The organism is Rhizobium sp. PP-CC-3G-465, from assembly GCF_004343445.1.
GTDB classification, from domain to species: Bacteria; Pseudomonadota; Alphaproteobacteria; order Rhizobiales; family Rhizobiaceae; genus Ferranicluibacter; species Ferranicluibacter rubi.
Genome location: NZ_SLYH01000001.1, coordinates 2,536,899 through 2,592,149 on the forward strand (window position 1 = coordinate 2,536,899; position 55,251 = coordinate 2,592,149).

Annotated in this window: 57 protein-coding genes and 1 tRNA gene (2 of these 58 running past the window's edge); 27 read left to right on the forward strand and 31 right to left on the reverse strand. The window is 64.1% G+C overall.

The features are described from left to right. The 6 genes from C8J33_RS12040 to C8J33_RS12065 form a co-directional block, all read right to left on the reverse strand. On the reverse strand, positions 1–663 hold the 5' portion of the coding sequence (locus C8J33_RS12040) for an AAA family ATPase (protein ID WP_132664350.1). It extends 627 nt beyond the left edge of the window; 663 of the gene's 1,290 nt are visible here — the first part of the coding sequence; its start codon is at positions 661–663; its stop codon lies beyond the left edge, outside the window. 27 nt (positions 664–690) lie between these two features. Further along, the gene (locus tag C8J33_RS12045) at positions 691–1,392 is read right to left on the reverse strand and encodes a CpaD family pilus assembly protein (protein ID WP_422038117.1); all 702 of its coding nucleotides are present in this window, start codon (positions 1,390–1,392) and stop codon (positions 691–693) included. Positions 1,393–1,449: 57 nt separating this feature from the next. After that, positions 1,450–3,003 carry a type II and III secretion system protein family protein gene (locus C8J33_RS12050; RefSeq protein ID WP_132445387.1) on the reverse strand — a complete coding sequence of 518 codons (1,554 nt, stop codon included), beginning with the start codon at positions 3,001–3,003 and terminating at the stop codon, positions 1,450–1,452. A gap of 23 nt (positions 3,004–3,026) precedes the next feature. Beyond that, a complete protein-coding gene (gene cpaB, locus C8J33_RS12055; protein WP_132445384.1) occupies positions 3,027–3,839 on the reverse strand; it encodes a Flp pilus assembly protein CpaB in 813 nt (270 codons plus the stop codon). 134 nt (positions 3,840–3,973) lie between these two features. Further along, the gene (locus tag C8J33_RS12060; RefSeq protein ID WP_132664352.1) at positions 3,974–4,486 is read right to left on the reverse strand and encodes an A24 family peptidase; all 513 of its coding nucleotides are present in this window, start codon (positions 4,484–4,486) and stop codon (positions 3,974–3,976) included. A gap of 142 nt (positions 4,487–4,628) precedes the next feature. Beyond that, positions 4,629–4,811 carry a Flp family type IVb pilin gene (locus tag C8J33_RS12065; protein ID WP_132664353.1) on the reverse strand — a complete coding sequence of 61 codons (183 nt, stop codon included), beginning with the start codon at positions 4,809–4,811 and terminating at the stop codon, positions 4,629–4,631. Between the two features lie 304 nt (positions 4,812–5,115). Between C8J33_RS12065 and C8J33_RS12070 the strand changes: the two genes are divergently transcribed. The 7 genes from C8J33_RS12070 (at position 5,116) to C8J33_RS12100 (ending at position 10,490) form a co-directional block, all read left to right on the forward strand. Next, positions 5,116–5,487, forward strand: coding sequence for a pilus assembly protein N-terminal domain-containing protein (locus C8J33_RS12070; protein WP_132664546.1), 372 nt, complete (start codon positions 5,116–5,118; stop codon positions 5,485–5,487). A gap of 86 nt (positions 5,488–5,573) precedes the next feature. Beyond that, on the forward strand, positions 5,574–6,176 hold the full coding sequence (locus C8J33_RS12075) for a TadE/TadG family type IV pilus assembly protein (RefSeq protein WP_132664354.1): 603 nt from the start codon (positions 5,574–5,576) through the stop codon (positions 6,174–6,176). Between the two features lies 1 nt (position 6,177). Continuing rightward, on the forward strand, positions 6,178–6,774 hold the full coding sequence (locus tag C8J33_RS12080; protein ID WP_132664355.1) for a TadE/TadG family type IV pilus assembly protein: 597 nt from the start codon (positions 6,178–6,180) through the stop codon (positions 6,772–6,774). Between the two features lie 111 nt (positions 6,775–6,885). Beyond that, positions 6,886–8,103 (forward strand): phosphopentomutase, encoded by a 1,218-nt coding sequence (locus tag C8J33_RS12085; protein WP_245507116.1) that lies wholly within the window; start codon positions 6,886–6,888, stop codon positions 8,101–8,103. Further along, on the forward strand, positions 8,100–9,068 hold the full coding sequence (locus tag C8J33_RS12090; RefSeq protein WP_132664357.1) for an adenosine deaminase: 969 nt from the start codon (positions 8,100–8,102) through the stop codon (positions 9,066–9,068). Before C8J33_RS12085 ends, C8J33_RS12090 begins: the two co-directional genes overlap by 4 nt. Positions 9,069–9,183: 115 nt before the next feature. Next, on the forward strand, positions 9,184–9,813 hold the full coding sequence (upp, locus tag C8J33_RS12095) for a uracil phosphoribosyltransferase (protein ID WP_110727850.1): 630 nt from the start codon (positions 9,184–9,186) through the stop codon (positions 9,811–9,813). Between the two features lie 146 nt (positions 9,814–9,959). After that, the gene (locus C8J33_RS12100; protein ID WP_132664358.1) at positions 9,960–10,490 is read left to right on the forward strand and encodes a TIGR02281 family clan AA aspartic protease; all 531 of its coding nucleotides are present in this window, start codon (positions 9,960–9,962) and stop codon (positions 10,488–10,490) included. A 2-nt stretch (positions 10,491–10,492) separates the two neighbouring features. Here the strand turns inward: C8J33_RS12100 and deoA are convergent, their stop codons facing one another. The 6 genes from deoA to C8J33_RS12130 all read right to left on the reverse strand — a co-directional run bounded on the left by deoA (position 10,493) and on the right by C8J33_RS12130 (position 16,743). Continuing rightward, on the reverse strand, positions 10,493–11,806 hold the full coding sequence (gene deoA / locus C8J33_RS12105) for a thymidine phosphorylase (protein ID WP_132664359.1): 1,314 nt from the start codon (positions 11,804–11,806) through the stop codon (positions 10,493–10,495). A gap of 4 nt (positions 11,807–11,810) precedes the next feature. Beyond that, positions 11,811–12,587 carry a deoxyribose-phosphate aldolase gene (gene deoC, locus C8J33_RS12110; RefSeq protein WP_132664360.1) on the reverse strand — a complete coding sequence of 259 codons (777 nt, stop codon included), beginning with the start codon at positions 12,585–12,587 and terminating at the stop codon, positions 11,811–11,813. Positions 12,588–12,693: 106 nt separating this feature from the next. Next, the gene (locus tag C8J33_RS12115) at positions 12,694–13,086 is read right to left on the reverse strand and encodes a cytidine deaminase (protein ID WP_165906648.1); all 393 of its coding nucleotides are present in this window, start codon (positions 13,084–13,086) and stop codon (positions 12,694–12,696) included. A gap of 4 nt (positions 13,087–13,090) precedes the next feature. Beyond that, positions 13,091–14,062 carry an ABC transporter permease gene (locus C8J33_RS12120; protein WP_110727674.1) on the reverse strand — a complete coding sequence of 324 codons (972 nt, stop codon included), beginning with the start codon at positions 14,060–14,062 and terminating at the stop codon, positions 13,091–13,093. Between the two features lie 3 nt (positions 14,063–14,065). After that, complete coding sequence (locus C8J33_RS12125) at positions 14,066–15,199, reverse strand: ABC transporter permease (protein ID WP_110733241.1); 1,134 nt, start codon at positions 15,197–15,199, stop codon at positions 14,066–14,068. After that, positions 15,196–16,743 (reverse strand): ABC transporter ATP-binding protein, encoded by a 1,548-nt coding sequence (locus C8J33_RS12130; RefSeq protein WP_132664361.1) that lies wholly within the window; start codon positions 16,741–16,743, stop codon positions 15,196–15,198. Before C8J33_RS12130 ends, C8J33_RS12125 begins: the two co-directional genes overlap by 4 nt. A gap of 233 nt (positions 16,744–16,976) precedes the next feature. Between C8J33_RS12130 and C8J33_RS12135 the strand changes: the two genes are divergently transcribed. Beyond that, entirely contained in the window at positions 16,977–17,186 is a 210-nt protein-coding gene (locus tag C8J33_RS12135) for a SlyX family protein (RefSeq protein ID WP_110727851.1), read from the forward strand. A gap of 68 nt (positions 17,187–17,254) precedes the next feature. Here the strand turns inward: C8J33_RS12135 and C8J33_RS12140 are convergent, their stop codons facing one another. The 5 genes from C8J33_RS12140 to C8J33_RS12160 form a co-directional block, all read right to left on the reverse strand. Further along, on the reverse strand, positions 17,255–18,247 hold the full coding sequence (locus tag C8J33_RS12140; protein ID WP_110800517.1) for a BMP family lipoprotein: 993 nt from the start codon (positions 18,245–18,247) through the stop codon (positions 17,255–17,257). A gap of 269 nt (positions 18,248–18,516) precedes the next feature. Beyond that, a complete protein-coding gene (locus C8J33_RS12145; RefSeq protein ID WP_132664362.1) occupies positions 18,517–20,730 on the reverse strand; it encodes a TonB-dependent siderophore receptor in 2,214 nt (737 codons plus the stop codon). A gap of 231 nt (positions 20,731–20,961) precedes the next feature. Continuing rightward, positions 20,962–21,861, reverse strand: a complete 900-nt coding sequence (locus C8J33_RS12150; RefSeq protein ID WP_132664363.1) for a helix-turn-helix domain-containing protein — start codon at positions 21,859–21,861, stop codon at positions 20,962–20,964. Positions 21,862–22,013: 152 nt separating this feature from the next. After that, complete coding sequence (gene msrA / locus C8J33_RS12155) at positions 22,014–22,670, reverse strand: peptide-methionine (S)-S-oxide reductase MsrA (RefSeq protein WP_110800642.1); 657 nt, start codon at positions 22,668–22,670, stop codon at positions 22,014–22,016. A 117-nt stretch (positions 22,671–22,787) separates the two neighbouring features. Then, entirely contained in the window at positions 22,788–23,099 is a 312-nt protein-coding gene (locus tag C8J33_RS12160; protein WP_132664547.1) for a hypothetical protein, read from the reverse strand. Between the two features lie 391 nt (positions 23,100–23,490). Here C8J33_RS12160 and C8J33_RS12165 point away from each other — a divergent pair. Then, positions 23,491–23,580, forward strand: a tRNA-Ser gene (locus tag C8J33_RS12165). A 113-nt stretch (positions 23,581–23,693) separates the two neighbouring features. Here C8J33_RS12165 and C8J33_RS12170 read toward each other — a convergent pair. Beyond that, complete coding sequence (locus C8J33_RS12170; protein WP_132664364.1) at positions 23,694–24,620, reverse strand: manganese catalase family protein; 927 nt, start codon at positions 24,618–24,620, stop codon at positions 23,694–23,696. Between the two features lie 195 nt (positions 24,621–24,815). On the opposite strand from C8J33_RS12170, the gene C8J33_RS12175 reads away from it, so the two are divergent. Then, on the forward strand, positions 24,816–25,046 hold the full coding sequence (locus C8J33_RS12175; RefSeq protein ID WP_092931249.1) for a hypothetical protein: 231 nt from the start codon (positions 24,816–24,818) through the stop codon (positions 25,044–25,046). A 56-nt stretch (positions 25,047–25,102) separates the two neighbouring features. Here the strand turns inward: C8J33_RS12175 and C8J33_RS12180 are convergent, their stop codons facing one another. From C8J33_RS12180 to C8J33_RS12190, 3 genes are read right to left on the reverse strand one after another with little or no spacing between them, the layout of a single operon-like run. After that, a complete protein-coding gene (locus tag C8J33_RS12180; RefSeq protein ID WP_132445339.1) occupies positions 25,103–25,855 on the reverse strand; it encodes an ABC transporter ATP-binding protein in 753 nt (250 codons plus the stop codon). Then, positions 25,849–26,955 carry a FecCD family ABC transporter permease gene (locus C8J33_RS12185; RefSeq protein ID WP_245507117.1) on the reverse strand — a complete coding sequence of 369 codons (1,107 nt, stop codon included), beginning with the start codon at positions 26,953–26,955 and terminating at the stop codon, positions 25,849–25,851. The genes C8J33_RS12180 and C8J33_RS12185 overlap by 7 nt, the downstream gene beginning before the upstream one ends. Positions 26,956–26,958: 3 nt before the next feature. Continuing rightward, positions 26,959–28,083, reverse strand: coding sequence for an ABC transporter substrate-binding protein (locus C8J33_RS12190; RefSeq protein ID WP_132664365.1), 1,125 nt, complete (start codon positions 28,081–28,083; stop codon positions 26,959–26,961). 104 nt (positions 28,084–28,187) lie between these two features. Here C8J33_RS12190 and C8J33_RS12195 point away from each other — a divergent pair, with 104 nt between their 5' ends. Beyond that, positions 28,188–29,018, forward strand: coding sequence for a class I SAM-dependent methyltransferase (locus C8J33_RS12195; protein WP_132664366.1), 831 nt, complete (start codon positions 28,188–28,190; stop codon positions 29,016–29,018). A 55-nt stretch (positions 29,019–29,073) separates the two neighbouring features. Here C8J33_RS12195 and C8J33_RS12200 read toward each other — a convergent pair whose 3' ends face one another. Further along, positions 29,074–30,000 carry a sensor domain-containing diguanylate cyclase gene (locus tag C8J33_RS12200; RefSeq protein ID WP_132664548.1) on the reverse strand — a complete coding sequence of 309 codons (927 nt, stop codon included), beginning with the start codon at positions 29,998–30,000 and terminating at the stop codon, positions 29,074–29,076. Positions 30,001–30,296: 296 nt separating this feature from the next. On the opposite strand from C8J33_RS12200, the gene C8J33_RS12205 reads away from it, so the two are divergent. Further along, positions 30,297–30,539 carry a DUF6894 family protein gene (locus C8J33_RS12205; protein ID WP_132664367.1) on the forward strand — a complete coding sequence of 81 codons (243 nt, stop codon included), beginning with the start codon at positions 30,297–30,299 and terminating at the stop codon, positions 30,537–30,539. Between the two features lie 97 nt (positions 30,540–30,636). Here the strand turns inward: C8J33_RS12205 and C8J33_RS12210 are convergent, their stop codons facing one another. Further along, entirely contained in the window at positions 30,637–31,398 is a 762-nt protein-coding gene (locus C8J33_RS12210) for an EAL domain-containing protein (protein WP_132664368.1), read from the reverse strand. A gap of 197 nt (positions 31,399–31,595) precedes the next feature. Between C8J33_RS12210 and C8J33_RS27045 the strand changes: the two genes are divergently transcribed. Further along, on the forward strand, positions 31,596–31,772 hold the full coding sequence (locus C8J33_RS27045; RefSeq protein ID WP_165929778.1) for a hypothetical protein: 177 nt from the start codon (positions 31,596–31,598) through the stop codon (positions 31,770–31,772). A gap of 18 nt (positions 31,773–31,790) precedes the next feature. Here C8J33_RS27045 and rhaI read toward each other — a convergent pair whose 3' ends face one another. Together rhaI and C8J33_RS12220 are read right to left on the reverse strand one after the other, a co-directional pair. Then, entirely contained in the window at positions 31,791–33,083 is a 1,293-nt protein-coding gene (rhaI, locus tag C8J33_RS12215; RefSeq protein ID WP_132664369.1) for an L-rhamnose catabolism isomerase, read from the reverse strand. A 25-nt stretch (positions 33,084–33,108) separates the two neighbouring features. After that, positions 33,109–35,208 carry a bifunctional rhamnulose-1-phosphate aldolase/short-chain dehydrogenase gene (locus C8J33_RS12220; protein ID WP_132664370.1) on the reverse strand — a complete coding sequence of 700 codons (2,100 nt, stop codon included), beginning with the start codon at positions 35,206–35,208 and terminating at the stop codon, positions 33,109–33,111. A gap of 200 nt (positions 35,209–35,408) precedes the next feature. On the opposite strand from C8J33_RS12220, the gene C8J33_RS12225 reads away from it, so the two are divergent. From C8J33_RS12225 to C8J33_RS12255, 7 genes are all read left to right on the forward strand, one after another. Next, on the forward strand, positions 35,409–36,221 hold the full coding sequence (locus C8J33_RS12225) for a DeoR/GlpR family DNA-binding transcription regulator (protein ID WP_110733254.1): 813 nt from the start codon (positions 35,409–35,411) through the stop codon (positions 36,219–36,221). A gap of 38 nt (positions 36,222–36,259) precedes the next feature. Beyond that, positions 36,260–37,255, forward strand: a complete 996-nt coding sequence (gene rhaS / locus C8J33_RS12230) for a rhamnose ABC transporter substrate-binding protein (protein ID WP_132664371.1) — start codon at positions 36,260–36,262, stop codon at positions 37,253–37,255. 65 nt (positions 37,256–37,320) lie between these two features. Further along, complete coding sequence (locus C8J33_RS12235; protein WP_245507118.1) at positions 37,321–38,850, forward strand: sugar ABC transporter ATP-binding protein; 1,530 nt, start codon at positions 37,321–37,323, stop codon at positions 38,848–38,850. A gap of 10 nt (positions 38,851–38,860) precedes the next feature. Continuing rightward, entirely contained in the window at positions 38,861–39,883 is a 1,023-nt protein-coding gene (locus tag C8J33_RS12240) for an ABC transporter permease (protein ID WP_110800572.1), read from the forward strand. After that, positions 39,880–40,908: an ABC transporter permease gene (locus tag C8J33_RS12245; RefSeq protein ID WP_110800573.1), complete on the forward strand. Its 1,029-nt coding sequence runs from the start codon at positions 39,880–39,882 to the stop codon at positions 40,906–40,908. Before C8J33_RS12240 ends, C8J33_RS12245 begins: the two co-directional genes overlap by 4 nt. Beyond that, on the forward strand, positions 40,908–41,249 hold the full coding sequence (gene rhaM / locus C8J33_RS12250) for an L-rhamnose mutarotase (RefSeq protein WP_110800574.1): 342 nt from the start codon (positions 40,908–40,910) through the stop codon (positions 41,247–41,249). Before C8J33_RS12245 ends, rhaM begins: the two co-directional genes overlap by 1 nt. Beyond that, on the forward strand, positions 41,246–42,649 hold the full coding sequence (locus tag C8J33_RS12255) for an FGGY-family carbohydrate kinase (protein ID WP_132664373.1): 1,404 nt from the start codon (positions 41,246–41,248) through the stop codon (positions 42,647–42,649). Before rhaM ends, C8J33_RS12255 begins: the two co-directional genes overlap by 4 nt. On the opposite strand, the gene cysK is transcribed toward C8J33_RS12255, so the two are convergent. The 3 genes from cysK to C8J33_RS12270 form a co-directional block, all read right to left on the reverse strand. Next, entirely contained in the window at positions 42,646–43,611 is a 966-nt protein-coding gene (cysK, locus tag C8J33_RS12260; RefSeq protein ID WP_132664374.1) for a cysteine synthase A, read from the reverse strand. The genes C8J33_RS12255 and cysK overlap by 4 nt on opposite strands. A 152-nt stretch (positions 43,612–43,763) precedes the next feature. Continuing rightward, positions 43,764–44,384 carry a LysE family translocator gene (locus C8J33_RS12265; RefSeq protein WP_132445304.1) on the reverse strand — a complete coding sequence of 207 codons (621 nt, stop codon included), beginning with the start codon at positions 44,382–44,384 and terminating at the stop codon, positions 43,764–43,766. A 65-nt stretch (positions 44,385–44,449) separates the two neighbouring features. Further along, a complete protein-coding gene (locus C8J33_RS12270) occupies positions 44,450–45,337 on the reverse strand; it encodes an N-acetylmuramic acid 6-phosphate etherase (RefSeq protein WP_132664549.1) in 888 nt (295 codons plus the stop codon). Between the two features lie 210 nt (positions 45,338–45,547). Between C8J33_RS12270 and C8J33_RS12275 the strand changes: the two genes are divergently transcribed. Genes C8J33_RS12275 through nagA form a run of 4 tightly spaced genes read left to right on the forward strand, consistent with a single transcriptional unit; the run spans position 45,548 to position 49,457 of the window. Then, positions 45,548–46,447, forward strand: a complete 900-nt coding sequence (locus tag C8J33_RS12275) for a BadF/BadG/BcrA/BcrD ATPase family protein (RefSeq protein WP_132664375.1) — start codon at positions 45,548–45,550, stop codon at positions 46,445–46,447. Continuing rightward, on the forward strand, positions 46,444–47,208 hold the full coding sequence (locus C8J33_RS12280) for a GntR family transcriptional regulator (RefSeq protein ID WP_110733262.1): 765 nt from the start codon (positions 46,444–46,446) through the stop codon (positions 47,206–47,208). The genes C8J33_RS12275 and C8J33_RS12280 overlap by 4 nt, the downstream gene beginning before the upstream one ends. A gap of 45 nt (positions 47,209–47,253) precedes the next feature. Next, positions 47,254–48,285 carry an SIS domain-containing protein gene (locus tag C8J33_RS12285; RefSeq protein WP_132664376.1) on the forward strand — a complete coding sequence of 344 codons (1,032 nt, stop codon included), beginning with the start codon at positions 47,254–47,256 and terminating at the stop codon, positions 48,283–48,285. Next, complete coding sequence (gene nagA / locus C8J33_RS12290; RefSeq protein WP_132664377.1) at positions 48,282–49,457, forward strand: N-acetylglucosamine-6-phosphate deacetylase; 1,176 nt, start codon at positions 48,282–48,284, stop codon at positions 49,455–49,457. Before C8J33_RS12285 ends, nagA begins: the two co-directional genes overlap by 4 nt. A gap of 25 nt (positions 49,458–49,482) precedes the next feature. Here nagA and C8J33_RS12295 read toward each other — a convergent pair whose 3' ends face one another. The 3 genes from C8J33_RS12295 to C8J33_RS12305 are packed head-to-tail and all read right to left on the reverse strand — an operon-like array spanning position 49,483 to position 52,465. After that, the gene (locus tag C8J33_RS12295) at positions 49,483–50,196 is read right to left on the reverse strand and encodes a copper homeostasis protein CutC (RefSeq protein WP_132664378.1); all 714 of its coding nucleotides are present in this window, start codon (positions 50,194–50,196) and stop codon (positions 49,483–49,485) included. Next, positions 50,193–51,104, reverse strand: coding sequence for an ROK family protein (locus C8J33_RS12300; protein ID WP_132664379.1), 912 nt, complete (start codon positions 51,102–51,104; stop codon positions 50,193–50,195). Before C8J33_RS12300 ends, C8J33_RS12295 begins: the two co-directional genes overlap by 4 nt. Further along, on the reverse strand, positions 51,101–52,465 hold the full coding sequence (locus C8J33_RS12305; protein WP_132664380.1) for an amidase: 1,365 nt from the start codon (positions 52,463–52,465) through the stop codon (positions 51,101–51,103). The genes C8J33_RS12300 and C8J33_RS12305 overlap by 4 nt, the downstream gene beginning before the upstream one ends. 187 nt (positions 52,466–52,652) lie before the next feature. Here C8J33_RS12305 and C8J33_RS12310 point away from each other — a divergent pair, with 187 nt between their 5' ends. The 3 genes from C8J33_RS12310 to C8J33_RS12320 all read left to right on the forward strand — a co-directional run. After that, the gene (locus C8J33_RS12310) at positions 52,653–53,414 is read left to right on the forward strand and encodes a sulfate transporter family protein (RefSeq protein ID WP_132664550.1); all 762 of its coding nucleotides are present in this window, start codon (positions 52,653–52,655) and stop codon (positions 53,412–53,414) included. 406 nt (positions 53,415–53,820) lie between these two features. Continuing rightward, positions 53,821–54,786 (forward strand): HD-GYP domain-containing protein, encoded by a 966-nt coding sequence (locus C8J33_RS12315; protein ID WP_165929779.1) that lies wholly within the window; start codon positions 53,821–53,823, stop codon positions 54,784–54,786. A 96-nt stretch (positions 54,787–54,882) separates the two neighbouring features. Then, positions 54,883–55,251, forward strand: the start of a protein-coding gene (locus tag C8J33_RS12320) for a bifunctional allantoicase/(S)-ureidoglycine aminohydrolase (RefSeq protein WP_110800585.1). Its footprint extends 453 nt past the window's final position; 369 of the gene's 822 nt are visible here — the first part of the coding sequence; its start codon is at positions 54,883–54,885; its stop codon lies off the right edge, out of view.

A 55,251-nucleotide genomic window follows, 5' to 3' on the forward strand; every position in this document is an offset into this window, starting at 1 on the left:
CTGGGGCGGGTCCTGGTCGAAATTGATGTTGGCGGTGCCATAGGGCAGATCGAGATCGGCAAGCACCGTCTCGGTCGCAAAGAAATGGGAAATACCCCAGGCGTAATTGTGCGCCAGCGTGGAGGAGCCGACGCCGCCCTTGGCACCGATGAAGGCGATGTTGCGACCGAGCGGCTCGGCCTCGGGATCGACGAAGATCGAGGAGATCGCGCCCATCAGGTCGGACATGGCGACGGGCGCCACCATATATTCGGAGATGCCGTTGCGGATCAGCTCGCGATAGAGGCCGATATCGTTGTAGCGGCCGATGAGGATGACCTTGGTGGTGGGATCGCAGACCTGCGCGAGCGGGGCGAGTTCCTGCATGAGGACGCCGGGCTCGGAGGATGTTTCCAGAATGATGAGGTTCGGTGTCGGCATGGTGGCGAACATGTTGGCGGCTGTCGCCACATTGCCGCTGTTGATGCGGAAGCCGACCTTCGCCATGCGCCGGTCCTGCCCGCAGCGCTCCAGACTGCGCTGCACGGCCTCGGTCTCGCAGAAGGCGTGGATGGAGATGCGGGGCAGCGGGCGCAGGTGCTCGATGTCCTGCGGCAGGACGACGTCGGCCTGTACCGGCGCCTCGCCGCTCAGGCTCTCGATCTTGTAATCAATGGCGCTCATGTGATGCCCCGCGACGCGTCTGCTGCGTCAGTTGGTCGTGATGGAGATCGTGGTGTCCGGGGCTGAATTGAGACCCCTGTAGTCGTCGATGACCTGGCCGCGTCGCGCCGCATCGATCGGCGATTGCGCCTGGGGCCCCAGCAGATCCGTGGGATTGGCGATCTGGGCTGCAAGGTTCGACTGGCTGGCGCAGCCGAAATTGCTCCAGTTGCGGTTCTCCGTCGTGTTGCTGACGAGATCCTCCGGCCAGGATCCGCAAGGGCCGGTCGAGGCGGTGATCGCGGTGAAGCTCAGGCGCACGGGCGCGGCATCGCCGCTGCCGGCCGCATCATAACGGCTTTCGAGAAGCCGGTTTGCCGGAACGCCGGTCTGGACCAGGATCGCGCGAATATCCCGGCGCACAGCCTCGACCGCGGCGCCATTGCGGGAGCCGCTCGGCAGCATGATCTGGACCACGCCGTTGGCCGAGCCACGATAGGTCTGGGCGAAGCCCTTGATGACCTCGCGCGTGCCGACGGGAAGCCGGCGATCGCTGGAGGCGATGGGGATGTCGATCGCGCGCTCGCTTTCGCCGACGATGATCGGATGCCGGGTGCGATAATCGTCGGGAATGCCCCCCGTCGACAGGTCGTCGCGCTTGGCGCAGGCCGCAAGGCTCGCCGCAATGCCGAGGCTGAGGAGAGCGATGCGGGCAATGCGGGATGGGCCGATGCGGGACGGAAACGGCATGGCCGAACGCCTTTCGAACTGGGGGAGAGCACTCAGTGATGTCATGTCCGTCCCCGCCTATTTGTAAATGAAGCCGACATTGCCGTGATACTGCCCGACCGGCTGGGCGCCACGGTTGCCGTAGATGCGATTGACTTCGCCGAGGAAGAAGCCGGGGAGATCGGCGGACGGGTTGAAGTTGTCGTCCGGCCGGGAGATCTGGTTGCGGGCGACGGGACGCACGAGGTAGGGCGTCGCGATGATGACCAGTTCGGTTTCGTTGCGCAGGAAATCGCGCGAGCGGAACAGCGTGCCGAAAATCGGAACCTTGGCAAGGCCCGGCACGCCCGAGATGGCTTGGCGAACGTTGTCCTGCACGAGCCCGCCAATGACGATCGAGCCGCCGGAGGGCAGTTCGACACTGGTCGAGGCCTCGCGCTTGCGAATCGACATATAGGTCTGGCCGGGAATGCCCCTGAAGCTGCCGCTGACGACGCTGCCCTCGAAAGTCGGTTCGGAAACGTTTGTCTCGATATCCAGCGCAATCCGGCCCGGCCCGAGGACGACAGGCTTGAAGTTCAGCTCGACGCCATATTCGACGCTCTTGACCTCACGCGTGAGGACCGGCTTCATTTGGCCGGTGACCTCGTCTTTCTCTTCCGTCACTGCCTGACCGGAAGGGAGGCGATATTCGCCGCCGACGAAGAACTTCGCGCTCTTTCCCGAAATGGCGGTCAGGCTCGGCTCGGCCAGAGTCCGCATGACTCCGGCCTGCTCCATGGCATTGATGGAACTGACAAAGGACATGGTGCCGCTGCCGATCTGGCCGGTTGCCAGCGACGAAGCTGTGTTGATGGCGTTGCCAAGGTTGGCCGGGTTGTTGAAGGTGATGCCGTTGCCGCTGGACTCGCTGCCGACGGAACCCGAGAAGCCAAGCTGCTTGAGGATCTGGCGCGAAACCTCGGCAACCGTGACCTTCAACATCACCTGGTCTTCGCCGTCGATGGTCAGGAGATTGACGATCTTCGACTTCTGACGGTCTTCGGCGTAGATGTCGGCATCGCCGTTCGTGCCCTGCGCGGTGATGTTGCGGGTCGTCGCCTCGCCGCCCTGGAGGAAGGCCTGCGCCAGTTCCACGACGCGCGTGGAGTCGAGCGGCGTGCGGACCGAGCCGGTGAGCACGATGTTGTCCGAGACGATCTCGACGTTGATATCGGAGTCCGGCAGGTAGCGGCGAAGATTGGACTGGAGCGTCGAGACATCGCGCTCGATTTCGAGATCGAGGCTGACGATTTCCTCACCACCGGCGCCGAAGATGAAGATGTTGGTCTGACCGACGGACTTGCCGAAGAGATAGATGCGGCGGGATGTGCGCGTGACGGCATCGGCGAGCGAGGGATCGGCGACGAGGATGTCATGGGCATCGGTTGGCAGGTCGATGACGACGGCCTTGTTGAGGCCGAGCTTGATGGTCTTCTTGACGCCGGGACCGCTGTCGACGATGCGCACGAGCGCGCTGTCGGCGGCCTGTGCGACACCCGTAAAGCCCGGCAGGACCGGTACGGCCGTGACAGCCAGCGCCACGGCAAGAGCGCCGGCCAGCGGCGCGCGCAGCGTTTTGCCCAACGTCATGGGGATCTTTCCTCGGCGCGCGATCATTGCATCGCTCCCGTCTTGGTCTCGCCGTCGGAGGAGACGATGGAGCCGGACTTGATCAGCTGGACGGCCGGACGGCTGCCGCCGGAGAGGAGGTAGTCGGCAGCGATCGTGTCGGGTTCCTGCGCGTCGGCAATCGAGCGCAGAGCGAGCGACAGGCGATCGGCCATCTGCTGGGCGACGGCGAGGACCTTGGCCTGGTCGGGCGTCAGCTCCAACGTCGCGGTGGTCGCGAGAACGGTCTTGGAGCCATCGTCCTTTTCCTCGATCTGCTGATCGACCGCGAGGATACGGACGTTGCTGAGCACGGTTTCCGTGTTGAACGTCTTGCCCTCGCCCTTGCGGACCATGATCACATCGACGCGGTCGTTGGGCAGGATGAAGCCGCCGGCACCGGTGGCAACGGTGATCTCGGTCGACACGGCGCGTTTGCCGGCCGGCAGGATAGAGGAGAGGATCTGGCCGGAGGCATCGGCGATCTTTTCGGCACGAACCGGTTCGCCATTGAGAAGCGGCAGGCGAACCACGGACCCCTGCAGCTGCGTGGCCGCATCCGGGCGGGCCTCGTCCGTGATGAAGCCATCGACGATCCCGGCCTTCGGCCAGGCCATCCACCGGATGGCATCGGCACTGAGGCGCGCGCCGACTGGCAGGCTCTTGGCCATGACGAGGACGTTGACGGTCGGCTCACGCTCGATGACCGGCTCTGCCGTCTCGACGACGGTCGGCCCGGTGATGCTCATCGCCAGCAGGCCGGCAAGGCCGGCCGAGACGACCGCAACCGCCAAAATAAAAACGCGCGCCGGCTTCATCTGATGGACCGAACCCTTCCTTGATCACGCTGGGATCACTTGGGAAAAGGCTACGGCGTAAAGGTATAATTAAGGTTAACGAAAACGAACCGACTATGCTTAACAGGAGGTTAAGTCAGGGCATCGATTGCGCTTCAGCGCATATGCGCCAGAGCGAGCTGCATCAGGGGGGATTCCTGAAAGGTCAGGAAGGCACCGCAGCCGATGGCGACGCCGTAGGGCACCTTGGAGCCCTGAAAGAGTTGTGCTGGGACCGGAATGCGGTAGGCGAGGATGAAGTTCTCCTGGGTTCGCAACACGAGAATTGCGAGAACAAGCACGCCTCCGAGGAAGGAAACGGCCACGAGGAAGGTGAGAAGGCTCACGTTCCAGCCGAACCAGACGGCGCTGGCGGTCAGCAGCTTGGCATCACCGCCGCCCATGACGTTGAGGGCAAAGAGCCCAAAGCAGACGGCGAAGACGGTAAGGCCGGCGGTGAGATGGAGACCGATCTGGGTCATGTCGAGGCCGGCTAACGGCGCGATCACGACGAAGGCGCCGAGCAGGATGGCGGAAACCCGGTTGGGAATCGTCATCGAGAGAAAGTCGGAACAGGCAGCAAAAGCAAGACACAAGGGGAAAATGACGAAAATTGCAGCCTGAACCATATCTCGCTCCAGGAGCTATTTGACATTCAACCCCGCGAAGCAAGGGATACCAGCAATTACTCTTGTCTTCGCAAGGAAAATAAGAAATGGCCGCCTCCGTAGACTGCCACTTCTGAAGACACCGATGAAAAGTGAGATCGTCTTATTTGATTGTCGACTCAGTGCCAAGCTTCTTAGCAATGTTGCCGAATGCCGTGTTGATCTGACCGCCGAGGGTCGTTGCACCGGCAACGATCGCCAGAGCGATCAGCGATGCGATCAGGCCGTATTCGATGGCGGTAGCGCCGGACTCGTCCTTGAGAAAACGCGCGAAAACTGCGGTCATGTCATTTCTCCTGCTTCAATGTTTCGTGTTCAGCACTGCCGCCGACATGTCTCTGCCGGCCGGTTGCAATGAACTTACCCAGCACGCATTTCGATCGACTTAAGGAAGAGCGTTACCAAAAAATGAACGAATTTGGACAAATGAAGGGGATGCCGCCCATCCAGGGACCTTCCGTCCCTGGCCTTAATTCTTCATTCACCAAAACCACGGATGGTGCCTCATCGGCATCACCGGATCCTGCAACGTCATGGCCTTTCCCTCGCTTTCCCGCGTCTCTTCATTTGCACATACGCACATCAGAACGATGCTCGGCGCGACCCTGTGCCTTGCTGCGGGTGCCATGACGCCGGGTTTTGCGATCGCGCAGGATGCCGCGCTGATGAACGTCTATCTCAACCATGCCCGGGTTCTCAAACTCGACCGCAGCGTCAGCCGGGTGATCATCGGCAGCGCCGAGATCGCCGATGCCACCGTTGCCGACGCGCAGACCATCGTTCTCACCGGCAAGGCCGTGGGCACGACCAACATCGTCATTCTCGATGAGAACGACAATCCGATCGTCGATCAGCGCATCCTCGTCTCGACGGACGAAGGCAATACCCTACGGGTCTATCGCTCGACGGCCCGCGCGGTCCTCACCTGCACGCCAAGCTGCGAAGAGCATACGAAGAAGTAGACGCCTGTCGCTCTTCGCCATCGCGACGTTACGAAGTCGAAACGCTTTCTCGATAAGCTGCCATTCCCGGGAACATGGCAGGCACGATGGCGCTCACGAGACGAGACGACGGACAGGATGGCGTGAAGGCATCGGCACGCCAGACGCTTGCCAGCCGCTTTGCGCGCGATCGCAAGGGCGCGGCCGCGATCGAATTCGCCATTCTCGTCATTCCCTTCCTTATGGTCATCTTCGCTTCGATCGAAACCTTCGTCGCGTTTACCGGCGAACAGATCCTCGCCAATGCCACCCAGACCATGGCCCGCAAGATCCGCACCGGCCTGCTGCCGGCGACGATGAACCAGAGCGAGTTCCGGACAGCCTTCTGCAACGAGCTCACGGCCATGCTGAGCTGCTCTGCCAGCGAAGTGGGAACGCCTGCCAAGCTGCTGATCGACGTTCGCAGCTATACGAGCTTCAGCGATATTCCGATCGCCATTCCACGCAAGGGCACCGATCTCGACGTCACCGGCTTCAAATATGCGCCCGGAGGGCCCGGATCGATCAACCTGATCCGTGCCTATTACCGCTGGACCGTCGTGACCGATCTCGTGCGCCCCTACATCACCAATCTGCGCCCGGCCGGCAGTTCTATGCCGAACGATTATCTCATGGCGACGACGGCAGCCTTCATGAACGAGAAATTCTGAGATGACCGGTGCAAATCGCAACACCAGCCCGCGTTCACCTCTCGTTTTGCTGTTTCGCCACTTGGCGCGCGATCGGCGGGGAACGAGCGGCATCGAATTCGCTCTCATCGCACCGATACTCCTGATGATCTATCTCGGCGCGTTCGAGCTGTCCGTCGGCTTCAACATGTCGCAGAAAGTCTCGCAGGCAACCGGCACCGTGGCCGACATCCTCAGTCAGAAGACGGAGGTCACGCCCACGGAACTCGACGGCATGAAGAACGTGGCGCTGAGCATCATGGCGCCGTTCTCCATCAGCAAATACACGCTGAAGGTCTCCGGCATTCGCGTCACCGCGCCGGGAGTCGGGGTCGTCGCATGGTCGCGCGACGAAAAGGGCGGCACGCCCTATGCCGTCAACGCGACCGTTTCCGTTCCCTCGGACCTCACCGTCCTCAATACCTTCGTCGTCCGCTCGGAATTCACCGTTCCCTATGAACTCATGCTGTTCACGCCGCCGGGTATGAAGGACAATTCGCTGTCTATCATGAACCTTTCGGAAAACTACTATTATCGCCAGCGCGTCGGCCTCGGGATCAGCTGCTCGCTCTGCAGGTAAGCGCCACCCCGTATGCTGCGCACCCGGTTTGCAAAAACGGGAGGCGAAGCGTATCTCTTGCCGCAAACGATCGGACCCGGTTTGGGGATATCTTTCAGGAGATTGCGGAACGTGCGGGCTTTTCTCTTCGTTCTGGACTCCCTCGGCATCGGCGGTGCGCCGGATGCCGCCGCCTTCGGCGACGAGGGTGCCGACACGCTCGGCCACATCGCCGAGTTCTGCGCAGCCGGTGCGGCCGACCGGCAGGGTCTTCGCGCCGGGCCGCTGGCGCTTCCCAACATGGCGGCGCGCGGGCTCTTCCACGCTGCCCGGCTTTCGAGCGGCAGCCTGACCGCCGGCGTCACCCTTCCCGAGACCATCGACGGCGTCTATGGCGCGGCCGAAGAGGTGTCGCGCGGCAAGGACACGCCGTCGGGTCACTGGGAGATCGCGGGAACGCCGGTGCGGTTCGACTGGGGGTACTTTCCAGATACCGGCGACGCCTTTCCGGAGGCGCTGGTCGCCCGGATCTGCGAAGAGGGTGGTGTTCCCGGTATCCTCGGCAATTGCCACGCCTCCGGCACCGACATCATCGCGCGGCTCGGCGAGGCGCACTTGGCGACGGGAAAGCCGATCTGTTACACCTCCTCGGATTCCGTCTTCCAGATCGCCGCGCATGAAGAGCGTTTTGGCCTCGAGCGCCTGCTGGACCTCTGCCAGACCGTTCGCCGCCTGCTCGACGATCATAATATCGGGCGGGTGATCGCCCGTCCCTTCATCGGGCGGACGGCGCAGGACTTCGTGCGGACCGGAAACCGGCGCGACTATTCGGTGCTGCCGCCGGAGCCGACGCTGCTCGACCGGTTGACCGAGGCGGGCCGCACCGTGCACGCCATCGGCAAGATCGCCGATATCTTCGCCCATCAGGGCATCGGCCGCACCATCAAGGCGAATGGTAACGAAGCGCTTTTCGATGCCAGCCTGAAGGCGATCCAGGAGGCCGGGGATGGCGACCTCGTCTTCACCAATTTCGTCGATTTCGACATGCTCTACGGCCATCGCCGGGATGTCGCGGGCTATGCGGCGGCGCTGGAAGCCTTCGACCGCAGGCTGCCCGAACTCGACGCCGTGTTGCGGCCGGGCGATATCGTCATCCTGACCGGTGACCATGGTTGCGACCCGACCTGGCGGGGCACTGACCATACGCGCGAGCGGGTGCCCGTGCTGCTCTTCGGCCCCGGCGTCGCCAGCCGGCCGATCGGGATCATCCCCGGGTTTGCCGGGATCGGCGAGACGGTGGCACAGCATCTCGGTATCGAGCCCGGCCCCCATGGAAGGAGTTTTCTGTGACGCTGCACCTCAAGAAAGCGGAACTGCACTGCCATATCGAAGGTGCTGCGGCGCCCGCGCTTGCCCTTGCGCAGGCGGAAAAGTATGGCGTCGACGTCTCCGGCCTCATCGAGGACGGGTCCTATGTCTGGACCGACTTCAGCGAATTCATCGTCTGCTACGACCGCGTCGCATCCCTGTTTCGCACGGAAGAAGACTATGCGACGCTTGCCGAGACCTATCTGACGGAGCTGAGCGCCGCCGGCACGATCTATAGCGAGATCATCGTATCGCCGGACCACGGCAACACGATCGGCATCGGCGCCGATGCCTATCTCCGCGGGCTTGCTGCCGGTATCGAGGCGGCACGTGCGAAAACCGGCATCGAGGGCCGGATGATCATCACCATCATCCGCCATCTTGGCCGTGAGGCCGCAGAGCGCACCGCGCTCTACGCCGCCCGTCGGGATCATCCACTCGTGACCGGCTTTAACCTTGCAGGCGAGGAGCGCATGTACCGGGTCGCGGATTTCGCGCGTGCCTACGACATCGCCCGGGATGCGGAGCTCGGCCTCACCATCCATGCCGGCGAGATGGCGGGTGCCGACAGCGTGCGGGATGCGCTCGACATCGTCAGGCCGTCGCGCATCAGCCATGGCGTGCGCGCTATCGAGGATGCCGATCTCGTCCGTCGGATCGCGGCGGAAGGCGTCGTGCTGGAGACCTGCCCCGGATCCAACATCGCGCTCGGCGTCTTCACCGGCTTTCATGCCCATCCCCTCAGGGTGCTGCGCGATGCCGGATGCCGCGTCACGCTGAATGCGGACGATCCGCCGTTCTTCCACACATCGCTTGCGCAGGAATACGATATCGCCTCCGAGGTGATGGGGTTCGCTGACGCGGAGATCAATGCCATGACCCGCACCGCCATCGAGGCCGCCTTCGTGGACGAGGACACGCGCGCGACGCTGCTCTCGCGCCTCTGACCTGCTGCGCGACATCGTGTGATGGGTTGGGGACGGCGCGGCGGCGGACTTGCGGCGGCGGGTCTTTCCGTGGAAAAGGGATGGGTTCCATCCGTCGCGGCAAGAGGCTTACAGCATGACCAGCGTTACCGTCATCGACCACCCGCTCGTCCAGCACAAGCTGACGATCATGCGCAAGAAGGAAACCTCGACCGCGGGCTTCCGGCGGCTTCTGCGCGAGATTTCAACGCTGCTCTGCTACGAGGTGACGCGCGATCTGGAGCTGACGATGGAAACCATCGAGACGCCGATGCAGCAGATCCAGGCGCCCGTGCTCGAAGGCAAGAAACTGGTGTTCGCCTCGATCCTGCGGGCCGGCAACGGGCTTCTCGAAGGCATGTTGGAACTGGTGCCCTCCGCGCGCGTCTCGCATGTCGGCGTCTACCGCGACCATGAAACGCTGGAAGCGGTCGAGTATTATTTCAAGGCGCCCGAGAACATGGCGGAGCGGCTGGTGATCGTCGTCGATCCGATGCTCGCGACCGGCAATTCCTCGATCGCCGCCATCGACAAGCTGAAGGAGCGCGGCGCTGTGAACCTGCGGTTCCTCTGCCTTCTCGCAGCCCCCGAGGGCATCGCCAATTTCCACGCCGTGCACCCGGACGTGCCGATCTTCACCGCCTCGATCGACAGCCACCTCAACGAGAAGGGCTATATCATGCCCGGCCTTGGCGACGCCGGCGACCGGATGTACGGGACGAAGTAAGGTTCGTTAACCCTCAGGCGCAAGGGACGGAGCAGGCCGCGCCGTCTTTGCGTCTTCTTAAAGACCCTGCACGATAGTTAGAACACCGCGCGTCATTCATGACACGCGGTGTTCTAACACTTTTAAGTTGCTGCGGAGTTGCGGGCATGATGAGCCGCGTGCTGATGATTGCAGGCCTTGCCGGGCTCTGCGCCTATACCCTTCCGAACCTGACCGACCGGTATCTCGACCGGACGTCAACGCCCGAGGCAACCTTGCCTGCCAAGCCCTCCGCCACCGCCCCGGCGGTGCCGGCAGCCGCCGGCGCGCGCGAGGTGGTGCTGCCGGCCGGACCGGGTGGGCATTTCAGCACCAACCTCGAAGTGAACGGCCGCAGCGTTCTCGGCTTGATCGATACGGGCGCGACCGTGGTCGCGCTCAACGAGAGCACCGCACGACGGATCGGCCTTTCGCTCTCAACGCTCGACTATTCCATCTCCGTTTCCACCGCGAACGGCCTGGCGAAGGCGGCATCGGTGACCTTGAAGCGGATCAAGGTCGGCAGCATCGCCGTCGACAATGTGCAGGCCATGGTGCTGCCGGATGCAGCCCTGTCCGACACGCTGGTCGGCATGAGCTTCCTCAACCGTCTCTCGTCCTTTGCCGTCGAGGACGGGGCCTTGAGGCTGAAGCGCTAACTTCAGGCCGTCAGGCGGGACAGGATGATCGGACGGGACGCGGGAGCGCCGTCCTCGATCGTATAGGCTGCCATGAACGCCGACGCGGCGTCTTCGGCGGCCGCATCATCGGCGGCGTGGACGCGGGCAAGTGCCTGTCCGGCCTCCACACGGGTGCCGAGCGGCAGGATGTCGGAGAAGCCGACGCTGTGATCGATCGACTGGTCGGCGCGGGTGCGTCCACCACCGAGCGCGATGACCGCCAGCCCGATGGCACGGGCATCGCAGGTGCTGAGAACGCCCGCGCGGTCGGCGGTGATCGGCCGGATGACCGGCGCCGCTGTCAGATAGGCTTCCGGGCGCTCCACGAAATCCACAGGCCCGCCCAGCGCCGAGACCATGCGGCCGAAGATGTCGAGGGCCGCTCCGCTTTCCAGCGCCCGCCGCGCCGCATCCTGGCTTTCGACCGGGCCCGAGGTAACGCCGGCAACCAGCAGCATTTCGGACGCAAGCGCCATGACGACCTGCTCCAGACGCGTGCCCTGCTTCTCGCCGCGCAGGAAGGCGAGGCAATTGAGGATTTCCAGCGCGTTGCCCACGGCATCGGCCAGCGGTTCGCTCATGTCGGTGATGAGAGCCGTGGTGCGCAGCCCTGCCCCGTTGGCGACGTCCACCAGCGAGCGGGCGAGGATCTCGGCTTCCGACAGGGAGGCCATGAAGGCGCCGCTGCCGACCTTGACGTCGAGCACGAGGGAGCCGAGGCCGGCCGCGAGCTTCTTCGACAGGATGGAGGCCGTGATCAGCGGCACGGAATCCACGGTCGCGGTGATGTCGCGGATCGCGTAGAGCCGACGGTCGGCCGGTGCCAGATCCGCCGTCTGCCCGATGATGGCGCAACCGACGCTTTCCACGACACGACCCAGGGTCTCCGCGGATGGCGCGATATGATAGCCGGGAATGGATTCGAGCTTGTCGAGGGTGCCGCCGGTATGCCCAAGGCCGCGGCCGGAAATCATGGGGACGACGAGGCCGCAGGCGGCCAGGATCGGCGCGAGCATGAGCGAGACATTGTCCCCCACACCGCCGGTCGAGTGCTTGTCGGCCACCGGCCGCCCGAGCGCGTGATAGTCGAGCACCGTGCCGCTGTCGCGCATGGCGACGGTCAGCGCCACCGTCTCGGCGCTGGTCATGCCGGAAAACCATGTTGCCATGGCGAAGGCCGCCACCTGCGCATCGCCAATGGAGCCGTCGGCCATGCCGGCGACGAAGTCGGCGATCTCGCTCGCCTCGAGGGCGACGCGATCACGCTTGCGGCGGATGAATTCCTGCGGGATCATCGCCTCAATACGCCGCTGGTGCGGCAAGGGACTCGCGCCCGTCGATGATCGAGAGGATATCGCCGAGCAGGCCCGACGCACCGAAGCGGAAGGTCGAGGGCATCAGCCAGTCGGGACCGTGAATGGTGGCGGCGAGCGTCAGGTAGAGCCGCGCGTCGGCCACGGTCTTGACGCCGCCGGCCGGCTTGAAGCCCACACGGCGACCGCTTTCGCGGATGGCGGTCAGCATGATGTCGGCCGCTTCCAGCGTCGCGTTGACGGCGACCTTGCCGGTGGAAGTCTTGATGAAGTCGGCGCCTTCCTGGATGGCGAGGTGGGAGGCGTTGCGGATCAGCCCGCGCTCCTTCAGCTCTCCCGTCTCAAGGATGGTCTTGAGAACAATGGTTTCGCCGCAGGCCGTGCGCACGGCGCGGATCATCTCGCGCACCGCCTGCTCGTCGCCGGCCATCAAAGCGCGATAAGGAATGACGAGGTCGATCTCGTCGGCACCATCGGCAATCGCGGTGGTAGTTTCGGCGACGACGTCATCCACTGTCAGGTCGCCCGAGGGGAAATTGACGACGGTTGCGATGCGCACCGGGCTCGACGCCCCGAGAATGCCGCGGGCTTGGCGTACGAAGCGCGGCCAGATGCAGATGGCGGCAACGGGCCCATGCGGCGTGCGCGCCCGTGCGCAAAGCGCCTCGATGGCCTCAGGCGTGCAGTCGTCGCTCAGATCGGTCAGGTCGAGCAGGGACAGCGCGAGAGAGGCGAGCTGCCGGTTGCTGGCTTCCAGTGTCATAGGTGCCTCCCTTGGGCGGGTTCGGTCCTGATGCGGTAGAGGTTTTGGCGCCGTTTGGCAAAGCCAATCGCGGCCCTTTGCGGCCTTGAGAGCCTTGGGGGCGAGATCAGCCGATCGTGTCTGTGGCGAACGAATGCGGCAGGAGGTCCGAGAGGGTCACCGTCTTCTTCACCCCGGTCTCGTCGCAGAGATAGATCGGCGTGCCGGCTTCGGCAAACTCCGACAGGCGCTGGCGGCAGCCGCCGCAGGGCGGGCAGAGCGGCAGCTTTTCGGCAATGACGGCGACTTCCAGGATCTTCCGGGCGCCGCCCATGATCATGTGGCTGATCGCCGTGGTTTCGGCACACCAGCCCTCGGGAAAGGAGAGGTTCTCGATATTGGCGCCGGCATAGATCGTGCCGTCCTCAGCGCGGATGGCCGCGCCGACGGGAAACTTGGAATAGGGCGCATGCGCGAGCGCCATGGCCTTGCGTGCGGCTTCGAAGAGATCGGTCGCCATGGGATCAGCGCTCCTTGACATAGGGCACCCCGCCGGCCTTGGGCGGCACGGCCTTGCCGATGAAGCCGGCGAGAAGGATGACGGTGAGAATATAGGGGAGTGCCTGCATGAGCTGCACCGGAATCTGCCCGATCAGCGGCAGCGGATTGCCCTGCAGGCGAATGGCCAGCGCATCGAGGAAGCCGAAGAGCAGGCAGGCGAGCATGACGTTGAGCGGCTTCCATTTGGCGAAGATCAGCGCTGCGAGCGCGATATAGCCCTTGCCGGCCGTCATGCCCTTGACGAAGCCGGCGGTCATGGCGAGCGACAGGTAGGCGCCGCCGAGACCGGCAAGAATACCGCAGCAGATGACGGCGCGATAGCGCATCCAGACGACAGAAATGCCGGCGGTATCCACCGCGCCCGGATTCTCGCCGACGGCCCGCAGGCGCAGGCCGAAGCGGGTGCGGTAGAGGATCCACCAGGTGATCGGCACCATGGCGAAGGCGAGGTAGGTGAGGAAGAAGTGGCCGGAGATGAGATCCGCATAGATCGGCCCGATGACGGGAACCGGGCGGATCTCCTCGGCGAAGGGGAAGGTGATGGTCGAGAACCGGGCGTCTCCAGCAAGCGCCGGCGTGCGGCCGCCCTGGCGGAACCAGGCTTCGCCCAGAATGACGGTGGAGCCGAAGACGATGAAGTTGATCGCCACGCCCGAGACGATCTGGCTGCCGCGCTGGGTGATGGAGGCATAGCCGTGGACCAGCGACAGGAGGACAGAGATGAGGATGGCGGCGAGGAGACCGGCCCAGACATTCCCGGTCACCGCCGCGACCGCACCGGCGGCAAAGGCGGCACCCAGCATCTTGCCCTCGAGCCCGATGTCGAAGACGCCGGCGCGTTCGGTGAAGAGACCGCCGAGGGCTGCGAAGATGAGGGGCACGGAGACGCGGATGGTCGATTCCAGCACTGTCACCAGCATGTGAAAGACATCCATGGATCAGGCTCCCTTGGCGGCTGACGATGCCGATCTGCTGCTTGCGACAGAGGCGAAGATGCGCCCGATCGCCGGACGGAACATGTTTTCGAGGGCGCCGGCAAAGAGGATGACGAGGCCCTGGATGATGACGATCATGTCGCGCGAGATGGTGGGCATCTCGAAAGCGATCTCGGCACCGCCCTGATAGAGCATGCCGAAAAGGATGGCGGCGGGAATGATGCCGGCCGGGTGCGAGCGGCCCATGAGGGCGACCGCGATACCGACGAAGCCGGCGCCCTGGACGAAATCGAGCTGCATGCGGAACTGCTCGCCCATGATCGGGTTCAGCGCCATCATGCCGCAGAGCCCGCCCGAGATCATCATGGCGATGACGGTGATGCGCGCATCCTTGATGCCGGCATAGCGGGCTGCCGACGGGCTGTGGCCCATGACGCGCATTTCATAGCCGAGCCGCGTGCGCCAGATCAGAAGCCAGCAGCCGAAGGCGGCCAGCAGCGCCAGCAGGAAGGAGATGTTGAACGGCGCATTGCCGATGTCGAGCCCGAAGATGCCGAGCAGCCAGTCGAGCTTCGGCAGCTGCCCGCCCGCCTCGAATGTGCGCGTCTGCGGCGCCATGGAGCCGAGCGGCTTGAGGACACGCGTCAGCAGGTAGACCATCAGGCTCGAAGCGATGAAGTTGAACATGATGGTGGTGATGACGATGTGGCTGCCCCGCTTGGCCTGCAGCCAGCCGGGCAGGAACGCCCACAGCGCCCCGAAGGCCGCCGAGCCGAGGATCGCCAAGGGGAAGACGACGTACCAGGGCATGATGCGATCGAGCCAGAGGCAGACGAGGGCGACGCCGATACCGCCGACATAGGCCTGCCCCTCGCCGCCGATGTTGAAGAGACCGGCATGCGAGGCGACCGCGACCGCAAGGCCGGTGAAGATGAAGGTCGTGGCGTAATAGAGCGTGAAGCCGATATATTCGCCGCGGCCGAAGGCGCCGTTGATCAGGTGGTAGGCGGCCTCCAGCGGGCTCTCGCCGACGAGCAGCACTACGAGGCCGGCCACGAGGAAGGCGACGACGAGATTGACGAGCGGGATGAGACCGTATTCGGCCCAGCCGGGCAGTTTGGCGTAAGGATTGCTCACCGGGCGGCCTCCATGCGGTTTTCGACGCGGTTTTCGACACCGGCCATCAACAGACCGAGGTCGCCCTCGTCGGCGTCGGAGGTCCGCTCGCCGACGACGCGCCCGGCGAACATCACGAGGATCCGGTCCGACAGAGCGCGGATCTCGTCGAGCTCGACCGAGACCAGAAGGACGGCCTTGCCCTGATCGCGCATCTCGATGATCCGCTTGTGAATGAATTCGATGGCACCGACATCGACGCCGCGGGTGGGCTGGCCGATGATCAGCACATCGGGATTGCGCTCCATCTCGCGCGCCAGCACGATCTTCTGCTGGTTGCCGCCGGAAAAATTCGCCGTCTTCAGGCGCGGGTTCGGCGGGCGAATATCGTATCTGGCGATATTCGCCTCCGCATCCGCCCGCATGGCGGCGATATCGAGCAGGGCACCCTTCTTATAGGCGGGATCGCGGTGATAGCCGAGAATGGCGTTTTCGCTCTCCTCGAACTTCAGCACGAGACCGACATGATGGCGGTCTTCCGGAACATGGGCGAGGCCGCGCGTGCGCAGCTCGGCCGGGTCGGCAAGGCCGGTGACATCGACCGTGGAGCCGTTGAGTTCCACCGTACCGCCGGTGGCACGGCGGATGCCGGCGATGGCTTCGAGAAGCTCGGACTGGCCATTGCCCGCGACACCGGCGATGCCGACGATCTCGCCCGCCCGGATGTCGAAGGAGACGTCATCGACCATGGTGACACCGCGGCCGTCGCGAACCGTGAGGTTGCGCACCGAAAGCTTGATGGCGCCGGGGCGGGCCTCGCCCTTTTCCACCCGCAGCAGAACGCGCCGTCCGACCATGAGCTCGGCCAGTTCCTCGACCGAGGTCTTGTCCGTCTCGCGCGTGGCGACCATCTCGCCGCGGCGCATGACGGAGACCTCGTCGGTGACGGCCATGATCTCGCGCAGCTTGTGGGTGATCAGGATGATCGTCTTGCCCTCGTTCTTCAGCTGCTCGAGAATGCGGAACAGGTGATCGGCTTCCGGCGGCGTCAGAACGCCCGTGGGCTCGTCGAGAATGAGGATATCGGCTTTGCGGTAGAGGGCTTTGAGGATTTCCACGCGCTGCTGCAGGCCGACCGGCAGTTCCTCGATGATGGCATCGGGATTGACCTCCAGCGCATATTCCTTCTCCAGCCGCTTCAGCTCGATACGGGCCTTGGAGATCGAGGCATTCAGCACCGGGCTGTCCTCGGCACCGAGCATGACGTTTTCGAGCACGGTGAAGTTTTCGACCAGCATGAAATGCTGGTGCACCATGCCGATGCCGCTTGCGATCGCCGCATTCGGGTCCTTGATCGTCAGCACCTTGCCATCGACGAGGATATCGCCGCGATCGGCCTGGTAGAAGCCATAGAGGATCGACATCAGGGTCGATTTCCCGGCACCGTTTTCGCCGATGATCCCGTGGATCGTTCCCTTTTTGACGACGAGGTTGATATTTTTGTTGGCGTGGACAGGGCCGAAGCTCTTGTCGATGCCCCGAAGCTCAATCGCGATATCGCTCATGGCAGCCGCATCCCGTTCCCGGCACCCGTTGTCGGCAGGCCGTGCCGCCGGGTGCTTGCTTGATTGTCCGACCGCCCGCTTTAAGGAAAGCGGGAAGCCTAAGGCTAACATCGATCACGGCGATCGGAAGCGCTAAATCAGCGGATCGGCTGTTTCGCGTTTGACCTGCCGCCGGGCGAACCCTCTATAACGAGAGAAGACGATCCGCCAGCGACAAAGAGAGAATGACGATCATGACGAGCGACGAGACACGGATGACGGCCATCGAGGAAACGATCGCGCATCAGGCCCGCGTGATCGAGGACCTGTCGCAGCAGCTTGCCGAACAGTGGAAGATCGTGGACCAGGTTCGCACGAAACTGGACCGGCTGACCGAACGGTTCCTGACGCTGGAAGAGACCTCGCTGGAGGCCCCCGCCAATACGCGGCCGCCGCATTACTGACACGCCGTCGAGGGGCATGCATCGTCGGCCACATGGGCCGACGATGCTTTCCCGTATCGCGGATCGCCTCAGTAGGCGCAGGTTTCGTCCGTCATATAATCATGGACCTGAAGCGTGCCGGCAATGATGTCGGCCTTCGCCTTGTCGACGGCGGCCTGCATCTCGGGCGTGATCAGCGCCTTGTTGTTGTCGTCGACGGCATAGCCGACGCCGTCTTCCTTCAGGCCGAGATTGGAGATGCCGGCCTTGAACGTGTCGTTCTTGACGCTCATGAAGCTGTCATACACGGCGACATCGACGCGCTTGATCATGGAGGTCAGGATCTTGCCGGGCTGCATGGCGTTCTGGTTCGAGTCGACGCCGATGCCGAGCTTGCCGGCATCCGCTGCCGCCTGGAGAACGCCGACACCGGTACCGCCAGCGGCGTGGTAGACGACGTCCGAGCCCTGGTCGAACTGCGACTTTGCGATTTCGCCGCCCTTGACCGGATCGTTCCAGGCTTCCGGCGTCGTGCCGGTATAGGCTTCGAGAACCTTCACGTCAGCGCCGGTGGACTTGGCACCGCCGATATAGCCGCAGGCGAACTTGTGGATCAGCGGAATGTCCATGCCGCCGACGAAGGAGACGGTCTTCGACTTGGAAGCGAGGCCGGCGAGAATGCCGACGAGATAGGACCCTTCCTGCTCCTTGAAGACCACGGACTTCACGTTCGGCTTGTCCACGACCATGTCGATGACGGAGAACTTGGTGTCGGGATATTCGGCGGCGACCTTTTCGAGCGCGGCGGCCCAGGAGAAGCCGGCCATGACGATGGGGCTGTTGCCGTCGCCGGCAAAGCGGCGAAGCGCCTGCTCGCGCTGAGCGTCATTGGCGATTTCGAACTCGCGATAGGCGATGCCGGTTTCGGCCTTGAACTTCTCGGCGCCGTTGAAGGCGGATTCGTTGAAGGATTTGTCGAACTTACCGCCGAGGTCGTAAATGACCGCGGGCTTGATGTCGGCGGCCAGCGCCGTGGCCGACATCATCGAGAAGGCAAGGAGACCGAGGAGGGTTTTCTTCATTGTGCAGCCCTGTTTGTTACCATGTGTTTTCTGGGTCCTCCCGCACGCTTCTCTTATGTCGGAAGCATGTCTGCGGAACCGGCCGCGCTTTGTGGCGGGCCTGATTGAGGTGTATCCTTGCACGGGCCTTAGGAAAATACACCCGAAATTTTTCAACTGGTAAAACTTTCATCCTCCTATCCGCAAACGACAAGAACCGCGGCGATCCCTGTCTGGATCCGCCGCGGTTCGCCTTGTTCACGGGTGATGCGAGCCTTCGCAGGCGAGGATCAGAACGACTTGCTGAGCTTCAGCGTGATCGTGCGCCCGGCGCCATAGCCGCAGGTGGAAACGCCCTGGCAGCTCTTCACGTAGTCCTTGTCGAAGAGGTTGGCGACGTTGAGGGCAGCACCCCAGCCTTTCTTCTCATAGCGAATGGCCACGTCCGCCAGAAGCGCATCCGGCACTTCGCGGGTGTTCTCGTTGTCCGCAAACGACGTGCCCTGATAGCGCAGGCCTCCGCCGATGCTCATGCCTTCCAGCGCGCCTTCGGTCAGCGCATAATCGACCCAGACGGCCGCCTGGCTCTTCGGCACGAGGTATGGACGGTTGCCGACGAGGGCCGGATTGAGATCCTCGGTGATCTCGAGATCCGTATAGGAATAGGAGCCGAGCAGCGACCAGTGCGCGTCGAGATTGACCTTGGCCTCCAGCTCGATGCCGGTGGAGGTCACTTCGCCCAGCTGTTCCTGCAGGAAGTCCGGCCGGGTCAGCGCCACGTTTTCCTTGACGATCTGGAATACCGACACCGTGAAGAGGCCGTCGATGGCGGTGGGCACGTATTTCAGCCCGGCTTCGAACTGGTGACCTTCCTCCGGCTTGAGAGCGCCGCCGAGATAGGAGGTGCCGATCAGCGGGTTGAAGAAGGTGGCGGCGCTGGCATAGGGCGTCATGCCGTTGTCGAATTCGTAGGCAAGGCCGGCACGACCGCTGAGCGCGCTGTCATTGTTGCGGTAGCTCGTGCCGATCCGCGCGTCGGACTGCGTATCCACATAGTCGTAACGGCCGTTGAGCGTGACGAGGAAGCCGTCGCCGAAGCGCATCTGGTCCTGCGCATAGAGGCCGACCTGCTGCAGGGTCAGAACCTGATCGAGATAGACGCCGCTCAGGCCCGGCTGTGGCAGGCCGTAGATCGGATCGACGGGATCGATCGGCGTGGCGGCCGCCGGCCATGCCGGGACGGCCTGGACCTGATCGAGACGGTAGTGCTTGTAATCGATGCCAGCGAGCAGGTTGTGCTCGACCGGGCCGGTGTCGAGCTTGATCTCGGCGCGGTTGTCGACGGCAAAGCTGTCCACCTTGCTCGTGTGCTCGAAGCCGACGCGGTAGAGATCGTAATAGTTCGGCGCCGCCGGGTCCGTCGTGTTGACGTAGCCGAACGGGTAGAACAGCACTTCGTGCTTGTCGAGGTGGCTGTAGCGCAGGTTCTGCGAGAGCTTCAGCCCGTTGTCGAACGTGTGCTCGGCCTCGTAGCCGATCATCTGCTGGTCGTAGCGGCCGGTGTCGAGATCGGGCTCCGAGAAGAAGGCGTCGCGGTCGATCTTGCCGAAGGGCGCGTTCACCACCGTGCCTTCGTAGGGCAGGAAGCCGTTGCCGGTATGGCGCTGGTTAAGGCCCGAGAGTGTCGCATAGACGGTCAGGCTGGTCGCATCGTCCGGCTGGTAGCGGATCTGCGGCATGAGGAAGCCGCGCAGATCGTTGGCGTAGTCGCTCTCCTGCTCGCCGCCGGCCACCTTGCCGGTGACGCGGTAGGTCACGGCATCGCTGACCTTCTGGTTGACGTCGAAGCCGAGGAAGGCATTGCCGAAATTGTTGATGCCGACCTCGACCTCGCGAACGGCTTCGTCCTGCGGGCGCTTGCGGATGAGATCGACGATGCCGCCGGGGGTCGCGCCGCCATAGAGCACCGATGCCGGGCCCTTCAGCACATCGACACGCTCCAGCATGTAAGCATCCGTCTGGAAGCCGCCGAAGCCGAAGGAATAGAGATTGAGACCATCGAGAAAGACGCCGGTCTGCGTCGCGTCGAAGCCGCGGATGTAGAACCAGTCCGTATCCGGATCGGAGCCGAAGGGCTCGGTGGTGACGCCGGCGGTGTAGCGCAGCGCTTCGTCGATCTTGGTGACGACGCCGCGGTCATCCAGCTCCTTGCGGCCGATGACGGAGACCGACTGCGGAACGGCTGTCACCGGCAGCGCCGATTTCGACCCCGCCGTCGTGTCGCGGGCGACGTAACCCTCGACCGGGCCGGTTGCCGATCCCTCTGCCGCCTGCCCGCCGCGCACGACGATGGCTTCCAGTTGCGTCGGCTGCTGGCCCTGCACCTGCGGGGTTTGAGCCTGCGGCTCCTGAGCCAGTGCAGCGGATGTACCGGCCACACATGCGATGGCTGCGGCTCCCGCGAGCCAGACCGCCTTGCGGCTTTTGTTGATTGTCCCCGTCATGTCGTCACCCCATCTCGGCCACCCGGCAGAACGGCCCCGACACCTGTTCCTTATCCGGCATTGTCGCCCCATGAAGATGAGGCGATTTCTCATGTTTCGCATAGCTCAAGTAAGCGGGATCGGATTGATCCGTCCTGCGGATTTTGAACGATTCCGAGGCGATGTTCTCAGGCGCAGCATCTACAGTGAGACTGCGGCAAATTCGCCACGCGTGCTCGGCTATCCAGCCCTTCAGCGGCTGCGCAGCCACCGGCCGGGCGTGGTGCCCGACATCTTGCGGAACGCCCGGGTGAAATGTGCCTGATCGGCAAAGCCGGTGACTGCTGCGACCTCGCTGAGGCTCGCCTTGCCGGCTGCCAGCAGGGATTTCGCATGCTCGATGCGCGTCTTCATCTGCCACTGGTGCGGCGGCATGCCGGTCGAGGCCTTGAAGGCGTGGCTGAAATGCGACTGGGAAAGGCCGGTGAGCAGGGCCAGCTCCTCCAGCCGGATACCGCGCAGGCAATGAGCCTCGATGAACTCGGTGGCCCGTCGCAGCTGCCAGGGCGCCAGCGCGCCGCGCAAACGCCGACTGGGTGGGGGAACGCGCATCAGGGCGATGAAGAGACCGAGCGCAAGGCCATCACCATAGAGATCGTGCAGCGGATCGGGATCTGCGCATTCTGCCGCCAGAAGATCGGCCACGGCGATGAGGCGCGGATCGGCAAACATCAGCCGCGGCTGTTCGAGAACAAGGGGATCGAGCTCGCCGCCCACGCGCTGGCCGAGCGCGGCCGCGTCGAAATGCAGATCGAGATGGCGGATCGCGCTGATGCCCTGAAGCTCGGCGCGAAGCTCCATGCCAGCGGGAATGTAGGACAGGCGCCGGCAGGGCGAACCGGGCAGGCCGTGTTCCCGTGCGGAAGACGTGCCCGTCGATATCGACGCCATGGAGAGACGCCGCGCGGGATCTCCAAGGGTTTCGAGCACCACGAAAAGCCGGGGCGCGTCGGCCACATAGACGCCGCCGGCCAACCGGGCGCATTGCACGTCCCAGAGGTCGGCGACCACACCGGTATAGACACGCCGGTTCCAGGTTCCAATCACGTCGAAACCGGAAATCCTGTTGTTCATCCTGGGCTGGAAGGTCATCGGCGCTGTCGCGGCGTCCCGGCGGTTAAAACATGAAAGAGAGTGTCATGTATTAATCCGAAACGGTCCCGGAAGCAATGCCGGGGGATGGCAGGCATGCGCTGCCATCCCTTTGCAGCAGGGTCTTGAGACGCGAGCCTCGGAATGCCGGATCAGAGGGCAGGCACGGGGCAGCTCACGCCCGTTCCCCGCAGGCCGCAATAGCCATTGGGGTTCTTGGCCAGATACTGCTGATGCTCTGCTTCTGCGAAGTAGAATGTGCCGGCCATCGCGATCTCGGTGGTGATCGGCTCACGGTGGCCCGCCTTCTTCAGCTGGGCCTGATAGGCATCGCGCGCGGTCTTCGCTTCGGCAAGCTGCGCCTCGTCTCCGACATAGATGGCGGATCTGTAGGTCGTGCCGACATCATTGCCCTGGCGCATGCCCTGCGTCGGATCATGCTCCTCGAAGAAGACCTTCAGGATCTCGCCGAACCCGACGACCTTCGGGTCATAGACCACGAGAACGACCTCGGTATGGCCGGTCAGTCCCGTCGTCGTTTCCTGGTAGGTCGGGTTTTTCGTGTAGCCGCCGGCATAGCCGACCGCCGTGACATAGACGCCGGGCAGCTGCCACATCAGGCGCTCGGCGCCCCAGAAGCAGCCCATGCCGAGCAGCACGGTCTTCATGCCATCGGGATACGGCCCCTTCAGCGGCTGCCGGTTGACGGCGTGATGTGCCGATGTAGGCAGGGGTGCGTCGCGCCCGGGAAGCGCATTTTGCGGCTCGGGCATGGTGGTTTTCTTGCTGAAAAGCTCGGTCAGAAACATAAGATCCGTCTCCATTTCAGAATGGGTTGTTCGTATCGTCGAAATTGATGTCGTTGGAGCAAAAGCGGCGAATCTCCATGCGGGTCTTGCTCTGCTCTGCCGGCCTTCATAACGGCATCAGGCCAGCTGACGCCTGCGCGCTGGGCGATACCCGGCCATCCAGAACAACAGCGCCACGATCAGAAAGACCGCGAAGGCCGGTTGCTGCAGAAACCAGCGTACGACCGGCTGCATCGCGGCAAAGCTGCCGCCCGGCCGCTCCAGGGCCTCGATCATCTCAAGCCCGGACGTGCTGATCGACGCCACCGCAATGCCGAGCGGCGTCATGACCACAGCCGTTTCGGACACAGAGCGCACAGCATCCACCGTTCCCGCAAGAAGCGCGGCGAGAAGGGCAAGAACGCTCGCGAGCCTGAAGAGAATTGCCATCATTCGTCTCCCCTGCCTGCGGCTACCCATATTGCTCTGCGAATGCCAAGAGCGCTGCAAGCCGGCAACCGTTGCTGCCGGCAGTCCGACCTGGCCGGCCGGGACCGGTTTCCTCATCACACTTTGCCTCGTGCTTCCATCATAAGATAGGTTCTCGCCGCCCAACCGCAATGGTACCTTGGCCCAAGCACCATCTGCCTGCGGGAAAATGCCTGTCGCCCGTTCAAAAATCTGTCAGATTTCGGTTGATCGCTTTGAGATCATCGGTATATATCGCGCCGTTCGCAGGATTTTCCGATCATAGGATTTTTGGCGAACCGTTGCACCCGGTCGCGATCCTTCGCCATCCGCGCAACAATCTCGCCGCCCAAACCAGCGGTGACGATATCAAGGACAGGTGGCCGAGTGGTTTAAGGCGCACGCCTGGAAAGTGTGTGTGCGTGAGAGCGTACCGCGGGTTCGAATCCCGCCCTGTCCGCCATCCCTTCATTATCTCGCCCGACCGCGCGCAAACACATGCCGTAGCAAACTCAAACAGGCCGCGACCCCCAAGAGGACCGCAGCCTGCAGCTTCAAACGTAAGGCAATAAGGGCCTAGCGCGACTTCTTGTAGAGTTTCTGGGCGATTTCGAACATTTCTTCCGGGGCGTAGTCCGGGGTGAAGGCCGAGGGTACGCCGACGAGCTGGTGGATCTTGCCGCCTTCCGGCATGCCGTCGACGACTTCGAGTTCGCCTGGCGGATCGGTCGGAAGGGCCATTTCGCCGTTGCCCCAGATGCCCGCCATTTCCTTGTAGTCCTTCGGACTGAACGTGTAGAGGCGGCGGTGGGAGCCTTCGTCCAGGTATTTCTGGCATTCCGGGATCTTGCTCAGCGGAATGTTCGGTGTCGGCAGGAAGTCCTTGATCTTTACGCCGGTGATCTTTTCCAGCGCCAAGGCATAGGCGTGCGCGTGGACGGAGCCGCGCACGAGGAGATAGCCGCAGACCTCGCGGCCGGTCGGATCGGTCAGGGTTTCATAAACACGCAGCTTGTGGAGACGTGCGCCGCATTCCAGATGGAAATTGTGGAGGAGATCGACCACGACATTGCCGGTCGTTGTGATGAAGTCGTTGTTCCACGAGGCGCCATTGCTGTTGACCGGCATGGCACCGCCGCCGCCCGACAGGAAGGCGGCAGCGAGCCGGATGTCCTTCATGTCCTCCCACGGCGCGCCGGAAATATCGCCGCCATCGCCCGTGTCACCATCCTTCTTGTCCGGACCGTTGGCGAGCATGGCGACGCCGTTGCTGACGAGCTCTACATGGCCGAGTTCCTCGGCCGTGATGCTGGCGACGAGGCTGTAGAAGGGGCGCAGTTTTTCCTTGGAACGGAAGTTGAAGCTCTGGAACATGTAGTTCCCGAGCGTCGACATCTCGCCGTATTTCCCACCCAGCAACTCCTGCAGGGCGGCCGCGGCATTCGGATCCGCCCGCTTGGGCGCAGGCAGTTCTGCCTGTAGTTGATCGACGCGCATGAACATCTCGGTCACCTTTCATTGGGAATGACACCTCCGCAACTGAGCGCGTGCTTCTCCGTTCCGTCCTGCGGGGGATCTTCTTCCGAATGTCGGCCTTTATGCCTTCCGGGGACCGCCAATTTGCATCCGCAGTCTGCAGTTTGGCGATTCTCCAAATCGTGATATCCGACCGGTTTCGTGAAAGAAGGGACAGATACCGTGAGCGAACAGACCGTGGCCGAGGTAACCGAAAAGATCTACGCATCGCTCCAGTCGGACAATGCCGACATCGACGACCATATTGCGAGCCTCAAGGCGGCGCTTGCCCGGGAGGGTGCGGCAGAAGCCGTGTTCGATCCCGCCAAGCTCGCGCAGAACAACCGCTCGGGCCGCAAGATGATGCAGGCCTACTTCCGGCAGCGCGGCGTGCGGGTCAGCTTTTCGGCTTGACGGGAGGCGAAGCTTCCGGCGCGATCACGATCGCGCCCTCTGCCCCGCCTTATCCCTCAAAGAGCGCCATCGACGATGACCATGGGGCGGCCGCGGGAGCAGGGCTCTATGCGGGCGTCGATACGGTAGATGTCGCGCAGCATGGCGGTGGTGATGACGCTGGCAGTGGTGCCGCTTGCGACCATTTCGCCGTTGGCGATGACGATCGTGTTGCTGCAGTAACGCAGGGCATGGTTGAGATCGTGGAGCGCGATGAGGACGATCATGCCGGTGCGGGTTGCAAGGTTTCCAACGAAGTCGAGAACGTCGATCTGGCGGTGAAGGTCGAGGGCGGAGGTCGGCTCGTCCATCAGCAGAACGTCGGGCTTGCGCACCAAAGCCTGACCGAGCGAGACGAGCTGCCGCTGCCCGCCCGACAGTGCGTCGAGGCCGCGGAAGGCGAGGTTCTCGATGCGCAGGGAGGCGAGGATCGCGTCGATCTCGAACAGTTCGTCGTCATGCACCCGCCAGCCGCCACCCTGCTTGGCGGACAGCAAAAGCGACTCGTAGACCGTGAGAACGGCATTCGAGCCGGTATCCTGCGGCATGTAGCAGATCGCGCGGTCGCCACGGGTCTTATTCGATAGTTCCACGGTTCCCGGACCGGCGAGCAGGCCGGCGATCCGCTTGAACAGGGTGGATTTTCCCGCTGCATTCGGGCCGATGACGGCCGTGACGGAGCCGGGGCTGAGAGGATCGATGCCGACCTTGGAAAGGACCGTGGTGCGGCCATAGCTGGCACCGACATCCCTCAGGGAAAGGCTTACCATGCCCGCCTCCTGTTGGAGAAAATCAAGACGAAGAAGAAGGGCACGCCGACGAGCGCGGTGATCACGCCGATGGGCAGGATCGCGCCGGGGATCAGCACCTTGCTGACCACCGAGGTGGCCGACAGGAGCAGCGCGCCGCAGATGACGGCGCCGGGCAGGAAGAAGCGCTGATCCTCGCCCACCACCATGCGGGCGATGTGCGGGCCGACGAGGCCGACAAAGCCGATGGTGCCGACGAAGGACACGGGCACGGCCGCCAGCAGGCTGACGATCAGCATGGTGTGAAGCCGCAGGCGGCGCACGTTGATCCCCATGCTCGCCGCCTTGTCGTCACCGAGCCGCAGGGCGGTCAGCGCCCAGGCCTGGCGCATGAAGAGCGGCAGCGTCACGACGAGGATGGCAGCCGTCACCCCCACCTTGTCCCAGGTCGCCTTGGTGAGGCTGCCCATCGTCCAGAACACGACGGCTGCCAGCGCCTGTTCGGAGCCGAGATATTCGAGCAGCGACAGGGCCGCATTAAACGTGAAGACCAGCGCAATGCCGAGCAGCACGATGGTCTCGACCGTCACGCCGCGCATCGTCGAGGCGAAATGAATGAACAGGGCGGCAATGACCGCCATGACGAAGGCGTTGATCGGCACCATGTACTGGGTCGCCCCCGGAAAGAGGGCGACGCCGCCGACGAGACCGAGGGCCGCACCGAAGCTGGCGGCCGCGGAAATGCCGAGCGTGAAGGGGCTTGCGAGCGGATTGGACAGGATCGTCTGCATCTGCGCGCCCGCGACTGAGAGCGACGCCCCGACCGTCACCGCCATCAGCGCGATCGGCATGCGGATGTCCCAGATGACGACGCGCAGCTGGTTGCTAGCCGTTTCCGGGGAAAACAGGGCCGAGAGAACCTGCGACAACGTGTAGTTCGCTGGCCCCAGCGCCATGTCGATGGCCACGCTGGCGGCAAGGGCAATCGTGAGAGCCGCCAGAATGAGGATTCGCCGGAAGGCAAGGGCGCGATATTGATCACGCCCCGTGCGCTCGGCAACCGGGCTTGCGCGATCTCCCTCGCGCCGCGCTGCCGTGTCCGTGGTTGCCGCAGCGGTCATCGCCTATTCGTCCTTGAGCGAGACGAAGTATCCCGGCTTGTAGGGGAGCGGCAGGAAGCGCTCGTGCAATTCCTTGAAGGTCGCCTCGGGATCGAGATCCTTGAAGAGATCCGGATGCAGCCATTTGGCGATCTGCTGGATGGCGACGAACTGGTAGGGATTGTTGTAGAACTGGTGCCAGATCGCGTGGATCTCGCCGTCGTTCACTGCCTTGATGCCCGTGAAGGCGGGGCGCTTCGTCAGGTTCTCCAGCTTGCGATGCGCTTCCTGGAGGTCGGCACCGTATCCGACGCCCACCCAGTTGCCGCCGGGCACATAGGCTTCCCACATGCCGCCGGTGATGATCACCTGATCCGGATTGGAGGCGATGATCTGCTCCGGGTTAACAGAGCCGAAGGTGCCCGGGATGATGTCCCTCGCCATGTTGGTGCCGCCTGCAATCTCGACCATGCGGCCGAAATTCTCGTTGCCGAAGGACATGCAGCAATCGTCCGAGTATCCGCCGGCGCGCTCGACGAAGACCAGCGGCTTTTTCGGAGCGTTCTTTTCGAGCGTATCGGTCACCTTCCGGATCGCTTCGGCGCGAAACGCGATGAAGTCTTCCGCGACCTTTTCCTTGCCCATCAGCGTGCCCATGATGCGCATGCTCGGCTCGGTGTTCTCCATCGGCTTCTCGCGGAAATCGACATAGACGAGGGGAATGCCGACCTTGGCGAGCTTTTCGATATAGCCCGCCTCTTCCGTCGCGGTCTTCGCATCGAGGTTCATGACGATGACGTCGGGCTTGAGCGCCACGGCCTGCTCGATATCGAAGGTGCCGTCCTTCATGCCGCCGAAGGTGGCGAGCTTGGCGATCTCGGGATATTTTTCGAGATAGGCGGCATAGGATTCCGGATCGGCCTTCGGCAGGTCGTCGCGCCAGCCGACGACGTGCTGGAACGGGTTTTCCTTGTCGAGCGCGGCGAGGAAATAGATCTGGCGGCCTTCGCCGAGAATGACATGACGCGCGGGCACGTTGACATCGACCTTGCGGCCCGTCACGTCCGTCACCTCGACGGCAAGGGCAGGAAGAACGGACGCCATGAAGAGGCCGAGGGCTGCGATGGCCGACCTGCCGGAAAGACGCATGAGAGGAAACTCCAGTGGAACCTGCCGAGCACATATGATTTGTGGACTTTCTTCGTCAAGTTTTATCTTTTAGAAACGTTTTACGTTTGAAGCGGGATGTGAGCATGCGGAACGATCCGGCGGCACAGGCCATGAATTACACGTTGAGAGACGAGATCCGGGACTACTGGTCCGCCCGCGCTGCGACCTTCGACCAGTCGCCGGGGCACGAGATCTTCTCCGAGGACGAGCGGCAGGCGTGGCACGGGCTGATCGAGAAGCATCTCGGGCGTGGGTACGGGCGCGCAGCCCTCGACCTTGCCAGCGGAACCGGCGTTATCTCGCACCTGATGGACGATCTCGGCTACCGCGTGACCGGCATCGACTGGTCCGACGACATGCTGGCCCTCGCCCGCGCCAAGGCGACGGCGCGTGGACGCAGCATCCGCTTTCATCTCGGCGACGCCGAACGGACGCTCGCGCCCGACGAAAGCTACGATGTCGTCGTGACACGGCATCTCGTCTGGACGCTGGTCGATCCGCAAGCCTGCTTCAGGGAGTGGCACCGGGTCCTGAAACCCGGCGGCCGGCTGCTCGTCATCGACGGCGATTTCGTCCATACGGGCTTCTGTGAGCGGGTGATCAAGCGCATCGATACGCTCTTGCAGAAGGCCGGCTGGATTTCGCCGCAGCCGGCCCCTGCGCCGGCAGGCCTTGCAGACACGCACCGGAGCATCCTGTCGCGGGTGCACTTTTCGAACGGCGCCCGGGCCGATGCCGTCGGGCACCTTCTGGCGGATTCAGGATTTTCGGTGATCTCGATCGACCGCGATCTTCGCCGGATTCACAGGGCGCAGGCCGCGCATCTCGGCCGGCTCAAGGCGCTCGCACGGGGTCTTCATCACCGCTATGCGATCGTGGCGGAGAGGCCTGCCAATGCGAACCCGCCGGACTGAACCTCGTTCCGAGGTATCTTCACCGGAAACCGCAGCATTGGTCCGGCAATGGGCGTCAGCTGCCGGCCGATCCGCTGGCCCGAGGGCCATCGACATCGATGCCGATCTGGTCGCGGCCGCGCATCTTGGCGGCATAGAGGGCGAGGTCCGCGCGCCGATAGAGATCGGCCGGGTCGTCGCCCGCCCGGGCGCTGGCAAGACCGGCCGAGAACGTATAGCGGAAGCTTACCTGCTCGCGCACCGGGCGGGACTGACGTACCTCCGCCAGCATGCGGCCGATGATCGCTTCCGCTTCCCATGTCGTCGTGTTCGGCAGAACGAGAACGAACTCTTCGCCGCCGACACGTCCGAGAACGTCCGTCTTGCGCACGAGGCGCTGGATCGTCGCCGCGAAATCCATGAGCACGGCATCGCCGACGCTGTGGCCGAACCGGTCGTTGATATATTTGAAATTGTCGATGTCGAGAACGGCGACGCATCCGACCGCCGTGGTTTGCCCGGCTGACATCGGAGGATCGGCCGGCGCCGTCTTCACGAGCGCCTCGAGCTTCGACATGACGAAGCGCCGGCTGGCGATGCCGGTGAGGTCGTCGGTCTCCGACGCCTTGATCGCCATGTCGCGGGCCTGGCGCAGTTCGCGTTCGTCCGGCCGCAGCGACGTGATGTCGGATGCCACGCAGAGCATCCAGCCATCCGCCTGCATGGTCTCCGTCATCCAGAGCCACCGGCCGTCGTGAAGATCCGTTTCGAAGGCCCGGAAGCCGGTCTTTCCCCGACGCCCGAGCACCGAGCGCAGCCATGTTTCGAAATCGTCGGCCGAGATGACCGTGCCGCGCCGTGCTGCAAAATTCCGGCGCATCAGGTCGGACCAGAGAGGACGCTCGTCGTCCTCGATATGCCAGGCTGCACGAAAGGCGCCATTGGCAAAGCGCAACCGGTCGTCCTGATCGTAGACGGCAACCATGACATCGGTGCCTTCCATGAGCTGCGCCAGATGCAGCAGTGCTTCTTTATCGACCAAGGCTTCCGATCCTCACCAAAGGGAGATGATGGTCAGTACAAGGCGCTCGTGAACAAAAGATCAAGCGCGCGCCGTGATCCGACAAGAACGGACAGCGATGTCGAGGGAAAGCGGCGACAGCGGACAGGGCGCAGCTGTCCCGCCTGAATCGATCGTTTCAGCGGGCCGACACGGTTTTCGCCGGGAACTTTCGGCGGCATCCCCGGTTGCGGGCGTATCGGCGACAGGCCGATGAGACGTCGGGAGCCCGCGTTGGTATGCCAAGGTATTATTTTCAGATCGTCGAGCGGAATGCGGTCCTGGACGATCTGGATGGCGCCGAGCTCGCGTCGATTCAGGATGCACGGCGGGAAGCCGAGCGGGCGATCCGGGAGATCGCAGCCGAACATCTGCAGATCGAAAGCAGGCTCGAACTGACCTCGATCCAGATCCGGAACGAGGCCGGAGAAGTCATCGCATCCGTGACCTATGACGAGGCGATGGAGGATATCCTGCCGTAACGCACGGGAACCTGATCCGGCAAAGACGATTGAACCAGCCGAAACAGCCGCGGCCGAATACAGGCGCATTATCGGGTAACGACGGGCCTTTCGACGTTCAATGCGTGGCGGCCATCTGTCCGAGCGCCGGATGGGCCAGAGCCTCGAAGCTCGGGCGCGCGAAGAAATAGCCCTGCATCAGGCGAACGCCGAGATCCTCCAGAGCTCGCGCCTCGCCTGCGGTCTCGATGCCTTCGCACAGCGGGATGACGCCCAGATCGTGCAGCATGGAGACGGTGTGGCGGACGATCGTTTGGCGCACCTTGTCCGTATCGATATTGCGAATGAGATCCATGTCGAGCTTGGCGATATCGGGCTGGAACTTCGCCAGCAGCGCCAGTCCCGCATGGCCGGCGCCGAAATCGTCGATCGCCGTGCGGAAGCCCATTTCACGATAGGTCTTGAGAATGTTGAGAAGGTGCGCCGTGTCGAGGATCTCGCCTTCGGTGAATTCGAAGATAATGTTCTTCGGCGAGAACTTGGTGCGGGCAGCGGCCGCCAGCGTCAGGCGGATGCAGGCGCGGGGCTCGTAGACGGCATTGGGCAGGAAGTTGATCGACAGGCCGACGTCGCTCTGCGCGCCATACAGCCGCGCGGCAAGCTCGATGGCTTTGACCCGGCATTGCTGATCGAAGGCATAGCGGTTCTGCGCATCGACGGCCGAGAGGACCGAGCCGGCGCCCTCGCCCGCGATACCGCGGACCAGCGCCTCGTGCGCAAATGTGGTCTTCGAGACGACATCGACGATCGGCTGGAACGCCATGGAAAACGGGATGTGGAAGTCGGCACCGTCGCGACATCCCTGGCAGGCTTCTGGCATTGATCTTCTCCAACTCTATGTAAGTTGGATAAGACGCTACCCGGGTGAACGCGACCTTAAGATGTACCCGCAAAGGGCGTATATTCGTCGATCGGTCCGTTTACAGACCCAACTTTGCCGTGGAAACAGGCCGCACCCGGGGAACTCCGTTCGCCCTTCGCGGGTTTGGCCTCCAACATACAGGAGAAGACAAAACCATGGCAGAGCGGCAGGCACCGGCCTTCAAAAGGATGGCCACCTTCGTCATCACACTTCTGCTCGCCGGCGCGGTGCTTGCCGGCGTTTATCTGTTCGTGTCCAGCCCCGGCGAAGTGCGCGATCAGCCGCTGGCTGGGCCCGGGACTGAGACTGGGAGTGGGCAGCAGATGCAGTGACGCGACTGCACTGATCCCTCAGACGATGCCGCCACTGCCAGCGCGGGCTGCCGGGCGCTCCGTGCCCACCTTGGTGCGATAGCCGCTCTTGCGGTAGGCGGCGATCGGATCGATGGCGCCACCCTCGCGACGACGCGCTTCGGCAAGGATTGCTTCGACATCGGTGCGGAACGCGCGCTTCAGCGTGTCGGACGCCATCAGCGCATCGTTTTCGTCCTGATACCCGTCCAGAGCCTCGCGATCAACGAGAAGCGCCTGCGCGTAGGCGCGGCGGATTTCGTTGGCGCTGGAAATCAGGCTTTCGATCGGATCGGTCACATTGTGCGACTGGTCGATCATGTGGGCCGGGTCGAAATCCTTGATACCGTGGTGCTCGGCATCCACCAGTTCGTTGAAGACGAGGAAGAGCCGGTAGGGATCGACCGAGCCCGCATCGAGATCATCGTCGCCATATTTCGAATCATTGAAGTGGAAGCCGCCGAGCTTGCCGAACTGGGTGAGCCGGGCAACGATCATCTCGATGTTGACGTTGGGCGCGTGGTGGCCGAGATCGACAAGGCACTGAGCCTTGGGGCCGAGCGTCGAGGCGATGAGGTAGCTCGTCCCCCAGTCCTGCACCACCGTGGAATAGAAGGCCGGCTCGTACATCTTGTGTTCGGAGAACAGGCGCCAGTCGTCCGGCAGGGCTGCGTAGATGTCGCCCATCGAGGCGAGGTAGCGCTCGAAGCTGCGGGTGAAGTGGCTCTGGCCGGGGAAATTCGAGCCGTCACCGACCCAGACCGTCAGCGCCTTCGAGCCGATGGCGCGGCCTATCTCGATGCATTCGAGATTGTGCTCCACCGCCTGCGCCCGTGTTCCCGCATCCGCATGGCTGAGCGAGCCGAATTTATAGGAGAGCGACTGCCCCTCCGCGTCCGAAAAGGTGTTGGAGTTCATGGCGTCGAAATGCAGGCCGTAGGCTTTCGCTGCCGCGAGCAGTTCGGCCGGGTCGGCCTTGTCCCAGGGGATGTGCAGGGAAACGCCGGGCGTGGCGCGCGTCAGCTGGTTGATGACGGCGCAGTCGGCCAGCTTGTCGAAGATGCCGCGCGGCTCGCCGATGCCCGGAAACCGGGCAAAGCGCGTGCCGCCCGTGCCGACCCCCCAGGAGGGAACGGCGACGTGAAAGGCCGAGACCTTCCGCGTCACGGTTTCGATGTCGATGCCCCGGCGTGACAGGTGCTCGCCGAGGGCGTGATAATCCGCCGCCTGCGACGCGGCGCGGCTTTGGTTGTGCGCGGCGATAAGGTCGGGCGCGATGCGGTGATCGGTCATGATGGTCTCCTCCCTCTTACACAGCCTAGCGCGGAAAGCTCTGCGCGTTGCCGCCATCAACATTGATGATGTTGCCGGTGGACTTGGCCGACAGGTCGGAGGCGAGGAAGTAGATGGCTTCGGCCACGTCCTCGGGCAGGATGTTGACCTTGAGCATGGAGCGCTTGCGGTAATGTTCTTCCAGATCGCTGACCTCGATCTTGGAGGAGGCCGCGCGCTGCTCGCGCCACTCGCCATCCCATATCTTCGATCCGCGCAGCACCGCATCGGGATTGACCGTGTTGACGCGAATGCCGCCTTCCGCGCCTTCGAGCGCGAGGCATCGGGCGAGATGAATCTCGGCGGCCTTGGCGGTGCAATAAGCGGATGCGTTCGGGGACGAGGCAAGACCGTTCTTTGACGCGACGAAGACGACGTTGCCGCCGAGCTTCTGGCGACGAAACAGGCGGAAGGCCTCCCGTGAGACGAGGAAGTAGCCGGTTGCGAGGATCTCGATGTTGCGGTTCCACATGGCGAGGTCCGTCTCCTCGACCGGTGCGGAGGATGCGATACCGGCATTGGAGACGAGGATATCGATGCCGCCGAACTCGACCAGACCCTGCGTGAAGGCCTCGGCCACCTGCTTCTCATCGGTGACGTCGAGCTTGACGCTGCGCACGGCGTCCGCACCGTAGCGCTTGGCGAAATCGGCCTGCGCGCCGTCGAGCGCGGTCTGGTCGATATCGGCGAGCACGACGCAGGCGCCTTCGGCGATCAGGCGGGTTGCCGTGGCGCGGCCGATGCCGCCGGCACCGCCGGTGACGAGGGCGACACGACCGGCAAGGCTCTTCGGCTTCGGCATGCGCTGGAGCTTGGCCTCCTCGAGCAGCCAGTATTCGATATCGAAGGCCTCCTGTTCGGGCAGTCCCTGATAGTCCGACACGGTGGAGGCGCCGCGCATGACGTTGATGGCGTTGACGTAGAACTCACCGGCAATGCGGGCCGTCGCCTTGTCGCGGGCAAAGGAGAGCATGCCGACGCCGGGAATGAGGAAGATCACCGGATTGGGATCGCGCATGGCGGGCGAATTGTCGTGGCGGCAGGTCTCGTAATAGCGGGCGTAATCGGCACGGTAGGCGTCGAGCGCCGCATCGAGACCGGCGACGACCGAATCGATGCTGCCATCCGCCGTAGGGTCGAAATCGAGGATCAGCGGGCGGATCTTGGTGCGCAGGAAATGATCCGGGCAGGAGGTGCCGAGCGCGCCAAGGCGCTGGAGGTCGGCCGAATTGACGAATTCCAGCACGGCGGTCTGATCGTCGAAATGACCGAGCTTCCGTTCCTCCCGGCCGATGCGTCCGCGGATTTCCGGCATCAGCCTTGCGGCGATCGCACGGCGTTGCGCCTCCTCCAGGCTGGTCGCGACGGCACCGCCGAAGACGGTCTTGCCTTCTGTCTTCGTTGCAAACCAGTCGATCGCACGGTTGATGATGTCGAGCGTCAGCTCGTAGCAGGCCTTGGCGTCATCCGCCCAGGTGAAGAGACCGTGGCTTTCGAGCACGACGCCCTTGGCATTCGGGTTGGCCGCGACGAAGGCCCCGAGATCGAGACCGAGCTGGAAGCCGGGACGGCGCCAGGGGAGCCAGCCGATCTCGTCGCCGAAGACCTCTTTGGTCAGTTCGCGCGAGTTCTTCGACGCGGCGATGGCGATGATCGCATCGGGATGCATGTGATCGACATGGGTGAACGGCACGAAGCCGTGCAGCGGCGTGTCGATGGAGGCGGCGCGCGGGTTGAGCGCGAAGGTGCAATGCGGCAGGAAGCCGACCATGCGGTCCTCGTCCTCGACGCCCTTGTAGAGACCCTTCAGCGCTTCCAGCTTGTCGAGGTAGAGCGTGGCGAAACCGTCGAGCTTGATGGTGCCGACATCGCCGCCGGAACCCTTGACCCAGAGGACGCGCACGGGCGCGCCGGTCAGCGGATCGGTCTCTGTCACCTTTGCCGACGTGTTGCCGCCGCCGTAATTGGTGATGCGCTTGTCGGCGCCCAAAAGGTTCGAGCGGTAAAGAAGCTTGCCCGGCTCATCGAGAGCGTTCGCGATCGCATCATCCCAACGGCTTTCGAGACGGTGGCTCTGTTCCGACATGTCATCCTCCCATGGTATCGGAACCCCTGCGTCGAACGCAGGTCGGCCCCGTATTGCCGACGATATCGCGCAGTCCAACCGCTCATGTCAATCATATTCGATCATAAATGTTCATGTTGCAGCGCAATATAGAAATTTATGATCGTTATTGATTGACAGTCCCCGCTTAATTCGCATAACTCGCTGTCGAGGAGACACCCATGCACGAACGCGAACGCCACCGCATCATCTTGAGCGCCGTCCAGGAAAAGCCTGTGGTGACGGTGCAGGATATCGCGGAACTGACGGATGCGTCGGAGGCGACGATCCGCCGTGACATCGCGTCGCTGCATGTTCAGGGGAAGCTTCGCAGGGTTCGAGGCGGGGCCGAAGCCGTGCATCCGCCGCAAATCGGCAATCTGGCCGCACGCCCCTTCCGGGTTTCCGAATCGATCAACTCCGATAAAAAGCGCGCAATCGCCCGCATGGCCGTCGATCTCTGCGAAGAAGGCGACGCCGTCATCATCAATGGGGGAACGACGACCTTCCAGATGGTGCATTTCATGGCGGCCCGTCGGCTGCAGGTCATGACCAATTCGTTTGCGATCGCCGAGCATCTCGTCAAGCATTCCAAATGCACGGTGACGGTGCCCGGCGGCACGATCTATCGCGACCAGAGCCTGATCCTGTCGCCGTTCGAAAACGACGCCATCCGCAATTTTTCCGCCCGCCGCATGTTCGTCGGCGCGCAAGGGGCCAGCGCGCTCGGCATCATGGAGTCCGACGCTCTGGTGATCCAGAGCGAGCAACGCCTGATGCGCCAGGCCGACGAGCTCGTCGTCATGATCGATTCGGGCAAGTTCGCCCGGCGATCGAGCCTCATTCTCTGCCCGCTCGAAAACGTTTCCACCATCATTACCGACAGCGCCGTGTCTGAGGAGGCCGTGCGCATGGTGGAGGCCGCGGGGGTCAAGCTGGTCACGGTTCCCGTGTCGGCGTCGGATACGAAGGATCATACCGCATCGGTCGCATGAGCGGCCGGGCACTTATCGTCAACTGGGAGGAAGACAGCATGAAACTCGCACAAAAGCTTGCCATCGGGGTGGTGTTCGCCATGGCCGCATTCGGCTCGGCCGCACACGCCGCCGAGGTCAAGATCGGCCTCGTCGTGAAATCGCTCGGCAACGGCTTCTTCGAGGCCGCCAACAAGGGCGCGCAGGAAGCGGCCAAGGAACTCGGCGATGTCGAGATCATCTATACCGGCCCGACCTCGACGACGGCCGAAGGCCAGATCGAGGTGATCAACGCGCTGATCGCCCAAGGCGTCAACGCCATCGCCCTCTCGGCGAACGATCCCGACGCCGTGGTGCCGGCGCTGAAGAAGGCCGCACAGCGCGGCATCAAGGTTATCTCGTGGGATTCGGGCGTCGCACCCGAAGGCCGCATCCTGCAGCTCAACCCGTCTTCGAACGATCTTATCGGCAAGATGTGCCTTCAGCTCGTCAAGGACCACCTCGACGGCGGCAAGGGCGACTTCGCCATCCTCTCGGCCACGACGACCTCCACGAACCAGAACATCTGGATCGAGGAAATGAAGAAGCAGCTGAATGACTTCCCCGGTCTCAACCTCGTCACGACCGTCTATGGCGACGACCTTTCGGACAAGAGCTACCGCGAAGCCCAAGGCCTCATGACCTCTAACCCGAACGTCAAGGTCATCGTCGCCCCGACCACCGTCGGCGTGCTTGCGGCGTCGCAGGCCGTCAAGGATGCCGGCAAGATTGGTCAGGTCTACGTGACCGGTCTCGGCCTTCCCTCCGAGATGGCCGGCGCGATCAAGTCGGGTGCGACGAAGGAATTCGCGATCTGGAACCCGATCGATCTCGGCTACTCCGCCGCCCAGATCGCCTACCGCCTCGTCAAAGGCGACACGGACGGTGCGCCGGGCTCGGAAATCGAAGCCGGCCGCATGGGCAAGATCAAGGTCGGGGACAACGGCGAAGCCGCCATGGCCGATCCCTTCGTCTACAATGCCGAAAACATCGACCAGTTCTCCAAGGTCTTCTGATTTTCCAGACGATCCGGCGGCGCCCACCCGCGCCGCCGGTCCTCTCTTTCCGACCGGACATGGACATGATGGCCCTTCAACACCCCGTCGCCGAGGATCGTACGCCCGCGCCCGCCATTCTGGAAATGCGCGGCATTTCGCAGATCTTTCCGGGCGTCAAGGCGCTCGACGGCGTCGATATCGCGCTCTATCCGGGGACGGTGACCGCGCTGATCGGCGAGAACGGTGCCGGCAAATCGACGCTCGTGAAGATCCTCACCGGCATCTACCGCCCGAGCGAGGGCGAGATCCGGATCGACGGTTCGCCGATCGTCTTTGCCGATGCACAGGCGGCCATCGATGCCGGCGTGACCGCCATCCACCAGGAAACCGTGCTCTTCGACGAGCTGACGGTCGCCGAAAACATCTTCCTCGGCCATGCGCCGCGCACGCGCCTTCGCACCATCGACTGGACGACCATGAACCGGCGCGCCGGCGATCTTTTGCGCTCGCTCGAAAGCACAATCGATCCGACCATCCGTCTGAAGGACCTGTCGATCGCGCAGCGCCATCTGGTCGCCATCTCGCGAGCGCTCTCCATCGAGGCACGCATCGTCATCATGGACGAGCCGACGGCGGCGCTGTCCCGCAAGGAGATCGACGATCTCTTCCGCATCGTGCGCGACCTCAAGCGCCAGGGCAAAGCCATCCTCTTCATCAGCCACAAGTTCGACGAGGTCTACGAGATCGCCGAGAACTACGTGGTCTTCCGCGACGGCAAGGCCGTTGGGCACGGCGCGCTGGCGGCCACCCCGCAGGACGATATCGTCCGCCTGATGGTTGGACGCACGGTGGCCGACGCCTTCCCGAAGATCGCGGTGACGCCGGGTGCGCCGGTGCTCGAGGTTTCCGGCTACAGCCACGCGACCGAATTCCACGATATCTCCTTCACGCTCCGCCGTGGCGAGATCCTCGGCATCTACGGCCTGATCGGCGCCGGGCGCTCCGAGCTTTGCCAGTCGCTGTTCGGCATCACGGTGCCGGCAAGCGGCACCGTGCAGATCGAGGGCCGGCCGGTGACGATCCACTCGCCGCGCGATGCGATCCGCGCCGGCATCGTCTATGTGCCGGAGGAGCGCGGGCGCCATGGGCTGGCGTTGCCCATGCCGATCTTCCAGAACATGACGCTGCCATCGCTCGGGCGGACGTCGCGCGCGGGTTTCCTGCGGCTTGCCGACGAGTTCGCGCTGGCCCGCAAATATGCCGAGCGGCTGGACCTGCGCGCCGCCGCCCTTTCCGTGCCCGTCGGCACGCTGTCGGGCGGCAACCAGCAGAAGGTGGTCATCGGCAAATGGCTCGCGACGCAGCCGAAGGTGATCCTTCTCGACGAGCCCACCAAGGGGATCGACATCGGCTCCAAGGCTGCCGTCCACGCCTTCATCAGCGAGCTTGCCGCCGAGGGCCTGTCGATCGTGATGATCTCGTCGGAGCTGCCGGAGATTCTCGGCATGTCGGATCGGGTCATGGTGATGAAGGAAGGCCTGTCGGCGGGCATCCACCCGCGCGCCGGGCTGACGCCGGAAATGCTGGTGCGCGCCGCCACCGGCAACGCGTGAGGAGTAGCCCATGACCTTCCTGAAAAAGCGCGAAACCCTGCTCTTCCTTATCATCGCCCTGATGGTCGTCGCGTTCTCGACACGGGCGCCCGGCTTCGGGAACCCTCGCAACCTCGCCGTCATCTTCAACGATACGGCGATCCTGATCATCCTGGCGCTGGCGCAGATGACCGTCATCCTGACGAAGTCGATCGACCTTTCGGTCGCCGCCAACCTCGCCTTCAGCGGCATGGCGGTGGCGATGCTGAACGCGGCCGTTCCGGGCCTGCCGCTCGTCCTCCTGATCCTGCTTGCCATCGGCATCGGGGCAGCGCTGGGCGCCATCAATGGGTTTCTCGTCTGGCGGCTGGAAATGCCGCCGATCGTGGTGACGCTGGGCACGCTGACCATCTATCGCGGCATGGCCTTCGTTCTCTCGGGCGGCGCCTGGGTCAACGCGCACCAGATGACGCCGGAGTTCCTCAACGTGCCCCGGCTTGGCATCGCCGGGCTCCCGGTTCTCTCCTGGGTCGCGGTGCTCGTCGTCGTGCTCGTGTATCTCATGGCACGCTACACGCCCTTCGGCCGCTCGGCCTATGCGGCGGGCGGCAATCCCGTTGCCGCCGTCTATGCCGGGATCGATGTCGGCTATACGCGCTTTCTCGCCTTCACGCTGTCCGGCGCGCTTGCCGGTCTCAGCGGCTATCTCTGGGTGTCGCGCTATGCGGTGGCCTATGTCGATATCGCCATCGGCTTCGAACTCGACAGCGTCGCGGCCTGCGTCATCGGCGGCATCTCGATTGCCGGCGGGGTCGGCACCGTCATCGGCACCGTGCTGGGTGCGCTGTTTCTCGGCGTCATCAAGAACGCGCTGCCCGTCATCGGCATCTCGCCCTTCACGCAGATGGCGATCTCCGGCTCGGTGATCATTCTCGCGGTCGTCTTCAATGCGCGGCGCGAGCGCAATCGGGGCCGGATCATCCTGCGCAACCGGGCTGCCGAAGACGGCGGCGCTGATAAAACGGACAAGATCGGCAAGGAGGCCCTGGCATGAGCGCGATCCCCTCGACATCTCCCCAGCCCGAGCCGTCGCAGCCCACGCGCCGCGCCATTCCCGACCGGCTCGGCACGCCGCTTCGCCGGCTGCTCGCCAGCTGGGAAGTTTTGCTGCTCGGTGTCGCGGTTGCCATCTTCGTGTTCAATTCGCTGGCCTCACCCTATTTCCTCGACGCCTGGAACCTCTCCGACGCGACGTTCAACTTCACCGAAAAGGCGATGATCGCCTTTGCCATGGCGCTGCTGGTGATCGCCGGCGAGATCGACCTGTCGGTCGCTGCCATTATCGCGCTGGCTTCCACCGCCATGGGCGCGGCAGCCCAGGCGGGCGTGGGTGCGGCCGGGCTGGTGGGCATCGGCCTCTGCGTCGGGCTAGCCTGCGGCACCGTCAACGGTGTGCTCGTCTCGGGCATGAAACTGCCGTCCATCGTCGTCACCATCGGCACGATGAGCCTGTTTCGCGGCCTCTCCTATATCGTGCTCGGCGACAAGGCCTATGGCGGCTATCCCGCCGACTTCGCCTTCTTCGGGCAGGGCTATGTGGTCTGGGTGTTCTCGTTCGAATTCGTGCTGTTTCTCGTGCTGGCCGCGCTCTTTGCCCTGTTGCTGCATGCGACGAATTTCGGGCGGCAGGTTCAGGTGATCGGCAATAACGAGTTTGCCGCGCGCTTCTCCGGCATCCCGGTCGAGCGGATCAAGTTCATCCTGTTTCTGCTGACGGGCCTGATGAGCGGCATCGCCGCCGTCTGCCTCACCTCGCGCCTCGGCTCGACGCGGCCCTCAATTGCGCAAGGCTGGGAGCTGGAGGTCGTGACCATGGTGGTGCTCGGCGGCGTCTCCATTCTCGGCGGCTCCGGCACGATCGGCGGCGTCGTCATCGCGGCCTTCGTCATGGGCCTCGTCACCTTCGGGCTCGGGCTTCTCAACGTGCCCGGCATCGTCATGTCGATCTTCATCGGCCTGCTCCTCATCATCACCATCGCGCTGCCGATCCTGGCGCGCCGCATCAAGGCGAGGTCCTGATGACCCCCGATAGTACGCTCGAACGCCACGCCTTCGTCATGAAGCTGCATGCCGGACAGGAGGCGGAGTATCGCCGTCGTCACGACGAAATCTGGCCGGAGCTCAGCGCGCTGCTGGTGCAGGCCGGCATCCGCGACTATTCGATCTTCCTCGATCCGGAGACGCTGACGCTGTTCGGCGTGCTTTCCCGCCCGCGCGACCACGGCATGGCCGCCCTGCCGGAGCATCCCGTGATGAAGCGCTGGTGGGCGCATATGGCCGATATCATGGAGACCCATCCCGACAACGCCCCGGTCTCGCGCGATCTCATCTCCGTGTTCCATCTGCCGGCGCAGCCATGACGCAAGGCGCTGGCAAAGTCGCCGTCTTCGACGTCGGCAAGACCAATGCGAAGCTCGTGGTCTACGACACCGCCAGCGGCCGGGAACTCGTCTCCCACCGGATGACCAATCGCGTGGTGAGCGAGGGCCCTTATCCGCATTACGACACGGATGCGCTTTGGGCCTTTTTGATCGCCTCGCTCAAGGCCGTGGCGGAAACGCCGGGGTTCGATGCGATTTCGGTGACCACCCATGGGGCGGCGGCGGCCCTTCTCGATGCGCAGGGGGAGCTGGCGCTGCCGGTGCTCGACTATGAGCACGACTTCTCGCCAGAGATCCGGGCCGACTACGATCGCATCCGCCCGGACTTCGCCGAGACCTTTTCCCCGAGGCTGTCGATGGGGCTCAACCTCGGCGCCCAGCTTCATTATCAAACGACCACGTTTCCCGACGAATTCGCCCGGGTGCGCACCATCGTTACCTATGCGCAATACTGGTCCGGCCGCCTGACGGCACGCTTTGCGACGGAGGTAACATCGCTCGGCTGCCATACGGATCTCTGGAATCCGGCGCTCGGGCGGTTTTCGACGCTGGTCGAAGCGCTTGATCTTTCCGGGCTGATGGCGCCGGTGCACTCTGCGTTCGAGGCGCTGGGGCCGCTGCTTGCGCCGCTGGTCACAGAGATCGGGCTGGAGGCAGACCAGGAGATCCCGGTCCATTGCGGCATCCACGACAGCAACGCCTCGCTTTTGCCGCATCTGATCGGGCGCGAATCTCCGTTTTCGGTGGTCTCCACCGGCACCTGGGTCGTCTCCTTCGGCGTCGGCGGCGATCTCGGACGGCTCGATCCCGCCCGCGACACCCTCGCCAATGTCGATGCCTATGGCCGCGCGGTGCCGTCCGCCCGCTTCATGGGCGGGCGGGAATATGAGATGCTGACATCCGGTCTGGAGCCTGCGCAGGCCGAGGCCAGCGATGCAGCGCTCATCCAAGCCGTCATCGCGCGCGGCATGATGCTCCTACCATCGGTCGTCCCCGGCTGTGGGCCCTTCCCCGGCATGACGGCCGCGTGGGTTTCGGCAGACGGTGCTTCAGGCGCCGAGCGTCATGCGGCGATCTGCCTCTATCTCGCGCTGATGACGCGGGAGAGCCTCCGGCTCCTGAACGCCGGGGGCCCCATATTGGTCGAAGGACCGTTTGCGAAGAACGGGCTTTATCTCTCGGCACTGTCCGCCTTTTCCGGCCGGAGCGTGCTTGCGCTGGAGGGCTCGACCGGAACGAGCCTTGGTGCCGCGTTGCTGGCCGGCGGCGCGGCTCCGAAGGCATCCGAAGACGCCGCGGTCGTGACGCCGCTCGGCACGCCGGCCGGGATCGAGACCTATCAGAGGCTCTGGCTGGAGCGGATCGCCGCCCGCTGTTAGCCGAGGCCTTCGAAGAGCACGGTCGAGAGATATCGCTCGGCGAAAGAGGGGATGATGACGACGATGCTCTTGCCGGCATTTTCAGGACGCTGGCCGACCTGAATGGCGGCTTCGAGGGCGGCACCCGAGGAGATACCGACCGGCACGCCCTCTATCCGCGCGACCTCCCGCGAGCGTTCCACGGCCTTGCTAGAAGAGACCGTGACGACCTCGTCGTAGATGCCGGTATCGAGGATGGCGGGGGCGAACCCCGCGCCGATGCCCTGGATCTTGTGGGAGCCGGGCGCACCGCCCGAGAGCACCGGCGACTCCTCCGGCTCGACCGCAACGATCCGCAGCGTCGGCTTTCTCTCCTTCAGCACCTGCCCCGCACCGGTGATGGTTCCACCCGTGCCGATGCCGGCAACCAGAATGTCGATGGCGCCTTCCGTATCGTTCCAGATCTCCTCGGCCGTCGTGCGGCGGTGAATGTCCGGGTTGGCGGCGTTTTCGAACTGCTGCGGCATGACGGCGCCGGGGATGGTCTCCAGAAGCTCGCGCGCCCGGGCGATGGCCCCGCGCATGCCCTGGCCACCCTCGGTCAGCACCAGTTCCGCCCCCAGAAGCGTCAGCATCTTGCGCCGCTCGACGGACATGGTCTCCGGCATCGTCAGGATCAGCCGATAGCCCTTGGCGGCGGCGACGAAGGCGAGCGCGATGCCGGTATTGCCGGATGTCGGCTCGATCAGCGTGCTGCGCTCGGGCGAGATCCGGCCCGCCGCCTCCAGCGCCTCGACCATCGCGACGCCGATGCGGTCCTTCACCGAGCTGATCGGGTTGAAGAATTCGAGCTTGGCCAGGAGGTGCGCCTCGACGCCATGAGCTTTCGCCAGCCTGTCGAGGCGGACGATGGGTGTATCGCCGATGGTCTCGGTGATCGAACCGTAGATGCGCCCGCGCCCGGGCCTATGCTCACCTGCCATGCGTGTCTCCGCAAATCCTGTTTTTCTCGGTCCTTCGCTGCAGAAGGCCAGCGGACTTTACAATGCAGCGGCCATCCCCACGAGAACCGCCTTTCAGCCGTTCCTGTTTCCGAGAGCAAAGATCTGCGCGAAACGCGCCTTTCGGAGAAGGATCATGCGCTGCGGAGCGCGATATAGGCGGCCGTTGCGCCCAGCATGCTCGCCGCCGCACGGTTGAGGACTCTCAGTGCCTTCGGCCGGCGCAGGAACTGGCGCGCCCGCGATGCGAGCATGATGTAGGGGATGAGCACCGAGAGCAGGACTGTGAATGTGGTCAGCACCAGAAACACGTAATCGCGCGGGCCGATGGCACCGAGATCGATCAGCGTGGGCACGAGCGCGACGTAGAACAGCATCGTCTTCGGATTGCCAAGCGTGACCAGAAGCCCTGAGAGAAACGCAAGACCGGGCGAGGTGCGAACCTTGTTCTCCTCCACGTCCTGCGCCATCAGGCCCGATGTCCAGAGCTTCCAGGCGATGAAGCCGAGATAGAGCGCGCCGAGGATCTTGATGACGAGAAAGGCCGTGGTGAAGGTTTGCGCCACATAGGCGAGCCCAAGGACCACACCCGTGAGGTAGACGAGATCTCCCAGCACGAGGCCGAGACCCATCAGGAACGTATCGCGAAAACCGGAGCCGAGGGCGCGCGCGACGATGGCGGTCATTCCCGGACCGGGAATAGCGGCAGCGACGAACAGGGCGGCGGCATAGGCAAGGAGACTGGCGAGGGTCACGGTTGAAAACCTTCAAAAAAGACGGATCGAGAAAGGCCCCGACGATCTTCCGGGACGCTCGGACGCTAGCCCCGTCCGTCGCCAAGGGCAAGGGCACGCCGCAGGCTCTGCCCTGCCGCATCCAGCCGCTGCTGCGCGACATCGCGGCGGACGCCGGATGCCAGGAGAACGGCGATCTTGACTGAGCCGTCAGCCGCTTCGAGATGCCGCTCCGCCGTGGCCCGGTCGATTCCGGCGATATCGGCAACCATGCCGGCGGCGCGCTGGCGCAGCTTCCTGTTGTCGGGCCGCAGATTGACCATGTGCCCGTCATGGACATGGCCGAGCCCGATGCCGACCATGGTGGAGAGCATATTGAGCGCGATCTTCTGCGCCGTTCCCGCGCCCATGCGGGTCGATCCGGAGATGACCTCGGGCGGGGTTTCCAGGAGAACGGCGACATCGGCCGCCTCGAACAGCCGCGCGCCGGGATTGTTCGCGATCGCCACCACGCTGGCGCCGGCGGCCCGCGCCGCAGCCGCGCAGCCGAGCGCATAAGGTGTGGAACCGCTGGCGGAGACGATGACCAGACAATCCCCGGCTCCGACGCCTGCCTGCTCCACATCGCGGACACCGAGATCGTGATCGTCCTCGTAGCCGCCCGCGAGGTCGGCAAGGCTCGCCGCGCCGCCTGCGAGAAGAAAGACAACCGCATGGGGCGCCAAACCATAGGTGCCGGGCAGTTCGAGCGCATCGACCATGGCCATCAGCCCCGAACTGCCGGCGCCGGCATAGATCAGCCGGCCACCGCTTTGCAGCGCCTGCGTGGCAAGACCGGCCGCAGCCGCCAGTGGCTCCAGCGCATCATCGACCGCCCGCGCCGCCGCCTGTTGGCTTTCCGCCAGAAGCTTCAGGACCGAGACCGCATCCCTGACGTCGATGTCCTGTGCCTCTGCATGGCGCTCTTCCGTCATGTCCGCCAAGCGAACCTCCTTGAGAATAAGTCCAAATGAATACCAATAGAACGGATAAAATCAAGACGGCGTCGTGAGGACCACCACAAATACGGAGACGGCCTGGGCTTACGGTCCTGTAATTTCATCGTAAAATCAAGTTTCTAAATTTTGTTGATTTTCACCTTGGTAAATGGTCCTTTTTTGGTATTATCACGCCGGAGGTTATCCATGGATCATTTTCGTGTTGGAATCGATGGTGGGGGTACGCGGTGCCGGGCGGCGGTGGCCGGTGTGGACGGCCGTATTCTCGGCCGTGGCATCAGCGGCGCTGCCAACATCCTGACCGATCCGGAAACCGCGCTCGTCCATATCCGGCTGGCGACGGAGGCTGCTTTTCAAGAGGCGGGCCTTCCCGTGTCCGGGCTCTCCTCGGCCACCGCCGTTCTCGGTCTCGCCGGCAACAATGTGGCGGATGCCGTCTCCTTCATTGCCGCACGCCTGCCCTTTGCAAAGGCCGAGATCGTATCCGACGTGCTGATCGCGCTTCAGGGCGCGCTGGGCGACCGCGATGGCGCGGTGGCAAGCCTCGGGACGGGCACCGTCTACAGCATTCGGCAACAGGGCACGGTCTCCATGCTCGGCGGTCACGGCTTCAAGGTGGGTGATCTTGGCAGCGGTGCCAGACTTGGGCAAGGCCTTCTTCAGGAGGCGCTGCTTGCCCATGACGGCATTCGCCCTGCCTCTCCGCTGACCGAGACGGTGCTCGCAGAGTTCGGCCACGCGCCCGCGGCCATCATCGCCTTTGCCCATACCGCGCATCCCGCCGATTATGGCCGCTACGCACCGAGCGTCTTTTCGGCCGCAGCCGTCGGCGATCCGGTCGCGGTCGAACTCGTCCGCACGGCCGGACGACACATCGACCAGACGCTCGACGCCATCGTCGCCCGCGGTGTGCGGACCCTCTGCCTCGTCGGCGGCCTCGCGCCGCTCTACAGGCCGTGGCTCACTGAGCGGCCGGGCATCGAGATTTTGGAACCGACGGCCGATGCGCTCACCGGAGCCGTTGCGCTCGCGGTCCAGCGCTTTGCATCCGATCCGTCTCCGGCACAAATGGAGGCGGCGCAATGAGCGATCATCTGGCGCATCTGCTGCCGCTCGAAGGCCTGCAGGGTGCGGGGGCCGGGCCCTTGTACCTCAAGCTGCGCCAGTCGCTGGAAGAGGCGATCCAGTCGGGCCGGCTCAACCATGGCGATGCGCTGCCGCCCGAGCGCGACCTTGCCGAATATGCCAATATCAGCCGGGTGACCGTACGCAAGGCGGTGGACGACCTCGTGCGCGACGGGCTTCTCGTGCGCCGTCACGGCTCGGGCACCTTCGTCGTGAAGCCGCTGGCGCGCGTGCAGCAATCCCTCTCCCGCCTCACCTCCTTTACCGAGGACATGGCGCGCCGCGGGCTGACCACGCGGGCCCAGTGGATCGAGCGGGGCCTCTTTGCCGCCTCGCCGGACGAGATGATGACGCTCGGCCTGCCGGCCGACGCGCTCGTTGCCCGCCTCGGTCGCCTGCGGATCGCCGACGACATGCCGCTGGCCATCGAGCGGGCCAGCATCTCGGCCGAATTCCTGCCGGATCCGATGCGGGTCACGACGTCGCTCTACGCAGAACTCGACAAGACACGCGCCCGCCCTGTGCGCGCGGTACAGCGGATCTCGGCCTGCGAACTGAAGGATACGGACGCCACCATGCTGGGCGTCCGCAGTGGAGCGGCGAGCCTGTCGATAGAGCGCATCTCCTATCTCGCATCCGGCCGCGTGGTGGAGTTCACCCGCTCGCTCTATCGCGGCGATGCCTATGATTTCGTGGCTGAACTCAGCCTTTCCGACACCTGAAGACGGCCCGACACGCAAGAGACGGCCTTGAAGGACACGCACGACATGACGACCGAACAGACCCATATGCGCCGCGAGATCAACGAGATCCCAGAAGCTGCCGCCCGGCTTCTCGAAGGTTCTCGCACAGCGCTCGATGCCGCAGGGGCCGCGCTTGCGGCGCACGACCCCGCCTTTCTCGTGACCATCGCCCGTGGCTCCTCCGACCACGCGGCTTTGTTCCTCAAATATGCGATCGAGCTGACGACAGGTCGCCCTGTCGCCTCGCTCGGGCCGTCGCTCGCCTCGATCTACGGCGCGAAGATGGCGCTGGCGGGGGCTGGCTCCATCGCCATCTCGCAGTCCGGCAAGAGCCCGGATATCGTTGCCATGGCGGAGGCCGCGACCAGGGCTGGCGCTGTGACCATCGCGCTGACCAACACGCTGCCGTCGCCGATCGCCGAGGCAAGCACGCATCCGGTGCACATCATGGCCGGCCCGGAAATCGCCGTTGCCGCGACGAAATCCTACGTGAACTCGATCATCGCCGGACTTGCGGTGCTGGCGGCCTGGACGCAGGATGCGGCGCTCGAACGCGCGGTGCGCGACCTGCCCATGCATCTCGCCCGCGCCGTGACGCTCGACTGGAGCGCATTGTTCGACGGCATCGGAACATCCGACTCGCTCTACGTGCTCGGTCGCGGCCCGGCGCTTGCCATTGCCAGCGAAGCGGCGCTGAAGTTCAAGGAGACATCCGGCCTGCACGCCGAGGCCTATTCCGCAGCGGAGGTGCTGCACGGGCCGGTGGCGCTGGTCGAAAAGCGCTTTCCCGTTCTCGGCCTTGCCGCGCGCGATGCGGCCGAAGCGTCCGTCACCGGCATTCTCGACGACCTCGCAGGCAAGGGCGCCCGCGCGTTCCTGACGGCCGACGCCCATGGACGCGCAGCACCCCTGCCCTTTGTCGCGACCGGCCATCCGCTGACCGACGCGCTCTGCCTGATCCTGCCCTTCTACGGCTTCGTGGAGGCATGGTCGCGCGCCAAGGGCTTCAACCCGGATCAGCCGGCAGCGCTGAAGAAAGTGACGGAAACGCGATGAACGCACAGCGCGACGACACGGCTTTCGCCGTCATCGGTGCCCGGATCTTCGACGGGCAGGACTGGCACGCCGGACAGGCGCTTCTGGTCGGCAGCGGCGTCGTCACCGGCATCGTCGCGCTGGAGGCTCTGCCTGAAGGGATCGAGACGGTGTCTGCCGACGGACATCTGCTCGTGCCCGGTTTCATCGACCTGCAGGTCAATGGCGGCGGCGGCGCGCTTCTCAACGATGCGCCGAGTGCAGACGCGATCCGCACGATTTGTGAGGCACATGCGCGCTTCGGCACGACCGCCCTCCTGCCGACGCTGATCACCGACACGCCGGATGTCCGCACCCTCGCGATCACCGCGGCGCGGGAAGCGCGGGCAGAGGGCATTCCCGGCTTCATCGGCCTGCATCTGGAAGGCCCGCATCTGTCGGTGGCGCGCAAGGGCGTCCATGATCCCGATCTGATCCGGCCGATGGAGGCCGACGATCTCGACGTGATCCTCGCCTGCGCCTCTCTGTTCGATGCGGTGATGGTTACGGTCGCGCCGGAGAATGCGACACTGGAGCAGGTGGCCGCCATGAGCAAGGCCGGCATCACCGTCAGCCTCGGCCATACCGCGGCCGACTACGAGACCGTGGCGACCTATGCGCTGGCCGGCGCCCGCACCGTCACCCATCTTTTCAACGCCATGAGCCCGCTCGGGCATCGCGAGCCCGGCTGCGTCGGCGCGGCCCTCGATCTCGGCACGCTGCACGCCGGCATCATCGCCGACGGGTTTCACGTGGATCCGGTGTCCATGAACATCGCGCTGCGCGCAAAAGTCGGACCCGGCCGGATCTTCCTCGTCACCGACGCCATGTCGACCATCGGCTCGGACCAGACGGGGTTTCTCCTCAACGGGCGCGAGATCTTCCGCCGCGACGGTCGGCTGACGCTCGCCGACGGAACGCTCGCCGGTGCCGATATCGACATGCTGTCGTCCGTGCGCTTCGTCCACCAGACGCTCGACCTGCCGCTCGGCGAAGCGATCCGGATGGCATCCGCCTATCCGGCCGACGCCATCGGCCTGTCGGCCACCAAGGGCCGGCTGCTGCCGGGGCTGGATGCGGATTTCGTCCTTCTGACGGAAGATCTCGACATGGTCGCGACCTATATCGGCGGCCATGCCGTGTTTTCGGCCTGAAAGCAGGCGCGACCGCCGATCTCGATCAGAGCGCTGCCTTCAGCGCCCTGACGATACCGGCGTCGCTGCGTCGTGCCGTCTCCGGCGCAAAACCCAGCTCGACGAGACGGTTATCGGCGGTGGGAACCGAGGCCGAGCAGGACGCGTGAACCTCCGAGACGCCGGTGGCGAGCAGCGGCCCTACGGTCGCCAGCGTGACGCCGGAACCCGGCATGATCGAGAGGCGTCCGCCAGCCCTGCGCACGAGCTCCGTGATGGCAGCGATACCTTGAGCGGCCGTCTTCTGACCGCCCGAGGTCAAGATCCGCTCGAAGCCGAGATTGATAGCGGTTTCGAGCGCTGCCGCCTGATCCGGCACGAGGTCGAAGGCGCGGTGGAGCGTCCGACCCATGTCACCTGTGCGATGCACGAGACGGGCAAGGCACGCCGCATCGAGGCTGCGATCGGAGAGGCTTGCGCCGAGCACGACGCCGGCGAGACCGGCCTGCCGCGCGGCATCGATCTCCGCTTCCATCATGGCGATCTCGGTCTCCTCGAAGACGAAATCTCCGGCCCGTGGGCGGATCATCGCATAGACCGGCACGGACATGCGGCCGGCAAGCTGCATGAGACCCGCGGTCGGCGTCAGGCCGCCGAGCGACAGAGCCGAGCAAAGCTCGATCCGATCGGCGCCTCCCTCGACCGCGGCCAGGAGGCCGGCTGCATCATCGACGCAGACTTCCAGCAGGACAGGGCTCATTGGTCATCTCCCGTGAGGGCCAGAAGGGCGGCACCGATCAGGCCGGGCTCGATGCGGCATTCCCCCGGCACGACCAGCGGCCGATCGAATTTGCGCAGAATGCGGCTGCGGACCGCATGATCTATGGCCGCAATCAGCGGCGTGACGCCCGACAGGCCGCCACCGACGGGCACGATGGTGGCGCCGGTGATGTTGATGGCGAGCGCCAGAGGCGATGATACGAGATCGACCAGAACCTCGATGGTGCGGGCGGCACCGGCATCGCCCGCCTGCCAGCGCGCGGTGATCTCGTGGCTCGGCAGTGCTTCCGCGTGCAGCAGCTGGTGAAGGCGCTCCATGCCGCGAGCGGCACCGATGGTGTCGACGCAACCGCTCTGGCCACAACCACAGGGAAAGGCGGGAATGGCAACCGGCGGGTTTCCAGCCGTGGCAGCCACAGCGGGACCATGCCCCCACTCTCCGGCAAAGCCGCCATCGCCGTTGATCAGTCGCCCGTTGGCAACGAGACCGCCGCCGACACCCGTGCCGAGGATGACGCCGAAGACGATGCGGTGTCCGCGTCCGGCACCGAGACCGGCTTCGGCCAGCGCAAAGCAGTCCGCATCATTGGCGATCAGCACCGGCATCTGCAGGCGGTCGCCGAGATCGCGGGCGAGCGGGCGTTGGTGCAGGCAGGGAATGTTGGCAACGGTAATGGCTTGCGTGTCGGGATCGACCACGCCGGCAATCGACAGGGCGATCCGCTCGGGCCGGATGCCGGCCTCCTCGAAGGCGGCCTCCAGCGTCGCGACGAAGGCATCGAAGTCGTTGAGCGGCGTCGGCCGGCGTGTCAGCGGGCGGATATCCTCAGGCGAGGTGGCGACGGCACCCTTGATGGCGGAGCCGCCGATATCGAAACAGACGATCATGCCTCACCCCGGATGATATGTTCGGCAGCCAGCGCGGCCGATAGCAGCCGGCGATCCTCGCCCTGCGGCGCCGAGAGAAGAAAGCCGACCGGCATGACGGCGTCGCCCGTGCCGCAGGGAATGGAGATGCCGCAGCCGTCGAGAAAATTGCCGACCAGCGTGTTGCGCAGCGTGCGGAAATTGGTGTCCACGAACAGCGCGTCATCGGTCAGAAGCGGCGCGATCGGTGGCGCGACATGGGGGAGCGTCGGATGGGCCAGCAGTTCGCGCGGGCCGAGCATGGCGGAAAAGGCGGCGATCATCCTGCTGCGGGCGGCGGCCAGTGCGATATAGTCGGCCATGGCGATCTTCTCGCCCATCCGCGTGCGGACCACGACGCGCGGGTCCATCCGTGTCGCATCCGGACCCGCGAGCCGCTCGCGATGGAGCGCGAAGGCCTCGGCGGTCACGAGCGCGCCATGGCGGGCGAACAGCTCGAAGACCTCGGCAAAGAGCGGCACCGCGCAGCGCTCGATACGGGCACCGGCATTGGCAAGGCGCGAAAGCGCCGCCTCGAAAGCCGCGACGACGGCAGGTTCTGCCCCATCGAACATCACGGTCTGCGGCACGACGAGCGTCAGCCCCTCGATCTCTCCACGACCGGCCTCGGGGATGCCGACGTTTCGCATCGCGGCATCCACCCAGACGGCATCCTGCACCGTCCGGCAGAGGGGGCCGAGCGAATCGAGGCTCGTGGCCAGGGGAAAGACGCCATCCATGGCATAACGACCGCGCGTCGCCTTGTAGCCGACGATGCCGTTCAGGGCTGCGGGGATGCGGATGGAGCCGCCCGTGTCTGTGCCGATCGCGACCGGCACGAGACCGGCGGCCACCGCCACGGCCGAGCCGGACGAGGAGCCGCCGGGAATGCGCGGCACATCGGTGGAGGCTGCATTGGCCGGCGTACCGTAATGCGGATTGATACCGAGGCCGGAAAACGCGAACTCACTCATATTCGTCCGGCCGACCGCCACCATGCCGGCGGCTGCGAGCGCTGCGACGACGGTCGCGTCTTTTTCCGCCGGGCCCTCATCGAGAACGACCGAGCCTGCCCGCGTCACCGCACCTCGGCTGTTGAATAGGTCCTTCCAGGCAACGGGAATGCCATCGAGAAGACCAAGCGACCGGCCGGCCTTCAGGCGCGCACCGGCAGCCGCCGCTTCCTGCAAGGCACGCTTTTCCAGAACCTCCGTGAAGATCGCCGGGTCGGCGGCCTTGATTTTGGCAAGCACCGTTTCCACTAAATCGACCGGGTCGAGAGCGCCGTTCTGGAGAAGGACGGCGAGGCTGGCGACGGAAAGGTCCGTCCTGATATCGTTCATGATGCGCTCCGGCGAGGTTGCCGTTCTCTCCTACTGCATTCTCGCACAAACCAAAATCGGCCCCGGCGATTTCTGCACTGCGGAAACGGGCGATCGCGTCGCTTTGCCAGCGCCTTCTTGCGAGGATCGGGCAGGCGCTCTACATGATCTTTCGCACTGCAACACGCACATGCCCTGGAGCCGCCGGATGATCTTTCACGCCGCCCGCCTGTCGTTTGCCAACCTCTTCGCGCCGGAGACGCGCGCTGCGTTCTGGAAGACGCTCGGCCTGACGATCCTTGCGCTCGTGCTGCTCTGGCTGGCCTTGCGCGAAAGCTTCGTCTACTTCGTCGCCCCTCTCGTCACCGAGATGCTGCCGGGCACGCCGGAATGGGCGGGGTGGTTCACCTTCATCCTCATCATCCTCGCCAGTATCGGGCTTGCGCTCGGCCTTGCCCTGCTGCTGGCACCCGTCACGGCGCTGATCGCCGGGCTTTTCCTCGACGACGTCGCCGAGATCATCGAGAAGCGGGATTATCCGGACGAGCCGGCCGGACGCGCATTGCCCCTGGGCGAGGCGATCCGCGGCACGCTGAAGTTCCTCGGCATCGTGCTTGTCGGCAACCTGATCGCACTGTTCCTGCTGCTGGTGCCTGGCATCAACCTCGTCGCCTTCTTCCTCGTCAACGGTTACCTGCTCGGCCGGGAATTCTTCGAATTCGCCGCCATGCGGTTCCGGTCGCCGGAAGAGGCCCGGGCTTTCCGCTCCAAGCATCGCGCAACGATCTTCATGGCCGGTCTGCTGCTTGCCGCGTTTCTGGCGGTCCCCATCGTCAACCTTTTGACCCCGCTCTTTGCGGCTGGGCTGATGGTGCATCTGCACAAGGCATTGTCCGCACGCGACCCCGAGTTCGGCTACCCCCGCATCCGCCCATCTGTGCGACCGCCCTTGCAGAACGCGCCTCTCTGAGTGGCGTCATCGAGCACTTCCCGCGCTCGGCAGCCTTGCCGAACGTGTTGCGGTGGAAGGCAGACCGGAAATGTCGCCGGCCTAGAGCGTCGCGGAAGCCGGTGCCTTTAGGTAAGCCCTGACAATCTCTGGCCTCTTTCTTTGACCTCTAGCAAGTTAAAGGCTTCTCGCAGATGCAAAACAACCTTCAAGAGTGTTGCTCGCCTTTGCTACTTTCTCCGTCGCGTTGCCTTTCTACACTGTCGGAAAAGTAGAACCCCCAGATTTGTCTACCCGGCTTAGTGATGTCTTAAAAACCTGAGACTATAAAGTCATACGGTTCCTCGCTGCTGGCGGGGTAAGACAAGCGCTCGCTGACATGCGTACGCGTGTCGGGAGAGACAAGGAGGCATCGAGGGGCGACATCATGGTGAAGCGTATCGAGAGGCACGAGGCCCGCGTTGGCATGTTCATCGAGTCGCTCGAGGGTGCCTGGCAGGACAACCCCTTCGGCCAACGCCGTTTTCTGTTGCGTTCGGAGACAGAGGTCGACCTGATCAAGAACAGCCGGATCACCGGTATCTATATCAACCTTGCCAAAGGCGTTGATGTCGATGGGTCGAGCCGCAGCTTCGCCAACAGTTCGCCACCGCGTAGCCCCCCTCCCCGAAAGGCCTTGCTGGACGAACGCCGCGCGACGGTCAGGGTCGTCCAGGCCTCGGTCAAGCGGCTCGAAACCGCGTTCAAAGAGAGCCGAAGCGGCGAGCCGATCAACATCGAGAGCGTGTCCGAGATCGTCGGCGACATCTCGACCCAGATCGGTAACAGCCCGGCCATTCTGCTCGACATCACCCGGCTGAAATCGAAAGACAAGGTTACCTTCGTCCATTCCGTTGCCGTATCGGCCCTGCTCGTGCATTTCGCCCGCCATCTCCATTTCGAGGAGCCGCTGGTGCGTGTGCTAGGTTTCGCGGGGCTGGTGCACGACATCGGCAAGCTGGCAATTCCCACCGCAATCCTCAATAAAGCCAGTGTCCTGACCGCAGAGGAACGCAAGATCGTCATGCAGCATCCGGCCATCGGCCATGATATTCTCAAGCGGCAAGGCAACCTGCCGGGTGTCGTGCTCGACATCTGTCGCCATCACCATGAACGCATGAACGGCAAGGGATATCCGGACAGCATCCCCGCCGGCGAACTCTCGATCTATGTGCGCATGAGCGCGATCTGCGACGTCTACGAGGCGGTGACCTCGGTGCGCCCCTACAAGAAGCCGTGGTCGTCTGCGACCGCTCTGTCCTGGATGCTGCAGCATGGCGACCATTTCGATACGCAGCTGCTCTGGAAATTCATTCTCAGCCTGGATTCGGAGCTGACCCGGGGCGTGGCCTGACAGCCAAAGCGCGTTTTCGCGAAGAAAACCCTCTCATTCCCTGCCGGACCGTTTTAAGGTGTCGCCGTCACAATCAGGACGGATACCAGCGAGCCGATGAAGAATACGCGTCTTTTTTCCAATATGGGCGGCCTGCCGGGCCAGAGCGAACTGCTTTCGAGCAAAGCGGTGTTCACAACGGCGTATGCGGTTATTCCCGGCAGCGTCATGCGCGACATCGTCACGAGCGTGCTGCCGCACTGGGCCGGTACACGCGCCTGGATCATCTCGCGCCCGCTGACCGGCTTTTCCGAGACCTTCTCGCAATACATCATGGAAGTGGCACCGGGCGGCGGCAGCGACAAGCCGGAACCCGATGCACGCGCCTCCGCTGCCATCTTCGTGGTCGATGGCGAGATGATCGTCACCTTCGAGGGTGAGGAGAAGGCCCTGCGGACCGGGTCCTTCGCCTACCTGCCCGCCGGA

Bases quoted from the DNA above. Each gene is read 5' to 3' on its own strand.
- C8J33_RS12045 (WP_422038117.1), bottom strand. From the start codon at position 1,392: ATGCCGTTTCCGTCCCGCATCGGCCCATCCCGCATTGCCCGCATCGCT.
- C8J33_RS12050 (WP_132445387.1), bottom strand. From the start codon at position 3,003: ATGACGTTGGGCAAAACGCTGCGCGCGCCGCTGGCCGGCGCTCTTGCC.
- cpaB (WP_132445384.1), bottom strand. From the start codon at position 3,839: ATGAAGCCGGCGCGCGTTTTTATTTTGGCGGTTGCGGTCGTCTCGGCC.
- C8J33_RS12060 (WP_132664352.1), bottom strand. From the start codon at position 4,486: ATGGTTCAGGCTGCAATTTTCGTCATTTTCCCCTTGTGTCTTGCTTTT.
- C8J33_RS12065 (WP_132664353.1), bottom strand. From the start codon at position 4,811: ATGACCGCAGTTTTCGCGCGTTTTCTCAAGGACGAGTCCGGCGCTACC.
- C8J33_RS12070 (WP_132664546.1), top strand. From the start codon at position 5,116: ATGCTCGGCGCGACCCTGTGCCTTGCTGCGGGTGCCATGACGCCGGGT.
- C8J33_RS12075 (WP_132664354.1), top strand. From the start codon at position 5,574: ATGGCGCTCACGAGACGAGACGACGGACAGGATGGCGTGAAGGCATCG.
- C8J33_RS12080 (WP_132664355.1), top strand. From the start codon at position 6,178: ATGACCGGTGCAAATCGCAACACCAGCCCGCGTTCACCTCTCGTTTTG.
- upp (WP_110727850.1), top strand. From the start codon at position 9,184: ATGACCAGCGTTACCGTCATCGACCACCCGCTCGTCCAGCACAAGCTG.
- C8J33_RS12100 (WP_132664358.1), top strand. From the start codon at position 9,960: ATGATGAGCCGCGTGCTGATGATTGCAGGCCTTGCCGGGCTCTGCGCC.
- deoA (WP_132664359.1), bottom strand. From the start codon at position 11,806: ATGATCCCGCAGGAATTCATCCGCCGCAAGCGTGATCGCGTCGCCCTC.
- deoC (WP_132664360.1), bottom strand. From the start codon at position 12,587: ATGACACTGGAAGCCAGCAACCGGCAGCTCGCCTCTCTCGCGCTGTCC.
- C8J33_RS12115 (WP_165906648.1), bottom strand. From the start codon at position 13,086: ATGGCGACCGATCTCTTCGAAGCCGCACGCAAGGCCATGGCGCTCGCG.
- C8J33_RS12120 (WP_110727674.1), bottom strand. From the start codon at position 14,062: ATGGATGTCTTTCACATGCTGGTGACAGTGCTGGAATCGACCATCCGC.
- C8J33_RS12130 (WP_132664361.1), bottom strand. From the start codon at position 16,743: ATGAGCGATATCGCGATTGAGCTTCGGGGCATCGACAAGAGCTTCGGC.
- C8J33_RS12135 (WP_110727851.1), top strand. From the start codon at position 16,977: ATGACGAGCGACGAGACACGGATGACGGCCATCGAGGAAACGATCGCG.
- C8J33_RS12140 (WP_110800517.1), bottom strand. From the start codon at position 18,247: ATGAAGAAAACCCTCCTCGGTCTCCTTGCCTTCTCGATGATGTCGGCC.
- C8J33_RS12145 (WP_132664362.1), bottom strand. From the start codon at position 20,730: ATGACGGGGACAATCAACAAAAGCCGCAAGGCGGTCTGGCTCGCGGGA.
- C8J33_RS12150 (WP_132664363.1), bottom strand. From the start codon at position 21,861: ATGACCTTCCAGCCCAGGATGAACAACAGGATTTCCGGTTTCGACGTG.
- msrA (WP_110800642.1), bottom strand. From the start codon at position 22,670: ATGTTTCTGACCGAGCTTTTCAGCAAGAAAACCACCATGCCCGAGCCG.
- C8J33_RS12160 (WP_132664547.1), bottom strand. From the start codon at position 23,099: ATGGCAATTCTCTTCAGGCTCGCGAGCGTTCTTGCCCTTCTCGCCGCG.
- C8J33_RS12170 (WP_132664364.1), bottom strand. From the start codon at position 24,620: ATGTTCATGCGCGTCGATCAACTACAGGCAGAACTGCCTGCGCCCAAG.
- C8J33_RS12180 (WP_132445339.1), bottom strand. From the start codon at position 25,855: ATGGTAAGCCTTTCCCTGAGGGATGTCGGTGCCAGCTATGGCCGCACC.
- C8J33_RS12185 (WP_245507117.1), bottom strand. From the start codon at position 26,955: ATGACCGCTGCGGCAACCACGGACACGGCAGCGCGGCGCGAGGGAGAT.
- C8J33_RS12190 (WP_132664365.1), bottom strand. From the start codon at position 28,083: ATGCGTCTTTCCGGCAGGTCGGCCATCGCAGCCCTCGGCCTCTTCATG.
- C8J33_RS12195 (WP_132664366.1), top strand. From the start codon at position 28,188: ATGCGGAACGATCCGGCGGCACAGGCCATGAATTACACGTTGAGAGAC.
- C8J33_RS12200 (WP_132664548.1), bottom strand. From the start codon at position 30,000: ATGGAAGGCACCGATGTCATGGTTGCCGTCTACGATCAGGACGACCGG.
- C8J33_RS12205 (WP_132664367.1), top strand. From the start codon at position 30,297: ATGCCAAGGTATTATTTTCAGATCGTCGAGCGGAATGCGGTCCTGGAC.
- C8J33_RS12210 (WP_132664368.1), bottom strand. From the start codon at position 31,398: ATGCCAGAAGCCTGCCAGGGATGTCGCGACGGTGCCGACTTCCACATC.
- C8J33_RS27045 (WP_165929778.1), top strand. From the start codon at position 31,596: ATGGCAGAGCGGCAGGCACCGGCCTTCAAAAGGATGGCCACCTTCGTC.
- rhaI (WP_132664369.1), bottom strand. From the start codon at position 33,083: ATGACCGATCACCGCATCGCGCCCGACCTTATCGCCGCGCACAACCAA.
- C8J33_RS12220 (WP_132664370.1), bottom strand. From the start codon at position 35,208: ATGTCGGAACAGAGCCACCGTCTCGAAAGCCGTTGGGATGATGCGATC.
- C8J33_RS12225 (WP_110733254.1), top strand. From the start codon at position 35,409: ATGCACGAACGCGAACGCCACCGCATCATCTTGAGCGCCGTCCAGGAA.
- rhaS (WP_132664371.1), top strand. From the start codon at position 36,260: ATGAAACTCGCACAAAAGCTTGCCATCGGGGTGGTGTTCGCCATGGCC.
- C8J33_RS12235 (WP_245507118.1), top strand. From the start codon at position 37,321: ATGATGGCCCTTCAACACCCCGTCGCCGAGGATCGTACGCCCGCGCCC.
- C8J33_RS12240 (WP_110800572.1), top strand. From the start codon at position 38,861: ATGACCTTCCTGAAAAAGCGCGAAACCCTGCTCTTCCTTATCATCGCC.
- C8J33_RS12245 (WP_110800573.1), top strand. From the start codon at position 39,880: ATGAGCGCGATCCCCTCGACATCTCCCCAGCCCGAGCCGTCGCAGCCC.
- rhaM (WP_110800574.1), top strand. From the start codon at position 40,908: ATGACCCCCGATAGTACGCTCGAACGCCACGCCTTCGTCATGAAGCTG.
- C8J33_RS12255 (WP_132664373.1), top strand. From the start codon at position 41,246: ATGACGCAAGGCGCTGGCAAAGTCGCCGTCTTCGACGTCGGCAAGACC.
- cysK (WP_132664374.1), bottom strand. From the start codon at position 43,611: ATGGCAGGTGAGCATAGGCCCGGGCGCGGGCGCATCTACGGTTCGATC.
- C8J33_RS12270 (WP_132664549.1), bottom strand. From the start codon at position 45,337: ATGACGGAAGAGCGCCATGCAGAGGCACAGGACATCGACGTCAGGGAT.
- C8J33_RS12275 (WP_132664375.1), top strand. From the start codon at position 45,548: ATGGATCATTTTCGTGTTGGAATCGATGGTGGGGGTACGCGGTGCCGG.
- C8J33_RS12280 (WP_110733262.1), top strand. From the start codon at position 46,444: ATGAGCGATCATCTGGCGCATCTGCTGCCGCTCGAAGGCCTGCAGGGT.
- C8J33_RS12285 (WP_132664376.1), top strand. From the start codon at position 47,254: ATGACGACCGAACAGACCCATATGCGCCGCGAGATCAACGAGATCCCA.
- nagA (WP_132664377.1), top strand. From the start codon at position 48,282: ATGAACGCACAGCGCGACGACACGGCTTTCGCCGTCATCGGTGCCCGG.
- C8J33_RS12295 (WP_132664378.1), bottom strand. From the start codon at position 50,196: ATGAGCCCTGTCCTGCTGGAAGTCTGCGTCGATGATGCAGCCGGCCTC.
- C8J33_RS12300 (WP_132664379.1), bottom strand. From the start codon at position 51,104: ATGATCGTCTGTTTCGATATCGGCGGCTCCGCCATCAAGGGTGCCGTC.
- C8J33_RS12305 (WP_132664380.1), bottom strand. From the start codon at position 52,465: ATGAACGATATCAGGACGGACCTTTCCGTCGCCAGCCTCGCCGTCCTT.
- C8J33_RS12310 (WP_132664550.1), top strand. From the start codon at position 52,653: ATGATCTTTCACGCCGCCCGCCTGTCGTTTGCCAACCTCTTCGCGCCG.
- C8J33_RS12315 (WP_165929779.1), top strand. From the start codon at position 53,821: ATGGTGAAGCGTATCGAGAGGCACGAGGCCCGCGTTGGCATGTTCATC.